The sequence below is a fragment of the Nostoc sp. DedSLP03 genome (assembly GCF_034530815.1).
Taxonomy (GTDB): Bacteria; Cyanobacteriota; Cyanobacteriia; order Cyanobacteriales; family Nostocaceae; genus Nostoc.
Genome location: NZ_JAVRCK010000034.1, coordinates 1 through 57,671, shown reverse-complemented (window position 1 = coordinate 57,671; position 57,671 = coordinate 1). Strand labels below are relative to the sequence as shown.

Annotated in this window: 51 protein-coding genes (1 of these 51 running past the window's edge); 23 read left to right on the top strand and 28 right to left on the bottom strand. The window is 41.3% G+C overall.

Annotated elements, in window-relative coordinates; translation table 11 throughout:
* The 9 genes from RM368_RS17745 to RM368_RS17705 form a co-directional block, all read left to right on the top strand.
* Window positions 1-722: the 3' portion of an alpha/beta hydrolase gene (locus tag RM368_RS17745; protein ID WP_322695276.1), read on the top strand. It extends 94 nt beyond the left edge of the window; 722 of the gene's 816 nt are visible here — the last part of the coding sequence; its start codon lies beyond the left edge, outside the window; its stop codon occupies window positions 720-722.
* Window positions 723-1,139: 417 nt separating this feature from the next.
* A complete protein-coding gene (locus RM368_RS17740) occupies window positions 1,140-1,661 on the top strand; it encodes a phycocyanin subunit beta (RefSeq protein ID WP_229495790.1) in 522 nt (173 codons plus the stop codon).
* An 87-nt stretch (window positions 1,662-1,748) separates the two neighbouring features.
* Complete coding sequence (gene cpcA / locus RM368_RS17735) at window positions 1,749-2,240, top strand: phycocyanin subunit alpha (protein ID WP_322695275.1); 492 nt, start codon at window positions 1,749-1,751, stop codon at window positions 2,238-2,240.
* A gap of 150 nt (window positions 2,241-2,390) precedes the next feature.
* Window positions 2,391-2,681: a hypothetical protein gene (locus RM368_RS17730; RefSeq protein WP_322695274.1), complete on the top strand. Its 291-nt coding sequence runs from the start codon at window positions 2,391-2,393 to the stop codon at window positions 2,679-2,681.
* A gap of 264 nt (window positions 2,682-2,945) precedes the next feature.
* Window positions 2,946-3,758: a phycobilisome linker polypeptide gene (locus RM368_RS17725; RefSeq protein ID WP_322695273.1), complete on the top strand. Its 813-nt coding sequence runs from the start codon at window positions 2,946-2,948 to the stop codon at window positions 3,756-3,758.
* A gap of 173 nt (window positions 3,759-3,931) precedes the next feature.
* Window positions 3,932-4,801, top strand: coding sequence for a phycobilisome linker polypeptide (locus RM368_RS17720; RefSeq protein WP_322695272.1), 870 nt, complete (start codon window positions 3,932-3,934; stop codon window positions 4,799-4,801).
* An 82-nt stretch (window positions 4,802-4,883) separates the two neighbouring features.
* A complete protein-coding gene (locus RM368_RS17715) occupies window positions 4,884-5,144 on the top strand; it encodes a phycobilisome linker polypeptide (protein ID WP_322695271.1) in 261 nt (86 codons plus the stop codon).
* Complete coding sequence (locus tag RM368_RS17710; protein ID WP_322695270.1) at window positions 5,145-5,990, top strand: HEAT repeat domain-containing protein; 846 nt, start codon at window positions 5,145-5,147, stop codon at window positions 5,988-5,990.
* Between the two features lie 107 nt (window positions 5,991-6,097).
* Window positions 6,098-6,889, top strand: a complete 792-nt coding sequence (locus tag RM368_RS17705; protein WP_322695269.1) for a HEAT repeat domain-containing protein — start codon at window positions 6,098-6,100, stop codon at window positions 6,887-6,889.
* Between the two features lie 149 nt (window positions 6,890-7,038).
* Here the strand turns inward: RM368_RS17705 and RM368_RS17700 are convergent, their stop codons facing one another.
* Entirely contained in the window at window positions 7,039-7,689 is a 651-nt protein-coding gene (locus tag RM368_RS17700) for a hypothetical protein (RefSeq protein ID WP_322695268.1), read from the bottom strand.
* A 509-nt stretch (window positions 7,690-8,198) separates the two neighbouring features.
* On the opposite strand from RM368_RS17700, the gene RM368_RS17695 reads away from it, so the two are divergent.
* The 3 genes from RM368_RS17695 to pruA all read left to right on the top strand — a co-directional run bounded on the left by RM368_RS17695 (window position 8,199) and on the right by pruA (window position 15,478).
* Window positions 8,199-9,566: a protein kinase domain-containing protein gene (locus RM368_RS17695; RefSeq protein WP_322695267.1), complete on the top strand. Its 1,368-nt coding sequence runs from the start codon at window positions 8,199-8,201 to the stop codon at window positions 9,564-9,566.
* Window positions 9,567-10,051: 485 nt separating this feature from the next.
* Entirely contained in the window at window positions 10,052-11,989 is a 1,938-nt protein-coding gene (locus RM368_RS17690) for an eIF2A-related protein (RefSeq protein ID WP_322695266.1), read from the top strand.
* 471 nt (window positions 11,990-12,460) lie between these two features.
* Window positions 12,461-15,478 (top strand): L-glutamate gamma-semialdehyde dehydrogenase, encoded by a 3,018-nt coding sequence (gene pruA, locus RM368_RS17685; protein ID WP_322695265.1) that lies wholly within the window; start codon window positions 12,461-12,463, stop codon window positions 15,476-15,478.
* Between the two features lie 374 nt (window positions 15,479-15,852).
* Here the strand turns inward: pruA and RM368_RS17680 are convergent, their stop codons facing one another.
* On the bottom strand, window positions 15,853-18,072 hold the full coding sequence (locus RM368_RS17680) for an ATP-binding protein (RefSeq protein WP_322695264.1): 2,220 nt from the start codon (window positions 18,070-18,072) through the stop codon (window positions 15,853-15,855).
* A gap of 448 nt (window positions 18,073-18,520) precedes the next feature.
* Here RM368_RS17680 and RM368_RS17675 point away from each other — a divergent pair, with 448 nt between their 5' ends.
* Entirely contained in the window at window positions 18,521-19,447 is a 927-nt protein-coding gene (locus RM368_RS17675) for a cobalamin-binding protein (protein ID WP_322695263.1), read from the top strand.
* A gap of 166 nt (window positions 19,448-19,613) precedes the next feature.
* Here the strand turns inward: RM368_RS17675 and RM368_RS17670 are convergent, their stop codons facing one another.
* The 3 genes from RM368_RS17670 to RM368_RS17660 all read right to left on the bottom strand — a co-directional run bounded on the left by RM368_RS17670 (window position 19,614) and on the right by RM368_RS17660 (window position 20,872).
* Window positions 19,614-19,916 carry a TMEM165/GDT1 family protein gene (locus RM368_RS17670; protein WP_099100177.1) on the bottom strand — a complete coding sequence of 101 codons (303 nt, stop codon included), beginning with the start codon at window positions 19,914-19,916 and terminating at the stop codon, window positions 19,614-19,616.
* Window positions 19,917-19,992: 76 nt separating this feature from the next.
* A complete protein-coding gene (locus RM368_RS17665; RefSeq protein ID WP_322695262.1) occupies window positions 19,993-20,421 on the bottom strand; it encodes a TMEM165/GDT1 family protein in 429 nt (142 codons plus the stop codon).
* 100 nt (window positions 20,422-20,521) lie between these two features.
* Window positions 20,522-20,872: a YkgJ family cysteine cluster protein gene (locus RM368_RS17660; RefSeq protein ID WP_322695261.1), complete on the bottom strand. Its 351-nt coding sequence runs from the start codon at window positions 20,870-20,872 to the stop codon at window positions 20,522-20,524.
* A 228-nt stretch (window positions 20,873-21,100) separates the two neighbouring features.
* Here RM368_RS17660 and psb30 point away from each other — a divergent pair, with 228 nt between their 5' ends.
* Window positions 21,101-21,244: a photosystem II reaction center protein Ycf12/Psb30 gene (gene psb30, locus RM368_RS17655; RefSeq protein ID WP_069068686.1), complete on the top strand. Its 144-nt coding sequence runs from the start codon at window positions 21,101-21,103 to the stop codon at window positions 21,242-21,244.
* Window positions 21,245-21,322: 78 nt separating this feature from the next.
* Here psb30 and RM368_RS17650 read toward each other — a convergent pair whose 3' ends face one another.
* Window positions 21,323-23,449 carry a single-stranded-DNA-specific exonuclease RecJ gene (locus tag RM368_RS17650; RefSeq protein WP_322695260.1) on the bottom strand — a complete coding sequence of 709 codons (2,127 nt, stop codon included), beginning with the start codon at window positions 23,447-23,449 and terminating at the stop codon, window positions 21,323-21,325.
* 138 nt (window positions 23,450-23,587) lie between these two features.
* Window positions 23,588-24,013 carry a hypothetical protein gene (locus tag RM368_RS17645; RefSeq protein ID WP_322695259.1) on the bottom strand — a complete coding sequence of 142 codons (426 nt, stop codon included), beginning with the start codon at window positions 24,011-24,013 and terminating at the stop codon, window positions 23,588-23,590.
* 245 nt (window positions 24,014-24,258) lie between these two features.
* Between RM368_RS17645 and RM368_RS17640 the strand changes: the two genes are divergently transcribed.
* A complete protein-coding gene (locus RM368_RS17640; RefSeq protein ID WP_322695258.1) occupies window positions 24,259-24,729 on the top strand; it encodes a pentapeptide repeat-containing protein in 471 nt (156 codons plus the stop codon).
* A 33-nt stretch (window positions 24,730-24,762) separates the two neighbouring features.
* Here the strand turns inward: RM368_RS17640 and RM368_RS17635 are convergent, their stop codons facing one another.
* The 12 genes from RM368_RS17635 to RM368_RS17580 all read right to left on the bottom strand — a co-directional run bounded on the left by RM368_RS17635 (window position 24,763) and on the right by RM368_RS17580 (window position 36,523).
* A complete protein-coding gene (locus RM368_RS17635; protein WP_322695257.1) occupies window positions 24,763-24,966 on the bottom strand; it encodes a hypothetical protein in 204 nt (67 codons plus the stop codon).
* Between the two features lie 285 nt (window positions 24,967-25,251).
* The gene (gene pstB / locus RM368_RS17630; RefSeq protein ID WP_322695256.1) at window positions 25,252-26,079 is read right to left on the bottom strand and encodes a phosphate ABC transporter ATP-binding protein PstB; all 828 of its coding nucleotides are present in this window, start codon (window positions 26,077-26,079) and stop codon (window positions 25,252-25,254) included.
* 51 nt (window positions 26,080-26,130) lie between these two features.
* Window positions 26,131-27,030 carry a phosphate ABC transporter permease PstA gene (pstA, locus tag RM368_RS17625; RefSeq protein WP_322695255.1) on the bottom strand — a complete coding sequence of 300 codons (900 nt, stop codon included), beginning with the start codon at window positions 27,028-27,030 and terminating at the stop codon, window positions 26,131-26,133.
* 6 nt (window positions 27,031-27,036) lie between these two features.
* Window positions 27,037-27,978, bottom strand: a complete 942-nt coding sequence (gene pstC, locus RM368_RS17620) for a phosphate ABC transporter permease subunit PstC (RefSeq protein ID WP_322695254.1) — start codon at window positions 27,976-27,978, stop codon at window positions 27,037-27,039.
* Window positions 27,979-28,027: 49 nt separating this feature from the next.
* Complete coding sequence (locus RM368_RS17615; RefSeq protein WP_322695253.1) at window positions 28,028-29,029, bottom strand: PstS family phosphate ABC transporter substrate-binding protein; 1,002 nt, start codon at window positions 29,027-29,029, stop codon at window positions 28,028-28,030.
* 85 nt (window positions 29,030-29,114) lie between these two features.
* Window positions 29,115-30,272 (bottom strand): sulfate ABC transporter substrate-binding protein, encoded by a 1,158-nt coding sequence (locus RM368_RS17610; protein WP_322695252.1) that lies wholly within the window; start codon window positions 30,270-30,272, stop codon window positions 29,115-29,117.
* Between the two features lie 331 nt (window positions 30,273-30,603).
* The gene (locus RM368_RS17605; RefSeq protein ID WP_322695251.1) at window positions 30,604-30,996 is read right to left on the bottom strand and encodes a type II toxin-antitoxin system VapC family toxin; all 393 of its coding nucleotides are present in this window, start codon (window positions 30,994-30,996) and stop codon (window positions 30,604-30,606) included.
* A gap of 11 nt (window positions 30,997-31,007) precedes the next feature.
* A complete protein-coding gene (locus tag RM368_RS17600; protein WP_322695250.1) occupies window positions 31,008-31,283 on the bottom strand; it encodes a hypothetical protein in 276 nt (91 codons plus the stop codon).
* A gap of 151 nt (window positions 31,284-31,434) precedes the next feature.
* Window positions 31,435-32,064 (bottom strand): restriction endonuclease subunit R, encoded by a 630-nt coding sequence (locus RM368_RS17595; protein WP_322695249.1) that lies wholly within the window; start codon window positions 32,062-32,064, stop codon window positions 31,435-31,437.
* 152 nt (window positions 32,065-32,216) lie between these two features.
* A complete protein-coding gene (locus RM368_RS17590) occupies window positions 32,217-33,470 on the bottom strand; it encodes an exonuclease SbcCD subunit D (RefSeq protein ID WP_322695248.1) in 1,254 nt (417 codons plus the stop codon).
* A gap of 122 nt (window positions 33,471-33,592) precedes the next feature.
* Window positions 33,593-34,318, bottom strand: coding sequence for a phosphoadenosine phosphosulfate reductase (gene cysH, locus RM368_RS17585; RefSeq protein ID WP_322695247.1), 726 nt, complete (start codon window positions 34,316-34,318; stop codon window positions 33,593-33,595).
* A gap of 615 nt (window positions 34,319-34,933) precedes the next feature.
* Window positions 34,934-36,523, bottom strand: a complete 1,590-nt coding sequence (locus tag RM368_RS17580) for a DHA2 family efflux MFS transporter permease subunit (RefSeq protein WP_322695246.1) — start codon at window positions 36,521-36,523, stop codon at window positions 34,934-34,936.
* Window positions 36,524-36,799: 276 nt separating this feature from the next.
* Here RM368_RS17580 and RM368_RS17575 point away from each other — a divergent pair, with 276 nt between their 5' ends.
* A complete protein-coding gene (locus RM368_RS17575) occupies window positions 36,800-37,396 on the top strand; it encodes a TetR/AcrR family transcriptional regulator (RefSeq protein WP_322695245.1) in 597 nt (198 codons plus the stop codon).
* Window positions 37,397-37,525: 129 nt separating this feature from the next.
* On the opposite strand, the gene patD is transcribed toward RM368_RS17575, so the two are convergent.
* A complete protein-coding gene (gene patD, locus RM368_RS17570) occupies window positions 37,526-37,879 on the bottom strand; it encodes a heterocyst frequency control protein PatD (protein ID WP_322673602.1) in 354 nt (117 codons plus the stop codon).
* Between the two features lie 294 nt (window positions 37,880-38,173).
* Here patD and RM368_RS17565 point away from each other — a divergent pair, with 294 nt between their 5' ends.
* A complete protein-coding gene (locus tag RM368_RS17565) occupies window positions 38,174-40,444 on the top strand; it encodes a bifunctional (p)ppGpp synthetase/guanosine-3',5'-bis(diphosphate) 3'-pyrophosphohydrolase (RefSeq protein ID WP_322695244.1) in 2,271 nt (756 codons plus the stop codon).
* Window positions 40,445-40,539: 95 nt separating this feature from the next.
* Here the strand turns inward: RM368_RS17565 and RM368_RS17560 are convergent, their stop codons facing one another.
* Complete coding sequence (locus tag RM368_RS17560; protein ID WP_322695243.1) at window positions 40,540-41,736, bottom strand: HAMP domain-containing sensor histidine kinase; 1,197 nt, start codon at window positions 41,734-41,736, stop codon at window positions 40,540-40,542.
* 541 nt (window positions 41,737-42,277) lie between these two features.
* Between RM368_RS17560 and RM368_RS17555 the strand changes: the two genes are divergently transcribed.
* The 3 genes from RM368_RS17555 to RM368_RS17545 all read left to right on the top strand — a co-directional run bounded on the left by RM368_RS17555 (window position 42,278) and on the right by RM368_RS17545 (window position 44,962).
* Window positions 42,278-42,994, top strand: coding sequence for a class I SAM-dependent methyltransferase (locus RM368_RS17555; RefSeq protein ID WP_322695242.1), 717 nt, complete (start codon window positions 42,278-42,280; stop codon window positions 42,992-42,994).
* 415 nt (window positions 42,995-43,409) lie between these two features.
* Window positions 43,410-44,489, top strand: coding sequence for a M4 family metallopeptidase (locus RM368_RS17550; protein ID WP_322695241.1), 1,080 nt, complete (start codon window positions 43,410-43,412; stop codon window positions 44,487-44,489).
* 173 nt (window positions 44,490-44,662) lie between these two features.
* The gene (locus RM368_RS17545; RefSeq protein ID WP_322695240.1) at window positions 44,663-44,962 is read left to right on the top strand and encodes a protealysin inhibitor emfourin; all 300 of its coding nucleotides are present in this window, start codon (window positions 44,663-44,665) and stop codon (window positions 44,960-44,962) included.
* Window positions 44,963-45,139: 177 nt separating this feature from the next.
* Here RM368_RS17545 and RM368_RS17540 read toward each other — a convergent pair whose 3' ends face one another.
* The 6 genes from RM368_RS17540 to RM368_RS17515 form a co-directional block, all read right to left on the bottom strand.
* Window positions 45,140-45,616 (bottom strand): hypothetical protein, encoded by a 477-nt coding sequence (locus RM368_RS17540; RefSeq protein WP_322695239.1) that lies wholly within the window; start codon window positions 45,614-45,616, stop codon window positions 45,140-45,142.
* A gap of 111 nt (window positions 45,617-45,727) precedes the next feature.
* Window positions 45,728-48,124 (bottom strand): response regulator, encoded by a 2,397-nt coding sequence (locus tag RM368_RS17535; protein ID WP_322695238.1) that lies wholly within the window; start codon window positions 48,122-48,124, stop codon window positions 45,728-45,730.
* Between the two features lie 626 nt (window positions 48,125-48,750).
* Window positions 48,751-49,332 carry a hormogonium polysaccharide biosynthesis acetyltransferase HpsU gene (gene hpsU / locus RM368_RS17530; RefSeq protein ID WP_322673612.1) on the bottom strand — a complete coding sequence of 194 codons (582 nt, stop codon included), beginning with the start codon at window positions 49,330-49,332 and terminating at the stop codon, window positions 48,751-48,753.
* A 2-nt stretch (window positions 49,333-49,334) separates the two neighbouring features.
* Window positions 49,335-50,291, bottom strand: coding sequence for a glycosyltransferase family 2 protein (locus RM368_RS17525; protein ID WP_322695237.1), 957 nt, complete (start codon window positions 50,289-50,291; stop codon window positions 49,335-49,337).
* Between the two features lie 175 nt (window positions 50,292-50,466).
* Window positions 50,467-51,399, bottom strand: a complete 933-nt coding sequence (locus RM368_RS17520) for a glycosyltransferase family A protein (protein WP_322695236.1) — start codon at window positions 51,397-51,399, stop codon at window positions 50,467-50,469.
* 168 nt (window positions 51,400-51,567) lie between these two features.
* The gene (locus RM368_RS17515) at window positions 51,568-52,395 is read right to left on the bottom strand and encodes a hypothetical protein (protein ID WP_322695235.1); all 828 of its coding nucleotides are present in this window, start codon (window positions 52,393-52,395) and stop codon (window positions 51,568-51,570) included.
* A 514-nt stretch (window positions 52,396-52,909) separates the two neighbouring features.
* Between RM368_RS17515 and cobU the strand changes: the two genes are divergently transcribed.
* Both cobU and RM368_RS17505 read left to right on the top strand, forming a co-directional pair.
* Window positions 52,910-53,485 carry a bifunctional adenosylcobinamide kinase/adenosylcobinamide-phosphate guanylyltransferase gene (cobU, locus tag RM368_RS17510; RefSeq protein WP_322695234.1) on the top strand — a complete coding sequence of 192 codons (576 nt, stop codon included), beginning with the start codon at window positions 52,910-52,912 and terminating at the stop codon, window positions 53,483-53,485.
* Window positions 53,486-53,537: 52 nt separating this feature from the next.
* On the top strand, window positions 53,538-53,957 hold the full coding sequence (locus RM368_RS17505) for a hypothetical protein (protein ID WP_322695233.1): 420 nt from the start codon (window positions 53,538-53,540) through the stop codon (window positions 53,955-53,957).
* Window positions 53,958-54,158: 201 nt separating this feature from the next.
* On the opposite strand, the gene RM368_RS17500 is transcribed toward RM368_RS17505, so the two are convergent.
* Window positions 54,159-55,907 carry an endonuclease gene (locus tag RM368_RS17500; RefSeq protein ID WP_322695232.1) on the bottom strand — a complete coding sequence of 583 codons (1,749 nt, stop codon included), beginning with the start codon at window positions 55,905-55,907 and terminating at the stop codon, window positions 54,159-54,161.
* Between the two features lie 518 nt (window positions 55,908-56,425).
* On the opposite strand from RM368_RS17500, the gene RM368_RS17495 reads away from it, so the two are divergent.
* Window positions 56,426-57,385, top strand: coding sequence for a ribonuclease Z (locus RM368_RS17495; RefSeq protein WP_322695231.1), 960 nt, complete (start codon window positions 56,426-56,428; stop codon window positions 57,383-57,385).
* Window positions 57,386-57,671: the final 286 nt, after the last annotated feature.

Below are 57,671 nucleotides of genomic sequence, written 5' to 3'. Positions count from 1 at the left end.
TGCAGCGATCGCCGACTATTTTTGACTCACCACTAGCCCCACACTTTGAAATCTTAGCCTACGATCAGCGCGGTCTGGGTCAAACTTCAAAACCTGATATTCCTTACACCATAGCAGATTACGCCGCTGATGCAGACTCTTTGTTAAATGCAGTTGGGTGGGAAAGCGCTCATGTCATCGGAATTTCCTTTGGGGGTATGGTAGCCCAAGAGTTGGCACTGCGCTATCCACACCGCGTTAAACGTCTTGTTTTGGCCTGTACTAGTAGTGGCGGTGCTGGTGGATCGTCATATCCACTACATGAACTCGCAAACCTTGCTGCTGAAAAACTAGCTCATCGGCAAATCACAATTGCTGATACCCATTGGCAAGAGGAAGCTTGGCTCTCTAGCCGAACTACACAATTTCAGGAATTAGTAAAGCTGACACTAGCAGTTTTTCAAGCGGGTATAGACGAACCAAGTCGTGAAGTTGGGCGTCGTCGCCAGCTTGAGGCTCGTGCTGCTCACGACACATATAATCGACTTTCTCAACTGCATATTCCTGTCTATATCTGCGGCGGCCATCACGATGGCATATCTCCTCCTGCCAATCTTGAGGCAATGCACAAACAGATACCAGGTTCGTATTTAGAGTTCTTTAAGGGCGGTCATGGCTTTCTTTACCAAGACTCGCAAGCATTCAAGCGCATTATTGCCTTTCTCCAAAATAAATTTAAGTAATTTTACATAAAACATATAAGACATCACTACAAAGTGATAGTAACTACAACATCTATGCCCTCCCACAAGAGCAACGCTCGGCTCGTAAACTAAACAGAGACCAAAAATATGAAGTTATGTAAATAAATTTCACAAACATAACAATAATTTGTAATAAATAATGATACGGCAGCATTGTATAAAGAGAACTTGGAAGTAAAAAACAACATCTTAATGAGGTTTTCCAGTCGTTCATGGAAGTTTGAAGTTTTTTAACAAAAGTTTTAATCTGAAAGCCTGGAGATCGTAAACTTATTTCTTGGATGTCTGTTTTAAACCTTTCGTAACTCGTCAGGCAGTGCTGACATCAAAATCAACTGAACCATTCAGTTTTGAGTCCAATTATTCTTAACCGAGCACATTAGGAGATTTAACGCAATGGTTTTAGATGCATTTGCCAAAGTAGTTTCCCAAGCTGATACACGCGGCGAATATCTTTCCGATGCACAATTGGATGCATTGAGCGAACTAGTCAAAGATGGTAACAAGCGTACAGATGCCGTTAACCGGATTACCAGCAATGCGTCTGCTCTTGTTGCTGCTGCCGCTCGTGATTTGTGGGCAGAACAACCCCAATTGATCACTCCTGGTGGTAATGCTTACACCAGCCGTCGCGCTGCTGCTTGCATCAGAGACTTGGACATCATTCTTCGCTATATCACCTACGCTATCTTTGCTGGCGATTCCAGCGTGCTAGATGACCGTGCCCTCAATGGTTTGCGGGAAACCTATTTAGCATTGGGAACCCCAGGAGCTTCAGTTGCTGTTGGTATTCAAAAGCTGAAACAAGCTTCTTTGGCCATTGTCAACGATCCCAACAACATCACCAGAGGAGATTGCAGCGCTCTGTCATCTGAAATAGCTAGCTATTTCGATCGTGCTGCGGCTGCTGTGGCTTAAGCCAAGCATTGCTGATGTTGACTAAATAATTGTCCATAGGACAAAACAAAATTTCAACCATAAAGTTTGTGAAAGGGAAATAGCAAAATGTCAAAAACACCTCTAACTGAAGCAATTGCATCGGCTGATTCTCAAGGTCGCTATCTTAGCAGCACTGAAATTCAAGTTGCTTTTGGTCGCTTCCGCCAAGCCCCAGCTAGCTTACAAGCAGCAAAAGCATTGAGCGCCAATGCTCAACGCTTGACCGAAGGTGCAGCTCAAGCGGTGTATAACAAGTACCCTTACACCACTCAACAACAAGGCCCTAACTTCGCGGCTGATGCACGCGGCAAGAGCAAGTGTGTACGTGATGTCGGCTACTACTTGCGGATTATCACATACGCTTTAGTTGTTGGTGGCACAGGCCCCTTGGATGATTTCTTGATTTCTGGTTTGGCTGAAATCAACCGGACTTTTGAACTGTCTCCTAGCTGGTACATTGAAGCTCTCAAGTACATCAAAGCTAACCACGGTCTCAGCGGCGATCCAGGTGTTGAAGCAAATTCCTACATCGACTATGTAATCAATACTCTAAGCTAGAGTGTTTCTTTAGCCCGGAGAGGAAATCAGCTCTTATGACAAGTAAGTTCTATGAGTTGTTTATCTCTCCGGGCAGTTTTTTAAGAAAAGCTAGCAGAAAACCCTGGAGAAAGAGGAACGTAGTTCTGTATTTTTTGCTTTAGAACAGGGATGAAAGCTGCCGACGTAGCACGGTATTTGCTACAAATTTGGGAAAGTTCACAACCCAGTGCCTCTTTTAAGCTACCGTCAATTGGCACAATATTTTTGTCAGTACAAGATTTAAACACCTACCCTCGGACTGGGGGTAAAGTATACGCCCGAAATAACGTAAGGAGATATCACTACGCCCTAGTGGCAGATGTGGTGAGGCAGCGAGCGCAATCTTCTACCTTCTCTCAGGAGACGCTACGTGTTCGCGGAACGTTCCGTAAGGAAGGAAAGATGCAAGTGCAACGTTAGCGAGTCCGCGCCCCCTACAGGGAAGGAAGCTACGCGTAGTGTCTGACAGAGAACTTCTGAAGGTTTTTCTCTCCCATGTAGGGACTGCCAAACTGATAAGGTGAGCCTGGGAACCTGTGGAAACAGGATATTAAGGCAGCTATGTCTTAAAAATCACCTAATTTAAAGTAAGGTGAGTGTCAATTTCAAAAAGACTGTTAAAAGACTAGAAAAAAATTTTCTAAAAAGTTTTCAGTTTTGCAGTTAAAACTGAGGAGGTTAAAGATGGCAGCTTTGGGACAAGCAGCAAGATTAGGGATTGCAGCGTTTGAAAATTCAGCACCAGTAGAACTACGCCCAGATAGAACAGAAGCCGATGTGGCAGTGGTTATCCGGGCGGCTTACCGTCAGGTTTTGGGTAATGCATATCTACTAGAAGGAGAGCGTCTAGAGAGTGCAGAATCACTGTTGCAGCAAGGTGAAATCACCGTCAGGGGATTTGTGCTAGCCATTGCTCAATCAGAACTCTACCGGGATAAGTTTTTCTACTCCAACTCCCAAACTCGGTTTATCGAGTTGAATTATAAGCATTTATTGGGGCGTGCCCCAGAAGATGAGTCAGAGATTTCGTACCATGTTGAGCTTTACAACTCACAAGGTTACGAAGCTGAGATTAATTCCTACATTGACTCATTAGAATATCAAGAGAGTTTTGGCGAAAATATTGTGCCCTACTACAGAGGCTTTAAAAGTCAAGTAGGACAGAAAAATGTTGGCTATAGCCGACTGTTCCAACTGTATCGGGGTTATGCCAATAGCGATCGCGCTCAAGGACAAAAACAAGGACGCCTCACTTGGGAAGTGGCTAAGAATTTAGCTTCACCCATTTATCCAGTCTCTGCTGGAGCCTTAGCAGGTCTTTCTAGAGGCGATCGCGGCGAAACATACCGGATCAGAGTGTTACAAGCAGCTTCCCCAAACTCAGCTGTAGTAAGGCGCGGTACTGCGGAATTGATCGTACCCTACGAACAACTTTCTAGTAAATTGCAGCAGTTGAATCGCAAGGGCAGTAAAGTTATTAGCATTACAGCCGTATAAATAGGGAATTGGGGAATTAAGTGAGGAGTTAGGAGTGAGGAGTTAGAAGTGAAGAGTGAGGAGTTAGAAGTTATGAGTTTTAAATTCCTAACTATATCCCTACTCTTAAGTCCTAACTCTTAACTCCTAACTCCTAATTTTTCCAACTACTAATTACAAAAGGAAAATTACCAATGGCTATTACAACAGCAGCTTCCCGTCTGGGAACAGAACCTTTTAGCGATCAGTCTCCTGTGGAATTGCGTCCGAATGCAACCAAAGAAGACATCGAAAGAGTAATTGCTGCCGTCTATCGTCAAGTTTTGGGCAACAACTACATATTGGCATCCGATCGCCTAACAAGTGCTGAATCTATCCTCCGCGATGGAAAAAATACAGTGCAAGAGTTTGTGCGTCAAGTAGCTAAATCAGAACTGTACAAAACCAAATTTTTCTACGACAACTTCCAAACTCGCGTCATCGAACTGAACTACAAACATTTGTTAGGTCGTGCCCCTTATGATGAGTCTGATGTCGTCTATCACTTAGACTTGTATCAAACCAAGGGATATGAAGCTGACATCGATTCTTATATTGATTCGCCAGAGTATCAATCTAACTTTGGTGAAAATATAGTGCCTTACTATCGCGGCTTTGAAACCCAAACAGGACAAAAAACTGTCGGATTTACCCGGATATTTCAACTTTATCGCGGCTATGCCAGTAGCGATACCTCCCAACTCAAAGGCAAAGACACCCGCCTTGCTAGCGAACTAGGTCGCAATAGCGCATCCGTCGTTGTTCCTCCCTCCGGTGCCTCTTCAGGCTTTTCATACGTTGCTTCTGAAAAAGGCGTTACCCCCAACAGTACTTTTGGTGGTGCGGGAACTTTTGGTAAAGAAGGCAGACTTTACCGCATTGAAGTAGCAGGTGTTTTTGGAGCTGGGTATCCCAGCACACGCCGCGTCAATCAAGCAGTGGTTATACCTTATGAAGAACTATCTAGTTACTTCCAGAGAGTGGTGAAACAAGGTGGTAAAATAGCAAGTGTGAAACCCCTTTAGTGTCAATAGTCATTAGTCATTAGTCAATAGTCATTATTAAGGGCAAACGACTAATGACGATCTAGAATTGGGAATTAATTTTATGATTGGAGCAATTAGTAGTACATCAACGAGTAGTCGCTACTTTCGGTATGAAGTAGTGGGTCTGCGTCAAGTTGAAGAAACTGAAAAAACCAACTATCCTATTCGTTCTAGTGCTACTGTGTTTTTCACAGTACCTGAAAACCGGATGAATCAAGAAATGCAGCGGATTACTCGCTTGGGTGGCAAAATAGTCAGCATTCAGCCATTGAACGCTGAACCTCAAACAAATAGCGAGCAAAGCGCTCCTCCTTCTTCATAAATGAATTCTAGTCCGCAGGAATTTGAAGATTTATCACCGACAGGTAACTCTGGCGATGATGAATCTTTAACAGTAGAGCAAGCGATCGCTAATCTTGAGAGTGCAGATTTAGGTTTGCGCTTTTATGCTGCTTGGTGGTTGGGTAGGTTTCGGATCTGTGAAGCAGCTGCGGTTACAGGATTGATTAAAGCGTTAGAGGATGAAGCCGACAGAACACCAGAAGGCGGATATCCTCTGCGACGTAACGCAGCTAGGGCTTTAGGAAAACTAGGCGATCGCCAAGCAGTCTCACCTTTAATTGCCTGTTTAGACTGCTCAGATTTTTATGTCCGGGAAGCGGCGGTACAATCCTTAGAAATGCTGGGCGATCCGGTTTGCATTCCCGCCCTGAGCGAGCTATTACAAGTAGGTTTGAAGAAAGAGCAGCTGATATTAAAACAGCCTGATTTATCTCAACCCTACGAAGCTATTTTAGAAGCCTTGGGAGCCTTGAGGGCGACTGAGTGCATCCCTTTTGTAAAACCATTTTTAGAGCATCCAATCGAATTGGTGCAATATGCCGCCGCACGAGCGATGTATCAATTAACCCAAGAACCAGTTTATGGAGAACGGTTAGTAAAAGCTCTGGCAGGAGATAAATTGCAATTGCGTCGAGCAGTGTTAGCAGACTTGGGAGCGATTGCATATTTACCCGCAGCAGATGCGATCGCCGAAACTCTTGCTGAAAATAGCTTGAAGCTAATTTCTCTTAAAGGATTACTAGAATACCAAGTTAACCATACAGCAACAAGCACTTTGTCAGCAGGTGCGATAAAAGTGATAAATTTGATGGACTCGCTATTGTAGTCATAATTTCCCAGGCATTAGTTGTTATTAATACGCTTAAATCAACTGTTTACCACAGATAAACCCCTAACATAACTGCGAGATAAGGGCTAGGGGGTTTATGTCTGATGTCAACTACGGAGGGCTTAAGCTACAATTGGCAGATCCCTAATGACTCATGGCAAATGATTATGAATAACAGTGACCTGGCCCAAATATTAATTCGTGCTGTGAAAGAAGCAGACTCTTCGGATCGCTTATTAGACGCAGTTCAGGAGTTAGCGGCAGCTGGTATTGAAGAATCTGTTCCCACTCTGATTGCAGCTTTAGGTTACAACAATCCAGGGGCAGCAGTGGCGGCAGTAGATGGACTAATTGCGATCGGCGAAGCCGCAGTACCCTCACTATTGGAACTAATTGATGACTACAACTACAGTGCTAGAGCCTGGGCGATTCGCGCCTTAGCGGGAATTGGCGATGTCCGGGCGCTGGATACCTTGTTAGAGGCAGCAAAAAACGATTTTTCCTTAAGCGTGCGGCGAGCAGCTTCTAGGGGATTAGGCACTTTGCACTGGCAGCAACTACCTGCTGAGAAAGTGGAATCTGTTCAGACTCAGGTATTAGAGGCACTATTAGTAATTTCTCAAGATCCAGAGTGGATAGTGCGTTATGCAGCAGTGACGAGTTTAGAAACACTAGCGATTGCCATAGCAGTCACTTTACCAGAGCAAGCGTCACGGATTACAAATCAACTTCAGCAAATACTCGATACTGATGCCGATGTGGGAGTTCGTACCCGCGTAAAATTTGCACAGCAAAAAATTCAACAGCAACAACATCAAGAAATGTTTGCACCAAAAAGAAAGCTAGAAAATACTGAAGTGCCTGAAATACCTCATCGTGGTGGTGGCAGACGGTAAATCACCAGACACCAACCGCGCTTGCGGTATGGTGTTAGGTCTGCCAATTCATCGGGGATAGGCTTCAGAACTCCTTGTTTTCTTGGTCTTACATTCGCTTCTTCTTTGATGGGGAGTCCTGGTTCCCAAGACTTTAAATTTTTGTCAAACTAACCAGGCGATAAAGATTGAATTTCTGCCTGGATATTGCCACGAGCAGATGGTTCGGCAAACTCTGACATTAAAGGCGTAAAATAAATACGCGATCGCTGTAAAAATCGTTCTAAAGTTTTCTGACGACCTGTGATATAATCTCCCTCTGCCACCCAGCCATATTCCTGACGAATAGCATGGGCGTATTCTTCATAATCAACTGGGTTAGTAGCTAAAATCGCTAAATCTGCATCAACTAGGACTTGGCTATCATAGTCATTTACCGCAGCTTGGTGGTTTTTAGTGTTCAGAATCAGACGGGTGACAGTAGTTATGATACTTTCTGGAATACCCAAATTACTCAGCAACTCAAAAGCATAGTCTGCACTTCGTTCTTCGTTATCTTTGGCTTCAGTGTCATACACTACATCGTGAAACCAGGCAGCTAGTTGAACAGCAGCTAAGTTATTGGTGTAGCCTTGCAAAATCTCAATTGTGCTGAGGACGCGATCGATGTGTTTCAGTGTATGGTAATAGCGATCGGGGGTAGAGTAAGCTTCAACCAAGAAATTAAAGGCTTTCTCAGCCGCTACTCGATCGACGCCAAAGGGTTGGAGTGTGTGTTGCCAGTTATAAAATAAAATATCCATAAATTTTTTTGTAGGCATAGAGGCAGTATACCCATTCTGAGTATTGGAAAAAATAAGTACATGCTGTTAAAACAGCAGTAGAAGACTTCAAGTAGAACCTCACCTTCTAACTTTGCTACGAGAAAAAGAGGAAAAATTTTCTTCCCCTTACTTGTAGTAAAGGGTTAGGAGTGAGTTCACGCGAATATATTTACAAGTTATAAATCAATGAAACTTTCGAGTTTCGAGAATTGCTGGGTATTGCTAGCACCCAACCACACCCAATACGGTTCGGTTAAAGGGAAAAGAGAAAGGTTTTGAATACATCCTTTACTCTTTACCCTCGCCCCTTATCTCCAAAGGGAACCCACCTTCCCTTTTTCCCAGACCGCAGGAAAGTGAAAAATGCTTATCCGAACCGTATTGCAACCACACCTACAGGAAGGGGAACCGTTAATTTCAAATATCAGCGGGATATGAGTGGTTCACCACTGTGATATCTGATACAGGTAAGTTATGATTGTGGGCATTAATTTTTTATTGTTAAGATGCCAGCTAAAATCATCCTTACCGTTATCCAAGGACAATTATTAGGACAGCAATATATTTTTGATTGCCGCAGTAGCTGCATAATCGGTAGAAGTCCAGATTGCAATCCTCAGTTACCAGATGATGAGAATCATCGGGGCATCTCCCGCTATCACTGTCTACTGGATATTAATCCTCCTGATATTCGGGTGCGGGACTTTGGTAGTAAAAATGGCACTTACATTAACGGTAAAAACATCGGACAACGCCAACGAAATCAAACGGCTGAAGAAGCCGTAAAATTAAACTTTCCAGAGTATGACTTACGAACAGGCGACGAAATCAATTTAGGTCACACTGTCTTTAAAGTTAGTATAGAAATACATCCAGATGGAGTAAATCTACCAACCTTCATCCCTGACGATGTTACTGTCAAAAATAACCTAGTACAACAAACTTATTTCTTAGACATCATCAAATACTTTCTGAAATTGGCTGAGAGTGGCGATCGCAGCCTCAAAGCAATTAGCGGTTATAATATTGTCAAACTTCTTAGCACGAGTGAATTCGGAGAAGTTTATTTAGCAAAGCATAATCAGTCTGGCAAGTTCATAGCCTTAAAAGTTATGTTACCAGCAGTGGCGGCGAATGACTTTGCTGTGCAGATGTTTCTCCGAGAGACTGAAAACACTAAAGCTTTGCAACATCCTCATGTAGTGCAACTGATGGATTCTGGCTTCTCGGAAATTATCTTCTTTTTTACAATGGAATATTGTGAGGGCGGTACTGTATGGGATTTCATGCAACAACTGGGTGGGCGATTGTCTGTTGATATTGCAGTACCGATTATTCTCCAAATTTTAGACGCTTTAGAATATGCCCACAATGTTGAACTTCCTTATGTCAAACTGGCTGATGGGAAGTTTGGCAAAGGTAAAGGTATAGTTCACCGCGACCTCAAACCGAGTAATATCTTCTTGACTAAGATTGATGGAAAGCTGGTGGCTAAAATCGGTGATTACGGCTTATCTAAGGCCTTTGACTTGGCTGGTTTAAGTGGTCAAACTTTGACTGGGACTCAAGCGGGTACTCCCGTTTTCATGCCGCGACAGCAGGTGCTTAACTTTAAATATGCCCAACCGGAGGTAGATATTTGGGCAGTTGCGGCTTGTCTCTACAATATGCTAACAGGTTGTTTCCCCCGCAACTTCACAGGCGATCCTTTTCTGGCAGTTTTACAGAATAATCCCATACCAATTCGCCAACGAGATGCAACAATTATGCAACCCCTAGCGCAGGTGATTGATTTGGCGTTGGTTGATAAGCCAGAAATTCACTTTAAGAGTGCAGCCGAATTTAAGCGGGCATTGTTAAGTGCGTTGTCATAGTCGAGTTTATAGGATTTTTTATCTATTTAATCCACATCTGTCGTCGGGGCGCAATGCTTCTATGATGAAATATTTTTAATTGCAAGTCCCTAGAACGCACGGTGTAAAGGGAGCAATGCGATTTGGTGAGGTGGGACAAAAAAGGTGCGATCGCTAAAAATCATATTTATATCTGAAAATAAAAATAAAAGTTTCCCAGTTTCCCAGTGTTAATACTGGCTTAATTGTTGCAAATATTTATATTGTACTGAAGTTAGTTTTTAGCGATCGCACCTTTTTCACCCAACCTCACAAAATCACGTTGCTCCCCTTTTGCGGTGTCGGGGCTATTACTTTTGGTATTAACCACTCTCTACGCGCTTATAAACGTATTATTAAATGTATAAACATTGGCAAATAATCCTGGTCGAAACAGATGATTGCAGGCTGGTTGATTATAGCCAAAGAGTACACAGTATACAACTAAATGTGAGTTTGGCAATACTATGATGATAGATACGCAAGAACAAAAATATCTCTACCGTTTCAGCAAAGCACAGTTATTCTTTGAAAGCGTTGGTAGTCAAGAGAAGCTAGAAATGCTTGCAATTCCCGGTGGCATTTTTCAAATGGGATCTCCAGAAATAGAAATGGGGAGGGATGAGCATGAAAGTCCAAGGCACTTAGTAAAGGTAGCGCCTTTCTTCATGAGTAAGTATCCAATCACCCAGTTACAGTGGCGGCTGGTAGCAGCCCTACCCCAAATTAACCGCCCACTTGACCCTGAACCATCCGATTTTTTAGGAGACAACAGACCAGTGGAACGTGTCTGTACTCTCACTAGCCATACAAACGCAGTTGACAGCATTAGCTTCAGCCCGGATAGCAAGATACTAGCATCTGCAAGTAGTGACAACACTGTAAAACTGTGGGACACTACCACTGGCAAAGAAATCAAAACTCTTACTGGGCAGACAAATCCAGTTATTGGTATCAGTTTTAGCCCGAATGGCAAGACACTAGCAACTGCAAGTTCTGATAGAACTGTGAAACTATGGGATATTACTACTGATAAATTACTCAAAACTTTTGAAGGACATACAGACGGGGTTAATAACGTCAGTTTCAGCCCAAATGGTAAGATACTGGCATCTGCAAGTAGTGATAGCACTGTGAAACTATGGGATATTACTACTGGTAAAGAAATCAAAACTCTTAAAGCACATACAGACGGGGTTAATGACATCAGGTTCAGCCCAAATGGTAAGATACTGGCATCTGCAAGTAGTGATAGCACTGTGAAACTATGGGATATTACTACTGGTAAAGAAATCAAAACTTTTCAGGGGCATACAAGTAGGGTTAATGAAATTAGTTTCAGCCCAGACAGCAAAATACTGGCATCTGCAAGTTCTGATAGAACTGTAAAATTGTGGGACACTGCCACTGGCAAAGAAATTAAAACCCTCAGTGGACATACAGACGTAGTTCAAGACGTTAGCTTCAGCCTAGATGGCAAGATGTTGGCATCTGCAAGTCGTGACACCACGCTGAAACTGTGGGATACCACCACTGGGAAGTTACTCAAAACTTTTATGGGACATACAAAATGGGTTTTTGGTGTCTGTTTCAGCCCAGACGGCAAGATACTGGCATCTGCTAGTTATGACACAACGATAAAATTGTGGGATATTACTACTGGCAAGTTACTTACAACTCTTAAAGGGCATACAAAGCCTGTTAATAAAGTTAGCTTTAGCCCAAACGGCAAGCTACTGGCATCTGCTAGTGCTGACACAACGATAAAATTGTGGGACAGTGCCACTGGCAAACTACTCAATACTCTTAAAGGGCATAAACTTGAAGTCTGGGGAGTTGCCTTTAGCCCGGATGGTAAGGTATTGGCATCTGCCAGTGCTGACAGAACAGTGAAAATGTGGAATATTACCACTGGCAAAGAAATCAAAACTCTTAGTGGGCATAGAAATGAGGTTAATAATGTCAGTTTCAGCCCGAATGGTAAGGTACTAGCATCTGCAAGTTCTGACAATACAGTGAAACTATGGGACACTACCACTGGGAAGTTACTCAAAACTCTTAAAGGACATACAGAATGGGTTAGTCGTGTTAGTTTCAGACCAGATGGTAAGGTACTGGCATCTGCAAGTGCTGACAATACAGTGAAACTGTGGGATATCACCACTGGTAAGTTACTCAAAACTCTCACTGGACACACAAACTCGGTTCATAGCATCAGCTTTAGCCCGGACGGTAAGGTATTGGCATCTGCAAGTGCTGACAATACCGTGAGACTGTGGAGGTGGGATTTTAATTATTTACTGAACGAAGGGTGCAATTTTATCAGCGAATATTTTAAAACTAATCCTCCTGATGATCAGAGTGACATGCATATATGTGACGGTTTAAAGAGAAACTCTGACTAAGTGTTACTTACTTTAAAATACATATTTTTATGTCCTAAAAAGTACTAACAGAATTTTATAACTAACGAGATTTAAACAGCTTAAATTTTCTTATATTAAAAGGCTTTTAGGTGTAGCGAACAGCAATAAGGTTCATTCTGAGCTAGGATTAATTGCAACTATTGGTGTGTTGAGCCAGGATTAACTACAACTGGGACAAGATTATTGGTAACCAGCTAGCAATAAAGAAATTGAGCCAAAATTATGAGAGAAAAACACTCATTAAAGCTTGAGTATATTTGAAAACATCTTTCTCCCCCAGTTTCCCCAGTTCCCCTAGCTGGCGTAAGTACATCATTCAAAATCAATGGAATCCTTGCACTATATGAATTACGAATTCCTCATAATGGTGAGAGCTAAATGAAAGCGTCAAAATAGAAGACACAGGCTTTCGACAAAAAGCCTTGCCTTGATTAACGGAGTTATTACTCAGTGGTATTACAAGTACAAACAAGCACCTACGAAGCTAAAACCCAAGAAATTGCTAAACAACTTCTAGCCGCAACGCAGGAAAATCGTTCATTTTTTTCTTCCCTGCGGGATCAAATGCGTTGGGATGATAAATTACTAGCTTGGGCAATGAGTAACCCTGGCTTGCGGGTGCAACTATTTCGCTTTATAGATACGTTACCAGCTTTGCACAGCAAATCAGAAATTGCCTCACATTTACAAGAATATTTAGGCGATGAATCTGTAGAATTGCCGACAGCTTTGAAGGGAATGCTAAACTTTGCTAACCCCGACTCGATGCCTGGACAAGTTGCTGCTACAACGGTTGGTACAGCGGTTGAGACACTTGCCCATAAATATATTTCTGGGGAAAATATCAAACAAGTCATCAAAACAGTTGAACGACTGCGAAAAGAAAAAATGGCTTTTACCATCGATTTACTTGGTGAAGCCGTAATTACCGAAGCCGAAGCGCAGTCTTATCTAGAACGCTATCTAGAATTAATGCAACAATTGGTGGAAGCATCGAAGAATTGGGCAGTTATTCCGGCGATTGATGAGGCTGATGGCGAACCGATACCAAAAGTTCAGGTTTCTGTGAAATTAACGGCCTTTTATTCCCAATTTGACCCGTTAGATGCTAAAGGTAGTGAGGAGCGAGTTAGCGATCGCATTCGGATTCTCTTACGTCGTGCTAAAGAATTAGGGGCAGCTGTGCATTTTGATATGGAACAGTATGCCTATAAGGATATAACTCTCAGTATTCTGAAAAAACTCTTACTAGAAGAAGAATTTCGGCAACGCACAGATATTGGCATGACAATTCAAGCATATCTGCGTGATAGCGAACAAGATGCCAAAGACGTAATTTCTTGGTTGAAAGAACGCGGTTATCCCCTGACAATCCGCTTGGTGAAAGGCGCATATTGGGATCAAGAAACCATCAAAGCAGCGCAGAAGCATTGGCCACAGCCAGTTTACAACGACAAAGCCGCAACTGATGCTAACTTTGAAACTATCACTCAATTGTTGTTAGAAAATCATCAATATGTCTATTCTGCCATTGGTAGCCATAATGTGCGATCGCACTCTCGCGCCATTGCCATCGCTGAAAGTTTAAATGTCCCCCGCCGTCGCTTTGAGTTGCAAGTCCTCTACGGTATGGGTGATAAAGTTGCCAAGGCTTTGGTTGATAAAGGTTATCGGGTGAGAGTTTACTGTCCCTACGGTGAATTATTACCTGGGATGGCCTATTTAATTCGCCGATTGTTGGAAAATACCGCTAATAGTTCTTTTTTACGCCAAAATCTCGAAAATCGACCGATTGAAGAGTTATTAGCAGCGCCGATTGTCAAAGAAGAAAAAAACTCTTTAACTCCTAACCCTTCGGCAGGCTCAGGGCATCGCTCCTCACTCCTAACTCCTCACTCTCATTTCTCTGGTGCTGCTGATACCGATTACGCCGAGGAAGAAGTGAGAAAGAAGGCGGCGCAAGCTTTCCAAAGCGTTCGTCAACAATTGGGTAAAACTTATTTACCACTGATTAATGGCGAGTATGTTAATCCACCGGAATTTGTTGATTCTCTGAATCCTTCTAAGTTCAGTGAGGTAATTGGTAAAGTTGGGTTAATTAGCGTTGAACAAGCAGAACAGGCGATGCAAGCTGCGAAAGCGGCGTTTCCTGGGTGGAAGAAAACACCAGCTAAACAACGCGCTGATATTTTGCGGAAAGCGGGTGATTTGATGGAACTCCGCCGCGCTGAATTTTCAGCTTGGATAGTTTTAGAAGTTGGAAAACCAGTTAAGGAAGCTGATGCAGAGGTTTCGGAAGCGATAGACTTTTGTCGGTACTACGCTGATGAGATAGAACGGTTAGACGAAGGTGTGAATTATGACATACCTGGCGAAACTAACCATTATATCTACCAGCCACGAGGAATTGCTGTAGTGATTTCTCCTTGGAATTTTCCGCTAGCGATCGCTTGTGGAATGACTGTTGCAGCTTTGGTTTCGGGCAATTGTACTCTCCTCAAGCCTGCGGAAACATCTTCTGTAATTGCAGCGAAACTCACAGAAATCTTGATAGACGCTGGTTTTCCCAAAGGTGTATTTCAATACGTACCTGGGAAGGGTTCGCAAGTCGGCGCTTATTTGGTAAATCATCCAGATACTCATGTAATTGCTTTTACGGGTTCCCAGGAAGTTGGCTGTAGAATTTACGCAGAGGCGGCAACGCTGAAACCCGGACAGAAACACATGAAACGCGTGATTGCGGAAATGGGCGGAAAGAATGCCATTATCGTTGATGAAAGTGCTGATTTAGACCAAGCTGTTGTGGGAGTAGTGCAGTCGGCATTTGGTTATAGTGGCCAGAAATGTTCGGCTTGTTCGCGGGTGATTGTGCTGGAACCGATTTATGATGCCTTTGTGCAACGATTGGTGGAAGCCACAAAATCCTTGAACATTGGGGAAGCAGAGTTACCGAGTACACAAGTTGGGCCAGTAATTGATGCTAATGCCCGCGATCGCATTCGCGAGTATATTGAGAAGGGTAAGGCAGAAGCAGAAGTGGCGTTGGAATTACCAGCACCCGAACAAGGCTACTTTATCGGCCCAGTCATCTTTAGTGAAGTATCGCCAAATGCGGTAATTTCCCAGGAAGAAATTTTTGGCCCTGTGCTGGCGGTAATTCGGGTGAAAGATTTCCAGGAAGCTTTAGCAGTCGCCAACGGTACAAACTACGCTTTAACTGGCGGACTTTATTCTAGAACACCTTCGCACATTCAGCAGGCGCAGACAGAATTTGAAGTTGGGAATTTGTACATCAACCGCAATATTACCGGAGCGATCGTTGGACGGCAACCCTTTGGTGGATTCAAACTTTCGGGAGTAGGTTCTAAAGCAGGGGGCCCTGACTACTTACTGCAATTTTTAGAACCGCGCGCGGTGACAGAAAATATTCAACGTCAAGGTTTTGCACCAATTGAAGGAGCAGATTAAACTTAAACCTTTCCCTGATTGGTCGCGGCAGGAAGCAGTGTTTCGACACAACGACCGGCTCAGTGCATCGCTACGCTCAACAACTGGGCAGTATTCCAACTGAGCCTCCTGCCTCTCTTATTAAATTACAATAGGTCGTAACATCAAACAGAGTTTAATGAGTAATTTAGTTGTAAAATTTGCTGAATTACCTAAAGATTTTCCGGCAATTTAAGTAATTAGAAAATCAGTTTTTAAAGAAGAACAAGGGGTAGATCCCGCTTGATAATTTAATGGCAAAGATGAAATATCCGATCGCCTAATTGCTTATTTAAATGTGGAAGCTGTAAGTATTGCTAGAATCAGATATTTAGATGAGAATATTTTATGAGCAATTAACTAAAATATTTCATTAAAATTGACTCTAGCTGGACTATACGAATTGGCTTGATCAGGTAGTCATCACAACTACCTGGTACCATGGCGATTTCCTCCTCTAAAGGTTCGCTAAAGCTCATCATCACAATCGGTAAATGTTCCCGATAAGGCTCTTTTCTCAGGATATTCAGCAAATTCCAGATATGAACATCTTTTACTAACTGCAAATCAAAAAAAACTAAATCTGGTTGGAAGCTTTGCAACTGTTTCAAAAAGTCGTTACCATTATCTATCCACTTGACTTGGTAGCCAATTGTGTGGAGATAATCTTGCAATACTGTTGCTGTGTTTTCCTCTTCTTCTACAAGCAAAATAGTTTTATTTGTGGAGATGCCTAAAGAAGAGGAGGACGAGGTTAAGTTTGCTTCCACTTCTATCTCATCGAGATGATTTGTCTCATCTTCCCCATGTTCCGGATGCTCTGGATTTGGTAGAAACAGAATGAACTGACTGCCCTTTCCTAAAGTTGATGTCACGGTAACATCTCCACCATGTAAACGGGCTAATTTCCGCGTCAAAGCTAAACCTAAACCAGTGCCTTCATACTGCCGATTTAACCGACTGTCAAGCTGTTTAAACGGTTCAAATAAAAATTGAAACTGACTTGAGTCTATACCAATACCAGTATCTGAAACTGTAAACGTTATCCCTTGTGGCACTTTTTTGACTACCAGGGATACTTCGCCTGCTGGGGTGAATTTAATCGCATTAGTAAGCAAGTTGAGTAGCATTTGCTTGATGCGCCGCTCATCAGCAATGCAAATATCAGCTTCTTGGTCAATTTCATGTGTGAGTTGCAATCCCTTTTCTGAGGCGCGATCGCGCACTGTCCAGATAGCATAATTACATATATCTACCACTGACAAAGATGATAGTAACAGATCCTCTTTACCTGCTTCTACTTTAGATAAGTCAAGGATATCGTTAATCACTGCCAGTAGATGTTCGCCACTACTATATATACAACTTACATATTCGTTCTGCTTTTCATTTAGAGAGCCAACTATTTCTTGTTGCAATAACTGTGACAAACCCATAATCGCATTCAGAGGTGTCCGCAACTCATGGCTCATGGTTGCTAAAAATTCAGTTTTTGCTCGATTGGCAGCTTCTGCTGCTTCTTGAGAGGCACGTAGTTTCAACTCTGTTTGCTTACGTTCAGTAATATCCTCAATCATCGCTAGAAAAAACTCAGGTTTACCATTGCTGCCTGGTATAACAGAAACAGAGATATGAGTCCAAAGTAAGTTACCATTTTGATGCTGGCAGCATCTTTCTATCTCAATACGATGTCTTTCGACAAGCTGTTTCTGATGTTTGGATGGTTGCAAACCGTCCCTCGAAGTTTTCTTTAAGTCTGTGCGAATTCCTGACATCAGTTGTTTGTAAAGTTTTAAATCCTCCTTTTCTATGGAAATGTAATCTGTAAAGCACTTGCCGTATAACTCTTCTCGGCTGTATCCTAAAATCTCGCATAGTGCCAGATTAGTATCAACTATCTGCCCTTTCATATCTATCAGACCAATGCCGATAGAGGAACGCTCAAAAATCGCCCGAAATTGTGTCTCACTCTGTCGCAGTGCTTCTTGTACGACGTTTCGCTCGCTCGCTTCTATAGCCAGTGTCACAAAATCTGCAATTGAGCCAGCAAAACTCTCTTCTTCTAAAGTCCATTGGCGACCTTCACCTATGTGTTCGTGACACACTACGCCTACCAAATGACCCTCTAGCCAAATTGGTGCGTCTAGTATAGATGTGATGCCCAAAACTGAAAGATAAGACTCGGATAATTCTTGGGTTCTGGGATCGTTTCTGGCATCATCTGCGGCAATAGTACGCTCCTCTTCTAAAGCCTGGAAATAAGCAGGAAAATTTGTTTTTAAAAGCGAGTTCCCAAAGGTATGCTTCTTTGTCCTGACATCATACAAATCAATGCATTCAATTTTTGAACGTTCTTCATTATATAACCATACTCCAACTCGCTCTACTAACAGCGTCTGAGCAGCAGTTTCTGTAATTTCCCTCAACACCGCATTGAGATTACCTTGCTGAAATGTCTTGCTTCTTGCCAGTTGCACCAGCATCTGGCTTTGTTTTCGCCGACTATTTTCTCTGATTCGTAAAGCCTCTTGGGCCTGGTTGTGCTCTGTTATATTTCTAGCTGACACTACCTGCATTAGTTGCCCTCAAGAAGAAATAATTTGGACTTGCAGTTCTACGGAAAAAGTAGAACTGTCTTTGTATAACTACAATTACTTGCTATGGTTTTTCATAACCGGAAAGTATAATTTTTCTAACTAAATTTTATGATTCTGGCTAATTAGTTATAAGCTAGATTTTGCTGATTACTTCTGTTACTTCATACCAATAATTTTTGCCAGGGGGTAATTAGCATTTCTAGTAATTTCACGATTAAGTAATTTTACTATCAAGTAGTATAAGTAGTATAGTATTTTTTATTTGAAACTGGGGAGTGCTAAAGACTTTTCCCAATACCCAATCCCTAGTACAATTTCTTGCTTAGTATTGATTAGCAAAATACCCTTGATTCTCCTAGAGAAAGATACTTAATGGCTCAAATTCTGCCAAACTTAAGGTAACGGCAGCTTTTGCGGAGGTGGAGCGATGACAGATAGTGATGTAAGAATTGTTTCCCTGATTCCCGGTGGAACGGAGATTTTAGCGACACTAGGGTTAGTTAATGCTATTGTGGGGCGATCGCACGAATGCGATTACCCTCCAGAAATCCTCAATCGCCCCATTTGTACCCAAGCACGTTTAAACAGTGATGCCTCCAGCAGCCAAATTCACGACGACGTGAACAGTTTATTGCAATCTGCTCTGAGCATTTATGAAATCAAAACAGATGTTTTAGAGCAATTGCAGCCTACCCACATTCTCACTCAAGACCAGTGCGATGTTTGTGCTGTCAGCTTACACGATGTTGAAAAGGCAGTTGCTACACTAATTGATAGTAAACCTCAGATTATTTCTTTACAACCCAATATTCTCCAGGATGTTTGGGCTGACATTGAACGAGTCAGCAACATCTTTGGCGTAGACTCAGTAAAAGTCTTAGAAAATTTAGAAGCTCGCGTCAAAATCTGCCAGCAAAAAATCCAAGGACTTTCTTTAGATGAACTGCCTACTGTCGCTTGTATCGAGTGGACCGATCCTTTGATGATCGCCGCTAATTGGATTCCTGAATTAGTTAACTTAGCAGGAGGACAGTCTTTGTTTTGCGCTACAGGTCAGCCTTCTCCAATCTTGCCTTGGGAAACACTAGTAACAACTAATCCCGATATAATTATTTTTATGCCTTGTGGCTTTGATTTAAACCGCACTCGCAAAGAAGCCAATTTATTAACTCAACGTCCAGAGTGGGAAAAACTACATGCTACCGAAACTGGTAGAGTCTACATTACCGACGGCAATTCTTATTTCAATCGTCCAGGGCCGCGACTGGTAGATTCTCTAGAAATTTTGGCAGAAATTTTGCATCCAGAAATTTTTCAATACGGCTACAAAGGAACTGCTTGGGAACGTTTGTAAAAAAGAATTCAGAACTCAGGAGCGGAGCCGGAGACTCCGAAAGCTCCGGTCAGAATTCAGTATGAATTCAAGTCAGGCTGAGTGAGATTGGTTTAAAACCTTGACGCGTTCCAATCGCCCACAAAGACTAATTCTGATTCCTGGATTCTGAATTCTGAATTCTTGTTCAAGGTGTTTGTTCAGAATCTGCCGATGGTTCATTGTTAAATAACAGCAGACGTGCAGCAAGAATGGCAAATCCTACAGCCGCGATCGCTTTTAAAACCCGTGTAGGTAATAATTCGGCTACTGCACCCCCTGCTAACGATCCCAACAGGCTTGTCAACAGCAATGCGCCTGCTGCACCGAAAAATACTGCACGTGGAGAATTAGAACGTCCTGAAAGTGCGATCGCTGCTAGCTGACTTTTGTCACCCAATTCTGATAAAAAAACCGTAATAAAGCTCAGTCCTAAAAGATGCCAATCCATATAATTAAGGGAAAGTAGGGTATTTTACTAATGACCAACGATCTTGTAGAGACGCGATTAATCGCGTCTCTACTAACTAATGACTAGTAAATACATCCCAAAATAGCATTAGAGAAATTACCAATAACATCACGCCGGCTGATTTTTCTACAGTTTTTGGGCTGAGTCGGCTGGCTATCCAACTACCTAAAAGTACACCTAATAAGCTGGTGGTTATTAGGGCTGCCGCCGAGCCGATAAATACCACCCACGGCGAATGAGATTGTGCGCTCATTAACAAAGTGGATAGCTGAGTTTTATCTCCAATTTCTGCTAGAAAAATGGTTACAAAAGTCGTACCAAAAACTACTAGCGCTGATTGCTGCTTTTGAGGACTATCGGCAATTACAGGCCGAACCGGAGCGATCGCAGGAGTTAAGTTAAAATCATTGCTGTCTTCCAGTTCTAGCTCGATCTCAGTGTGAGATATGCCAGAAATCTCCAAAGGTGCAGAATCAAGTTTCACAAGCAGTAGTTTTGGTTGCTAGGGTGTTTTCATATTTCTATCATTTTCTCAGATTTTTGTCATAAATTGCAATCTCACACAAAAAAAGCAGGGTTGGATGTCAAAGGCCAACAGCTTGGTCGAAGCGTAGTATTTCTAAACTGCGATCGCCATAAACTCCTTCTATTTGCTGGCGACAGCAGTCAATAGCAAAATCGTTAACTTCTTCTGGTTCAATCCCATACATATCTTGAAACACTTCTGATTCCACACGGCAGAAACGCGGACGATTGGGGTAGATGCGACATTCTCGCGTGGTATGGTCGAAATTAACGCACCATCCCCCTTCGCCTACCATGCTGAGGTAGAGTTCTAGTTCTGGTGGAGAGAGGTACTCTTCCAAGTCTGGACGCTCTGCTGGATCGAGATTACAACAGGCTCCACATTGCTTTACACATTGCCAAGTTGACATTTTGGATTAGGGATTGAAGAAGGGAATAGGGGACAGGGAATAGGGTACAGATTATTTCCTGTCACCTCTCCCTTAATCCCAATGCCCTTATTTTACGTTTTTATATCTTTTCTTATAATTTTGTTAAGTAAATTAAATCTAACAGTCCATAGCCATATATGATCGATTTCGGGTTTTCTAATTTAAGTTATTGAATTTTTTAAGACTATTGGCAGGAGAAAAGGAAAAATGTTTGACGCTGTGTCTGACTTGTTTAACGCTTTTACCAGTATCAATTGGGAAGTTATTTTCCAATTGTTGTCCGTGGCGCTCATCGTGATTGCTGGCCCAGCAGTAATTTTTGTGCTGGCATTTCGCAACGGCAACCTATAAGAGTGCTGAGTGCTGACTAAGGAGTTAACAGTTAAGAGTTAGGAGTGAGAAGTTAATTAAGAATTCATAACTCATAACTCATAACTCAGCACTCAGTACTGATAACGCCTGAAGGGCAGCTTGGATAATATTGTCATACTGTGGTTGAGAAATATTAACTTCTTTAGCGTTTTGACGATTAGTGCCCAGCAAACCAATTATATGTCCTGGCTGGATAACTAAGACTTTACCTTCAGAATTTCTAATTCTTAATTCTGCTTCAATACCGTTTTTATAGAAACCACAAGTATATTGTCGCTGGTTGTATTCAAATGTGGTGCTTGACTGGATAGGTGGCGAAGCAAAAAATTGTTGAATCGGAATTGGCAGTCTGACTCCTATCAACTCTAGCTCAATGCTAGTGTTACCGTTAAAGTAATTTTCTCGCAATTTATAAGCGATATCCACTCGCGATGGGAGGTGGAAATAGTCGCCCCAACGCCAAGCGATCGCTTTAATTCTATATTCCTGATTCTCAACAGTTTGGGCAACTGTCAGTTTGATGTGACCCTTACCAACAATTTTTTGCTCAACCACTTGAACATTAGGTGTCCAGAAAACTGGATCGGGGTTGTCCATACCGCAGGGATGTAGAGCATTAAGCTGTTGATAAAGCTGTTGATTGATGTGATTGAGGTTGACTTCGGCATCAATTTTCAGCAGAGGCTTGAGATGCTGGGGTTCAAGACACTGATTAGCAAACTCAATCAAACGCGATCGCAACATCTGTAAATTCTCTGCTGGTAGAGAGAATCCCCCGGCTGCTTTGTGTCCGCCAAATTTGCCCAGTAAATCGTGACAATATTCCAAAGCTTCAAATACATGAAACTCTGGAATTGAGCGTGCAGAACCGCGTATATGTCCCTCATCCTCATAAGTCCCAATAAATACAGGAACCCCGTAGCGTTCTACCAAACGAGAGGCGACGATACCAATAACGCCGTGATGCCAATTGGGTTGAACAACAATTAATACACGATCTTTATGTAGAGACGGAATTTGTTGCGTCTCTACATAAGCGATCGCTTCTTGTTCAATTTGCTGACACATCTCCTGGCGAGAGGCATTGACTTGTTCGCATTGCATTGCTCTTTCCAGCGCCACCCCCATATCATCTGTAGTCAGCAATTCAATCACAGTCTGGGGATTACCAATCCGACCAATAGCATTAATTCGCGGCCCCAAGCGAAACCCAATATCTTCAGGCTTGAGCGATTTGGGATTTGAGGAGTTAGGAGTGAGGAGTAAGGAGTTAGGAATATTAAATTCTTTCTTCCCATCTCCCCCTGCTTTTTCATCTCCCCTGGCCTGCACGCCACCCACCTGAATTAACGCTTGGATTCCAGGTAAGTGGGATTTGGGTAAATGTTGTAAACCACGTTTTACCCAACGGCGATTTACACCAGTTAAAGGGGCTAAATCTGCGATCGTTCCCAGTGTAAACAGTGCTAGCATCGGCTGGATCAAGCCCTTAGCCTGGCCTAGCTGTTGTGCTAGAGAAACTGCCAAAATGTAAGCAACACCAACACCAGCAACACCCCGATAAGGCGAGGATTCTGCTATCAATTTAGGGTTGAGGATAGCGTTAGCTGGCGGTAATTTTTGGGGGATATCATGATGATCGGTGATAATCACTGCTAAACCAAGTTCTCTAGCTCTAGCAACTGGTTCAAACGCAGAGATACCATTATCTACAGTCAGAATTAATCCCACACCTTCACTGTGAAATTCTTCAACTATGCGTTTATTAATACCGTAACCTTCGTGCATCCGGCTGGGGATAGCATAATCTACTTGTGCGCCTAAAGTGCGAAGACTACGCAAAAGTAGAGCAGTGCTGGTCATTCCATCAGCATCGTAATCACCACAAATAGCAATTTTTGTTTGAGAAGCGATCGCATTTTCCAACAATTCCAAACTTATCGCCAAATCTGGGAAATCTTCTAACGGCGAAGGTAAGATTAAAGACTCTGGATTTAAAAATGCTTGTACCTGTTCTGGTGTTTCGATCCCCCGATTAATCAATAACTGGCTGATAATGGGTGAAATATTTGTCAAAATCGCCAGATTTTGGGCAAATTCTGGTTTTTGTGGATAAATTTGCCAGCGCTGATCGGGTAAGCGCCTGCGAGGCTTTGATAGTTCAGATACAGCTTGGTCTAGCACAATACAAATTAGGAGTTAGGAGTAGAGACGCGATTAATCGCGTCTGTACAAGAGTTAGGAGTAGAGACGCGATTAATCGCGTCTGTTTTTAATTGAAAGTTGTTTCTTAACTCATAACTCATAACATTAATTTGCTATCTAAAACACGTTTATCTTACCATCATCCATAATATATAACGAGCGATCGCCAGGAGAGCGCCAAGTCGGACGGAGTTCTAGCCGCAATGTGCCAAAGTTAAGTTTCGAGACAATTGCTTGCAGTGATAAACCCTTTTCGCTCCAAAATATCAGAGATGTATTTGGCTCAGTACCTTCTATTTGTCCTAAATTTAATTTCTGCCCTGGACTCAAGGATATTGCATCAGTCCCGGAGGGTTTTTGAATTTTAATCAGATTAGGTGTGCTATTTACAACTTCAACTCGGATATGTTGCCCAGGAGTAAACTGAATTGGGTGCGACCCACACTTAGAGGCACAAGTTCGAGCTAAGGTAGCATTGGGATTATTGATTGATGCAACTAGAATAGTAGTTGCAACTAAAGCAAATGACAGAGGCTTAAACATAATACATAGTATAAGTACTTGATTTAAATACTACTTTGTTTAGGATTTTCAAGCCTCAGTGTATTTTCCAGAATTACTTTGCTAATTCCCAGTTATTAAATTACTAATTATTTTTTATAAACATCTCCTGTCGCACAAATGGTGTAAACTTCGATGTCTTTGGAATCAATATCGACTGTAAAAATAATTCTGTTATAGGACTAGTATTTGATTTCTGAAAAACTCCCTACATCTGAAGAGACATCATGGCTATTAGTAGAAGTATCGATGTTGAAGAGTTGTTGCAACTTTATGCGGCAGGGGAGAGAGATTTCTCCTTCATTAACATTGAGGGATCTGATGAATTGTATCGAGCCAATTTGAGCGGAATCAATTTAAGTAACTCGTCCGTTGGCGAGATTTTTATGGAGGGGAGCAATCTGAGTGAAGCTAACCTCAAAGGCGCTCAGTTGGGACAAACTTGTTTGCGAAACACCAACTTGCGAGGGGCTGATCTGACTAGTGCTGATCTCAGATACGCTAACCTTGATGGTGCTGATTTGACCGATGCCAACTTAACTAACGCTTGTCTGCGAAACGTTGTCATGCGGGGTGCAAATTTGACTGATGCTGACTTGACTGGTGCTGAGATTGAGTTTATTCAGGAGATGGTTAAAGATTCTATTTTTTGTAGAACCATCATGCCAGATGGCAGTATTTACAATGGAACTATTTAAATAAATTATTAGTTTATTCATCGTTATTAAGACTCAAAACCTCTCTCCTTCCCAATCGGTCATATTGATTACTTCATCCTTAGCATCATCTGAAGGTACACCAAATTCGGCTTCAAGTTCGCGTTGCTCATCATCACTTATGTAAGGAATAAAAATTTGGCAGAGGCGAAGTCTTTCTTCTTGCAGAACTTCACGCATAGTTTCTTTAATCAATGCTTTTAATTCTTGAATTTCCACTGTATGCCTTTTATTTATGGTTAGATGTGTGTATATATTATTTAGTCTCAGCTTGTACGGGGGTAATTTGCGCGAAAATAGCAAGCTGCAAAAGTTCGGGAAGCTTTTTCTAAGGAATAGCTCCTTTGCAAGTATTGATATACAGTTGTATAAATTCCAATAGATAGAAGTATTTATTAAGGGGACATTGAGTTGACTAGATTTAGATGAAAGGGAAAAGTTTTGATAACAGTCTTTCACAACTGAACTTGACTTTTACCTTTCCCCTTCTACTGTGATGCCTCTTTAGCCAAAGCGTCCACTGATATAATCTTCAGCTTCTTTGGTTTGAGGAGAACTGAACATTTGAGCTGTAGGATTAAACTCAACTAATTTGCCACGACGTTTGCCATGCTCGTCAATTTCTGTATTGAAGAAAGCCGTGTAATCTGCCACTCTAGAAGCTTGCTGCATATTATGTGTCACCATGATGATGGTGTATTGCTCCTTAAGTTCTAAGCAGAGTTCTTCTACTTGGCGGCTAGAAATTGGGTCGAGAGCAGAACATGGTTCATCCATTAATAATACATCAGGCTTCATAGCGATCGCACGCGCAATACAAAGTCGTTGTTGTTGTCCGCCAGATAATGCAGTTCCCTTCTCTTTGAGTTTATCTTTGACTTCATCCCAAATAGCAGCGCGTCTGAGAGAATCTTCCACCAATTCATCAATGTTACCTTTGTAACCGTTAGCCCGCGGCCCAAAGGAAATATTTTCGTATATTGACTTGGGGAAAGGATTCGGTCTTTGAAAAACCATTCCCACTTGGCGGCGTAATTTTACAGAATTGATCTTAGGATCGTAAATATTGCGATCGCGATAATTCAGTCTACCCTCAACTTTAGCTCCAGGGATTAAATCATTCATCCGATTGAAGCAACGCAGTAAGGTACTTTTACCACATCCTGAAGGCCCAATAAAAGCAATAATTTGTTTATCAGGAATCTTTATATAGACATCTAAAAGTGCTAGAAATCCACCGTAATAGACCTTTACACCTTCAACATTGAATACACCATTATCTTGGTCGATTGTGGCACTATCTGATTTACTTCTACTATTGCTATAAGTCATTTGGTTGAACTCCAATATCTGTGAATCTATCCAAATTAGATATTTAATTACCTAATTTATTGAGAAGCGTTGTCGAATATAAATTGCAACACCATTTAAAGCTAAAATCAAGATTAACAACGCAATAATTGTGGCTGCTGCTGCACTAGCAAAACCCGGTTCAGGACGAGTTATATAACTGTAAATTTGAATGGGTAATGCCATAAATCTTTGAAACAAACCAGGGTTAAAGGTGAGAAAACCCACAGCACCGACAACAATCAGAGAAGCTGCATCACCTATAGCGCGCGATACAGAGATAATCACCCCTGTCAGAATACCGGGAACAGCATAAGGTATGACATGATTGCTAATAGTTCGCCATTTTGTGACACCTAATCCGTAAGAAGCATTTCTCAGAGAATCTGGAACAGAGCGAATTGCTTCTCTAGCCGTCACAATAATTACTGGTAAAGACAACAAAGATAAAGTCAATGCACCGGAAATCAAAGCGGGGCCAAACCCAAGCAAATAATTGAAAACCCCTAAACCCAGCAATCCATAAACGATAGAAGGTACACCCGCCAAATTACTGATATTAATTTCAATAATCGCTGTCCACCAAGCTTTAGGTGCATACTCTTCTAGATATAAAGCTGCTCCGACACCAATAGGGACAGTAACTAAAATCACAACCAACCCTAAAAGAATGCTGCTGATAATTGCAGGGCGGATGCCACCTTGGTCAGGAAAACGAGAAGGAGTTTCTGTGAGAAAGCCGGGTGATAAAAATCTGCCTAATCCGTCTTTCAAAATATCAAAAAGTAGCAACGCTAGGACAAATAAACCAATCAGCAATCCTAACAAAAAAAGTACTTCAAATACTTTACCTAATGTCTCTCTACTTTCAACATTATCGGTAAATTCTGCCGCAGAATCGAGAGAATCATCTTGTTGATAACTTGTAGCCATATCTATTTAGTCGTATTTTTCTTTAAAGCGATTAGCAATCCAGAAACTCACAATATTCAAAGCAAGGGTAAGTAGAAATAAAACAGCACCTACAGCATATAATGTTTTGAAATTAAGGCTACCGCGCGGACTATCTCCACCAGAGATTTGTGCCATGTAGGCTGTCATTGTTTCTACTGATTCTGCAAAGTTGATAGTTAGTCTTGGTTGCTGTCCGGCGGCGATAAGGACAGTCATTGTTTCACCCACAGCTCGAGAAATACCCAAAATAATCGAGGCGATGATTCCAGAAAGTGCGGCTGGTAGAACTACTTTAAAAATGGTTTCCAGTTTAGTGATACCTAAAGCATAAGATCCTTCTCGCAAAGAACGTGGAACTGCTCGGATGGCATCTAAGCTGATAGAACCAACGGTAGGAGTAATCATTATCCCCATCATTAATCCCGCACTCATAGCGTTGAATATTTCCAGAGGGATAACATTTCGCAGTAATGGTGTTATGAACAACAGGGCAAAGTAACCATATACTACTGTAGGTACTCCTGCCAAAAGTTCCACTGCTGGACGTAAAATAGCTGCTACTTTGGGTTGAGCATACTCACTTAAATAAATCGCAGAAGACAAACCTAGAGGAATAGCAACCGCCATTGCAATAGCTGTAGTTAAAAAAGTGCCATTAATTAAGGGCCAAATGCCAAAATGTTTCTCTGCAAATAGAGGTGTCCATTTAGTATCAAGAAAGAATTTGGCAAAGGAAACTTCTTGGAAAAAACTGAATGTCTCCTGAAAAATAATTACAACAATACCAAAAGTAGTCAAAACCGAAACTAAAGCACAAGCAAATAAAATTACCGCAACAATCTTTTCAGATATATCTTCAGATGGATTTTTATCTAGTGACTGTCTGGATTGTAGATAAAGACCATCTTGAGAATTAGTATTTTGCATAAACAATTAACTTCTCACTAAAATTAAACTACTATGCTTGAGACTTTATTTAAATAAAGTTTGTGATCGGTTCACCTGGTTTTGCTTTTTTAAACTTTGTCCCAGTTTCACCAGTAGCAAATTTTTGTTTGACTTTGAGGTAAGCTTCATCAGGTAATGCTACATAACCTACACTATCTACCCACTTCCAAGAATTTTCTAGATAAAAATCTACAAATTCTTTGACTGCTGGCTTTGTATCTAAAGATTTTTTGCTGACATAGATGAACAGAGGACGAGACAAAGGTGTATAGATATTTTTAATTACATTATCCACTGGAACTGGTTTTTCACACTTTCCAGTAAGACTTTCTACAGCAACTAGATTCAGTTTTTCTTGATTTTGAATGTAGTAAGATATGCCAACATAACCCAAGGCTGTTACATCACCTGACACTCCTTGTACGAGAAGGTTTTGATTTTGAGTGGCAGTGTAGTCTGTACGGCCATTCTTGGCTTTGCCAGTCACAGCTTGAGTCATATAATCGAATGTTCCCGTATCAGAAGATGGAGCATATAGCTTCAGCTTTTCGTTAGGAAACTTGGGATTAACTTGATTCCATGTCAATATTTTGCCGTCTGATTTGCCGCCCCAAATCTTACCTAGTTCATTAATAGTTAGACATTTGGCAAAGTTATTTTTACGGTTGGCAATCACGGCGATGCCATCTAAAGCTATAGGCAACTCGACAAATTGAATATTCTTACTTTTACATTTTTTGATTTCTTCATCTCTAATGGTGCGAGAAGCACCAGCTATATCAATATCGCCATTACAAAATTTACTGAAACCACCACCAGTACCACTTGAGGCAACGCTAACTTGAGCTTCAGACTTAACTTTACCGTATTCTTCTGCAACTGCTAAAGAAATCGGAAAGCCTACAGCTGCACCATCAATACTCACTTGACTTTTCAATTCTTGCCCGCCGTTACAAGCACTGATACTGCTGGCAATAAGCATTAAAGATGTTAGGAAAAAGCTATCCTTAAATCGGCTACAAAAGCTCATAAAATTATTAATTTAAGTAAAATGACTGTGAATTGCTTATGCTTGGCTATCTGCAAATAAAGAATGCTGCATTAAAAAATACATATCATGCTTTGTTTGCAGCTTGCACTTTGTCAAAAATTGCTCCATCTCCAAAAAACTTTTTCTGAATAATATCCCAGCCACCTAAATCTTGAGATGTGAATAAAGTTTTAATTGGCGGATGTGGTGATGCTACTTCTTGGCTAACGGTGGGATTAACAGGACGATATTGTAATTTGGCAAATTCCCGTTGAGCTTCTGTTGAGTAAAGAAAATCAACAAATGCTTGTGCAACTTCTCTTGTACTGTGTTTATCGACGTTTTTATCAACTACCGCCACAGGATTATCAATAGAAATATTGACTTGAGGTACAACATAAGGCAACTTCGTCCCATTTTGTCCTGCCAAAATTACCTCATTTTCGTAGTTAATTAAAACATCTCCCTCACCTTTTTGGAAGAATAAATTGCTAGCCTCACGGGCATCTTTCGTTAAAGTCGGGGTATTCTTATAAACTTTGGTGACATAATCTAACGCTGTGGCTTCATCACCACCTGTTAGACTCACCGAACCCCAAAAAGCTAAGAATTCCCAGATAGCAATACCAGAAGTTTTTGGGTTAGCGGCAATCACTTTCACGCCATCTTTTGCTAAGTCTGCCCAAGTATTGATACCTTTAGGATTGCCTTCACGGGTGACGATCGCAGCAACCGATTTACTAACAATACCATTTCTCGGAGCTTCGGTTTCCCAACCTGATTTAATCAAACCTGCTTGTTGAATTTTGCTGACATCCGGGGGAAGTGCCAAATGTACTATATCTGCTTCTTGCGAACCGTTAATGACAGCAGCCGCTTGAGCGCCAGAACCCCCATAACTTTGCTCAAATGTAACGTTCTGGTTGTGTTCTTGCTTCCACTTTTCGATAAATTTGGGAATTATCTGGTCATGAGCGGCTTTGGTGACAGAGAAAGATACAAGTTTTAGCTTAACATCATTTTTGCTAGCTGAACTGCTTCCAGAACAGGAGGCAACTGCTATACTCAAAAAAATACTTGTTAAAAACAGACTCACAAAGCTTTGTACACTGCGTCCATTCAACCAACTTTTAATTGCGTGTTGATACCGGAGTTGTAGACTCTGCAAAGCTTTCATGACATAAGCCTGTATCCCTTCGCTTAGAAATTTACTTAACTGTGTCGGTTGTTGCGACTTGCTCATTAGAATCACCCCTAAATCTACGGTATTTCTACATGCATACCGTGATTAGGAGAATTATAGGGTATATAGAATAATATTTATCATTTGAATTAAATTTTTTTTACTCAATGAGCAATTAACGATCAAAAGTAGCAAATAAATCTGATTTACCAAGGCATTTCAGAAGACAGTTTTTTTGCTGGATAGCAAAACAATCTGATTGCATACATAATATTTGCTGAAAAGATGTGATTATTAATACAAAAAAATATTGAAAGAGCGATCGCCTCTATTGTGAGAATATATAATCAGGCGATCGCTTACTTGTAGAAATACTTATACAGCTTTTTTGCTACTCTAACCAGTTCTCTAATTGCAAATTAGGTATATTTTCAAAATCTTTGATATTGTTTGTAACCAAAATATCATTACGAGAACGGACAACAGCAGCAATTAGTGCATCCACTTCTCCTGTTGGTCTACCAATTTGCCTCAATTCACTTTGGATTTTACCAAATTGTCTGGCAGCATCTATATCAAATGGCTCAATAGGTAATAGTTCAGTTAGTTGTGCTAGTGTTTCTAAATTTTTTTCAACTTGTTTAGAACAGTAAACACCTTTGTAAAGTTCTGAAACTACTATTGTAGATAGATAGCATTGGCTGAAATAGCGATTGAATACAGGTATTACTTTGGAATTACCGTTAAGCAGTGCAATACAAATGTTAGTATCTAAGAGATACATTAGTCTTTATTCTATTTATCTATTGAGTTTATTACCCTTCCTTGGTAAGCATGACGCTGCTGGTTAATTTCAGCAAAAATATCTATCAACTCTGTTTGATCTTGCCAAATTCCAAATAATTGATTCAATTTTGTTAGTTTCTGTTCATCTGTTAAGTGTAGTTTTGCTACTACAGGTTCAGTAGCAGGTAGTTCTAGATTAACGATTATTTCTGCCCCATCAGGAATATTGTGAATTTGCTCTAATAATTCAATAGTTTGGCCACGTTTGATTCCTCTAATTTGCATTATCTGCTTACTCCTGTAATCTTTACTATTCAAATCTTAGATATTTTCTCATTACTTAATCTTAACTGATTAACTGATGTAGCGTAGACGCGTAGCTATTGGTCGCCAGACATCGCCCCTATTGTGAGAATATATAATCGGGCGATAAGATTTAAGTACCCACCAATTGAGTCAGGCGTTTCAATATACGTAGCACGTCGTACAATTCATTTCCAGGGTTACGCATCAAAAAACCCTTTGATAAAGCATAACGTGGTGGATTTCCTTTCACTAATTTAACAAAAATAAACTCGCTTCCCGTAGCAATCATACCAAAACTAGGTTGCTCATTATTCCGATTTCCTAACAGATAAGCAAGAATTTGTGCGAGTCCTTGTTCGACTGAAAACGAAGCTCTTTTAGACTCAATAATCATTAGCCAAAACTGCTCTTTTAAAACTAAGGTATCTATTCTACTTTTGATAATTACATCTTCATCTGGCACAGCAATATCTATAGATTCTTCTGATTTTACATAAAAGGTCGCTAGATAAAAATCTCCAATAAAAAGCAATGGGTCTACAACTGCCATTCTAACTACATCTTCTAGTAAAGGTGGGTAATTAAGAAGATTAAAATAACCCGTTTTTACCTTATCTAAAAGTTGTTTATCTAAATCATTAATTTCTGGTAAATCTTCTTGCCATTCCCAAAATAATGAGCCATCCAAAACTAACTCAATACCAAAGTTATCAATTAAATAACGTAAGTCGATGGTCTTTGCTGGGATTGTTTGCGTCATATATTTTGGAGAGTGGAAAATAGGGCTTACACAAAATACCTCTATAACTCTGATTTCTCCGTGCCCTTTGCGTCTAGAGGAGTTCGTTATTCTATAAAAATTGTTAATTACGAATTACGAATTACGAATTACGAATTACGAATTATTTTATCCTACTCATTAGTTGCTGCTTCCAGCCAAACTTCCACTTCATCTGCTAGCAACTTTTGTGCTGCATCCATCATTGAAGTTGCGATATCTTTAAGGTCTTCGCGATTGTTCAAGTAAGTTTTCAACGCTTCCATTGGGTCGATGCTGCTACTCGCACTCAATTCAGGAATTCGGGGTCTGGCTAATTGACTCACTAATTCTGCTTGAATAGTGTAGGTATGAGCGAGACTTAAAGCAGTATGTAAAGAAGAACTGTCAATTAAATCCATCTGTTCAGAGCGGAGTTTGTAAATTAGCCGCACTACAGCATCTTGAATATCATACTTGGCGATCGCTTTCATTAACACCGCTTGCGGATCGTCTGCTTTTGAGACATCAACTTCAATGGTGCGGAAAGTCCGAACTGTTAAAGGGCAAAATTCCCACTCAACGCTTCCCCGCTCCAGTTCTATCATCACATAGCCTTTGTCTTCTTTTTCTTCACTAAAATCTACCCGCTCAATACTCCCTGGATAAATCACCGGCGGGTTGTTAGATTTATTCAGATTTTGGTGGCGGTGGACGTGTCCCAATGCTACATAATCAAAACAAGGTCGCGTCAGCAAAGATAAGGGCAGAGTAAAGCCTTTACCCACCGCTAAAAATCTTTCTGCACCCAAGCTAGCATTGTCAGCCATCAAGTGAGCCAAAAGGATAGTAGGTACATCTGGGTCAAGACGGCGAACTTCCCCTTCTAAAACAACTCGCAGACGTTCCGTTAATAGTTGGTTGACTTCCGCTAAAGATAAACCTTCAGTCTCTTGGCGAGTCATCAAAGTCGAACGAGTCAGCCAAGGCAGGGTGATTACTTGCACTTTGCCATTACGGGTTTCGATACAGTGCGTAGTTAATGTATCACCAACTACAAACCCTGGCACTCCCAAAGTGCGGTAAATATTTAAACTCGCTCCTCCCTGTCCTTGGGAATGTTGGTCGTGGTTGCCTACCAACAGCACTGTCGGAATATTAGCATCCATCAGACGGCGAAATTGGCTAGCAAACGCTTGTTGTACATAAGGCGGTGGTGTGGCATCCGGGAAAGCATCGCCACCAAATATCACCATATCAACGGCATCTGTCAGCGCTCGGTCAATACATATAGATAGAGTATTGACAAAATCCTCCAACCGTGTATTTAATCCCGTTTCTGGATTAATTCGTCCGTGGGAAAAGCCGCTTCCCATGTGGATATCGGAGAGATGGAGGATTTTAATCATATTTGTCCTTTGTTCTTAGTCATTTGTCCTTTGTCTAATACTAATTACAAATGACTAAATGAGTCCTTAACCGTTTGTCCTTTGTCATTTTTGACTAATGACTAATGACAAATGACCAATGACTAAATATGAATTCCACATTCTGTTTTATCACTTCCCCGCCAACGTCCGGCGCGTTCGTCTTCGCCTTCACCTACTTTGGTGGTGATGGGTTGGTCGCCGATGCTGGGATAACCTTGGTCGTGAAGGGGGTTGTAGATGACTCCATGTTCAGCCACATAAACCCAGCTGTCTTGACGTGTCCAAGTAGCGATGGGATTTACTTTCAGCCGACCTTTATTATCAAATTCAAATATGGGCATATTTGCACGGGTTACTGCTTGGTCGCGGCGGCGTCCAGTAATCCAAGCAACGCTGTTGAGTTCGTCTAAACCCCGTAATAATGGTTCAATTTTTGTAATATTGTGGAATTGGGCAATGTCTTTGTCCCAGAGTTTGTCGCCATATTTGGTTTCAAAGGCTTCGCGGGTGTCTACATCTGGAGTTTTGAAAGTTTGCAAATCCAGGTTGTAGATTTGTTTGGCTTTGGCAACTAATTCTAGGCTTTCAGGGAAGTGGTGCAAAGTGTCGAGAAAGATCACAGGAACGGGATGCTTCAGTTCGCTGTAAAGAATATGGGTAATTATCATGTCATCCACGTTAAAGGCGCTTGTTTGCACCAGTCCCGTTGGGATATTCTCTATAGACCATGCCAGTATGTCTTTGGGACTGGCAGTTTCAAATTGCTCATTTAATTTTTCTAAGTCAAAAGCGATCGCTTGGTTTCTAGATGCCGTGGAGACTGTCATGATAATCTTCTATTCAAATATTTCTACCTTGATTAATATCGATCTTACTGCATCAAGACACGTATTCCGCTCGGAGATAAGGTAATTATTTTGGGTGGAAATTACTACATTTTGAAAATGGGGAATGGGACAAGAAAATAACTACGCTATTTACTTGATATAAATTATACAAAAGTGGTTATTATAGTTTTTATTAAGAAACTTTACGGTAATTTAAGTTTTGCATTAGTTTTATAGATATTTATACTGATTTTGATATGGTTAAGGAACTATTAATAAAAGGGATTTTACTTAAAATGAACAACGCAAAATTCAGCAATCCATTAGGTCAGTCTATAATTATGGGCGCTTTAATGATGTTAACCAGCGTTGGGGTTATTACAATCATGAACTTTTTCTAAGATTTAAGATTTCTCATTTTAGAAATAAGACTTCATATAGTCCCGCTCAAAACTGAGTGGGACTTTTACTTTTTTCATCCAGATCGATCGGTGTGTATTAATTTTCTGCTATCACTTTCGGCAGAAAATAATCCAGAAGCCGTGTTATTACGTAGTTTTGCACTCAGAAAATTTAGAATAGGGATGCGATCGCTATTTCCTTATTTCCTTTAACCTAGTGCCCGACTGGCGCTTTCACTCCTGCACCGCCTTTACCCAGGAATAATAATAAAGGTAATGAGCAAAGAAATCCTATGCCTACGACTCGAAAGCAATCTGCGTAAGACAAAACAGCAGCTTGAATATCTACTGTTTGACTCAATAAAGCTAGTGCTTGTTGTTGTGCTGTTGCCGCATCCATACCTTGGCTTTGAAGTGCCCCATTGAGCAAGTCAAGACGTTGATTGGTTTCTGGGTCATAAGGGCTAAGTTTTGCTAATAGGATAGCTCGATGAAAAGTCTGTCTTTGGTCAAGCAGAGTAGTAAGTAGGGCAATGCCAATACTACCACCTAGTTGTCGAGTCAGGTTGTAGAAACCAGAACCAGCAGAAATATCTTTTTTGGGTAGCGGGCCTAAAACTGCCAAACTCAAAGGGAGAAACATAAATACAGTAAAAGCTCCGCGCCATACCAATGGCCAAAATAAATCGTCTGTGCCGCTTTGTGGAGTAATTGCTGCCAATTGAAACATAACTCCAGATGAACCGACAGCGCCGATCGCAATTAAAAATCGGGCATCAACTATACTAGTTAGCTTGCCTAATAAAACCATCCCGATGGCAGACGCTAAAGCCCCAGGTGCTAATAATAGTCCTGTTTGTGTTGCCGTAAATTGCAGCACACTCTGAGCAAATATCGGCACAGCAAAGAGTGCGCCATAAAGCCCCATACCCACCACTGCTGAAAGAACGCTTCCCGCAGCTAAAGAACGGTGGCGCAAAACTCTCAAATCCACAGCCGGGTGATCTGTTTTCAGTTCTCGCCAAATAAACAACCCCAAGCCGATAATACCGAGGATAGTCAGAGAAACGATGAAACTAGAGGAAAACCAATCGTCTGTTTCCCCTTCTTCTAATACAGTTTGTATGCTACCCACAGCCACGATTAAAAAGCCAATTCCCCACCAATCAACAGCTTGGTTCTTTGTATCGCTCTTTTCCTTATTTTTTGGCAAAAACGCCAAAGACATCAGGACTGCAACGATCCCAAAGGGAATGTTGACAAAGAAAATCCAGCGCCAGCCTAAACCATCTACTAAAAATCCTCCTAATGTTGGGCCAATTGCTGGCCCAGCAATTACACCCACGCCAAAAACTGCTTGGGCCAAACCTTGTTCAGCTGGGGGAAAAGTCTCGAACAAAATCGCTTGAGCTTTCGCTAGCAATCCGCCACCGCATAAACCTTGGAGAATTCGAGCCGCAATCAACATCGGTAGATTGAAGGACAGCCCACATAAAATAGAGGAAATCGTAAAACCAACTAGCGAGAAGATAAAGTAGGTTTTACGCCCAAAGTAATCTCCCAACCATGCAGATAAGGGAATTAAGACGACGTTAGCGATCGCATATCCGCTAACTACCCAACCCACTTCACTGACAGTTGCGCCCAAAGTAGCTTGGATATCAGTGAGAGCAACGTTAACAATACTAGTATCAATTACTTCTAATATTGCACCAAGAGAAGCCGTAAATGCGATCGCCCACTTCAATGGGCCGTGGACATAACCAAATTGGTCAAAACTAGAACCTTTAATGTTGATAGCCATTATTTAGCACAAATAATATTTGGGAGATGTCGAGCAATGCCTTAGCTAAAATTAAGTATTGTATATATACGCTACGGTAGCGTATCATAAAAAAACGGTCAAGAGAGTTTTTTCTGAAAAGTCGCAGAAATACCTATGCTAAAGATGGATGGTCATTGCTGCTGTTTTAGTGCGTGAGAATTGGGTTATAAAGCTTATTTGTTTCCCAGAAGCGATGTTCTATGCCCAACAGTGGAGTAAATGACCAAAAAGATATTGCTTGGGGATGATATTTTTATGAGTAAGCAAATCAACAGCACCTCTGGACGCCCACGCAGCATCTACGCCGACCAAGCGATTCTGCAAGCAACTTTGGATCTGCTTGCAGAGGTAGGATATGAAAGCATGAGTATAGAAGCGATCGCTTCTCGTGCTGGAGTTGGTAAAACAACCATTTATCGGCGTTATACTTCCAAAGAAGAACTAGTTGCAGACGCGATCGAAAGTCTCAGAGATGATTTAGCGATCCCCGATACCGGCAGCTTTTGGGGAGACATGGATATCCTGATTAAGAATGCCGCCAAAAAAATAGATAGTCCCCTTGGTCGTCAGACACTTGCGCTGATTGTTAGTACAGCGTCTAGCAATCCTCAATTTGCCGAGGTCTATTGGACAAAATATACAAAACTCAGACGTGAAGCCTTTTCTAAAATACTTAAACGTGCCAAGTCCAGAGGCGAAATTCACAAGGACGCAGACGTAGACTTAATTATCGACCTTGTAAGCGGTTCACTATACTATGCACTAATCTTCAAACCCACAACCGAGCCAGTAGAAGCATACATGCGCCGCACCATGAATCTTCTCCTCAAAGGTATTGGGAATGGGGCATAGGGCATTGGGAGACGAGGGAGACGGAATAACCAATGCCCAATGACAAATGACAACTTGTTAGCAAAATAACTTTTCATCATCGGTCATAAATGAGATGATGGAGAAATTAGAGAAAAAGGTGAACAATTGTTATTTTTCTCCTTCCGCTTCTGGTTGCAGAATGGCATCACAGTATTGAATGAGAGTTGTCAAGCGATCGCTAATCGTTTGAAGTCTCGTTTGTACAGTAGATGCTTGCCGCGCTCCTTGCAAAAACATCACATCTATTTCCAACAGGCGCAATTGCTTGCTCATCTCCGTTTGATAAGACTGCACTCGCCAGTTTTCATCAGCCAAAGGCACAATCTGCTGCCCGAAAAATTGCTGCAACGTGGCTACACGCTGCCGCAGTTCTGGCGCAGCGATTTGGGTAGTTGTGGCATCGGAGCGTAATTGCTCTAACAAAGTTACGAATGCCAGATATTTCTCACGGTTTAAAGACATCCAGTGCTAGTTAAGATAGTATTAATGTCAAGTAATTTTTCTTCTACAATAAACTTTCTTAAAGACTTATCAGCACTAAAAGCCTCAAATCGTAATTTGGGGCTTTATTTGCCATCAATGGATTTTCTTTAACGATCCTTGAAATTCAAACTGGATGACTACCACTGGCAATTGGAGAATCGTCCTTACACTGCTTTTTTTACCCGTCTTTGGGCAACAGCATCTTTATCAGGGCGATGCTGCTAGTTTTATTTATCATTCACTTATCTACCGATCCATTCAAACCCAAATTGTATGAGCAGTATAGCGATAAATTCATCAGTTGACCTTGCCATTCCCGAATGGTTAAAAAAATGTTTGAAGGAGTCATCGACAACTAGCGGTGCAGCAGAAGATGACCGAAGACATAATGATGCCGTCTTAATTGGTCGAGCATTTGAATTTGCTTACCAACTGCATGAAGGTCAATACCGCAAATCGGGAGAACCATACATTGCTCATCCCATTGCTGTGGCTGAATTGCTGCGTGACTTGGGAGGCAGTGCTGCTATGATAGCAGCTGGATTTCTCCATGATGTCGTTGAAGATACAGAAGTTACAAGTCAAGAAATAGAAGAACGCTTTGGCCCAGAAGTGCGGCAATTGGTCGAAGGTGTCACCAAGCTTTCTAAAATCAATTTCACCAGCAAAACCGAAAGCCAAGCCGAAAACTTCCGGCGGATGTTTTTGGCAATGGCGCAAGATATTCGGGTAATTGTGGTGAAATTAGCAGATCGTTTGCATAATATGCGAACTTTACAATATATGTCAGAGGCCAGCCGCCGCCGCAGTGCCCAGGAAACGCGAGATATATTCGCACCCTTAGCCAATCGCTTGGGGATTTGGCGAATTAAATGGGAACTGGAAGATTTGGCTTTTAAGTATTTGGAACCGGAAGCTTACCGCCAAATGCAAGAGCATGTTTCTGAAAAACGCACGGCGCGAGAAGAGAAATTGGCTAGAGCTACGAAGATGTTGCAAGAGCGTTTGCAGCAAGCCGGAATCCACTTTCAGGAGATCAGCGGTCGCCCCAAGCACCTTTATAGCATTTATCAAAAAATGCACCGCCAGCAAAAGGAATTTCATGAAATTTACGATTTGGCAGCGCTGCGAATAATTGTTCAAACCAATGAAGAATGCTATCGGGCGTTGGCGGTGGTTCATGATGCTTTTCGCCCAATTCCTGGGAGATTTAAAGACTACATTGGACTGCCAAAACCTAACCGTTACCAGTCGTTGCATACTGGGGTGATTGGATTAACCGGCCGTCCTTTAGAAGTGCAAATTCGGACAATCGAAATGCATCATATCGCCGAGTATGGGATTGCCGCTCATTGGAAGTATAAAGAAACAGGTGGTTCTAGCATTAGCCATTTGACAGCGACAGATGACAAGTTTACTTGGCTGCGGCAACTGCTAGAATGGCAAACCGATCTTAAGGATGCCCAAGAATATCTTGATAGCGTCAAAGATAATTTATTTGAAGATGATGTCTATGTCTTCACCCCTAAGGGGGATGTTGTGCCTTTAAGTCCCGGTGCTACCACTGTAGATTTTGCTTATCGCATTCATACAGAAGTCGGAAACCACTGTTCAGGGGCGCGGGTGAATGGGCGAATGGTGCCATTGTCAACGCGGCTGCACAATGGCGATATTGTAGAAGTTCTCACCCAAAAGAACTGCCATCCGAGTTTAGATTGGTTGAACTTTGTCAGAACTTCGGCAGCGAAATATCGGATAAAACAATGGTACAAGCGATCGCGCCGGGAAGAAAATGTCGCCCGTGGACGGGAACTGTTAGAAAAGGAACTGGGTAAAACTGGTTTTGATAGTCTGCTGAAGTCGGATGCGATGCAGATTGTCGCCGAAAAGTGTAACTATCACAGCGTAGAAGATTTACTTGCCGGTTTAGGTTACGGAGAAATTACGTTGAACCTAGTGCTAAATCGCTGGCGAGAAGTAGCAAAGGGACAACAAACAGCTGCTACTGTGTCACCATTTATCCCCAGAGAACCAGCGACATCAAAAGCTTTGCGAGATGCACCTCCAACTACCTCACGATCCAGTGATTCGCCAATTATTGGGGTAGAAGGTTTGGTATATTATTTAGCTGGGTGTTGTACCCCGATTCCTGGCGAACCAATTATTGGTGTGGTAACGCGAGGTAGGGGGATTTCAATTCATCGCCAAGGCTGCAATAATCTAGAGACTGTGGAATATGAGCGTTTAGTACCAGTTAGATGGAACCCAGCCGCTGAAAATAGTGGTCGTCCGCATACCTACCCAGTGGATGTTCAAATTGAAGCTCTTGACCGTGTAGGGGTACTAAAGGATATTTTGTCACGGTTGAGTGACCAAGGAATTAATGTCCGTCATGCTCAGGTGAAAACCTCTGCTGGTCAACCTGCATTGATCGACTTAGGAATAGATATACGCGATCGCCCGCAGCTAGAGCAAGTGTTCGTCCAAATTAAGAAAATGAGCGACATTTTGAATATCCGCCGCGTTGGTCAAATTGACGAGTAAATACACCTGTAGGGTGCGTTAACGCAGTGTAACGCACCAATTTTAGTTGCGATTTCCTCCCAAGTTTTAAGTTTGGAGTTATGGCAAAGCGACAATCATACCTGAGCGATGGTTTCTAATGGAAAAATTACTGTAAATGTAGATCCTTTTCCTAGTTGTGAATCTACTTTAATTTCACCATCCATTAACTGAACCAATCGAGAGACTATTGCTAAACCTAATCCTGTACCATCAGAACTTTGCACTTGGGGAGCAGTTACTTCCCGAAAATAAGGATTGAAGATTTGTGCTTGAGCATCTAAAGAAATACCAATACCAGTATCAGTAACAGAGATAGCCCACTGTTGTTGAGATACCGTCCAACACTCCAAATGAATTGAACCAGATTCGGTGTAGCGAATTGCGTTACTCAGCAGATTTGTCAGAATTTGCTGAAGCCGAAGAGGATCTGTGATAACCTGACTTGGAGCGCGATCGCATTCAACAACCAAGGATAATTCTTTCGCACGCGCTAATGGCTCAATCATCTCTAAAATAGAGTTGATTAAACTACGGACATCGGTTAGAGTCGGCTGCAATTTCATCTGTCCGGCATCGTAACGCGAAATTTCCAGAGTATCGTTAATTAACCGGACAAGAAGTCTACCACTTTTGAGAACTCGCTCGATACTTTCAAGATTTGTATAGGTGTCTTTGAGTTCTGATTGTTGACGCTGCTGGCGCAGAAATAAGTCTGCGTAACCGATGATTGAAGTCAGGGGCGTTTTCAGTTCATGAGCCAAATGAGAGAGACTATCTTTACTAGCGCGAACCAAACGAGTTAGTTCTTGGTTAGTCAACCGCAACTGACTTTGGAGTTGTTTAAGCTCTTGTAATCGTCCTTGAGTATAACTGTTAAAACAACGAGCGATCGCTTCATCAATTACTGTATCAATCAGGCGAACAGCCCTTAGCACCTCTTGTGCAGATCCCTGTAATAAATCTTCTTCTAAAAAGGAAAAAATCACAAACCTGAGTAAACGATACTCTCGCGCAATTTCCTCTGGTTCAAATCCCTGTTGGGCGCGGAGTGTACCGTGTTCCAAACTTGCATCTACTACTGTCTGCAAATCGCTTGTTGCAGATTCAGAAAGTACTGTTGCTAATGCTGTCAAAACGCGGGGTAAGCTATCCCGTACAGCGTTGAAAGTAAGTTCTTGAGTAGCTTCAATTTGTTCATCTTGGTAAACTGCTTCTACCCATCGATCGAGAATGGCATCACTTTTTGCAATTAGAGTCTGACTAAAATCCATCTTTTGCTCAACTAAACACAGCGAAGCCTATCCCACTAGAGGTAGATTAGTACGTTTGATGTTAGTTCGCACCTGACAGAAGATAGAGGTTAGTGAAAAGAGAGCTTCTTGGCTTATTTCACCATAAATGCAAGAGCGATCGCTAAGAAGACTGTCGCAGAGAAATGAGCGATGCGGAAATTATTACAACGGCAATAATCGCGGCAATGTTTTTTGATGGCAATCATAGTAAGGCTTGCAGCTATATGAAAGACCAAAAATTCATCCTATATGTTAGAAAAACCACGATTTCATCGGCGATTACATAGAATCTCGATGCTAATTAACGATTTGTTTCATCTGGAAGTATATCGTTATCTGTTATATTAGGCTGCTCAGAATTAACTTTGCTTTTCCTCACTCTGAACGACTTTAGCAATCTCTCAGCAATATTGTAGGTTGTTTTTGAAAAAATATATTTTAGCTCATTATCGATGTAGCATATATTCCAGTAATGATTGATGATTAATATTGATTGATTTGCCTATTTTTTCCAAATCCTATGCAACAAATATTTCCCGGAGAAGTATTCGCCAACACTGCGGATTTTGACACTGGTATTCGCCAACTGTTACCGCGATACGATGAGATGTTGGAGGTAATTACCCGTTGTTTAACTTCTACAAGTCGGCGTATTTTAGAATTAGGTTGTGGTACAGGTGAACTTAGTCTCAAGATACTCAACCGCTTTCCAGATTCTCAAGTAATTGCCCTAGATTACTCACCTAGAATGTTGCAATTTGCTCAAGATAAAATCACAGCCGGTGGATATCAACAACGCTGGACTGGTATACAAGCAGATTTTGGCGACTGGGCAAATAATCCAGAGAACTTGGATATTGGTAGCAAATTTGATGCTTGTGTCTCATCTTTGGCAATTCACCATCTCCAAGATGAGATGAAGTTGAAATTATTTGAGCGAATTGCTGCTAGCCTCACTCAAGACGGCTGTTTTTGGAATGCAGATCCTACCTTACCAGAATCACCAGCCTTAGCAGAAGTTTACAAAGCAGCACGAGAGGAATGGGCAGTTCAACAGGGAATTAATTTGACAGAGATTCGCGCTAAACGTGCCACTAGCACTACTCAAGGTTACTCCAGCCAAGACCAGCTAGCTACTTTGGATGCTCATTTCCAAATGTTGAGCAAAGCTGGATTTAAGACAGTTGCAGTACCTTGGAAATATTATGGTCTAGCGGTATTTGGTGGCTGTTTGTGAAAATTTTAGGTTTTGGATGCCTAGATTTGAGATTCTCCTGTCTCCAATAGGCATTTATAGAATTAACAACTTGATAGTAACAAAACAGCAATAAATAATATTATTTCTGTTGATAAGAACTAATATATAAACTCAATAGGCCTGTAAAGGAAGTCTTGCTAACTTACACAAGGGTTTTGACTGAAACTTGCAGTAATTAAGCTGGCTTGGTGTTTTTATACAATATTTCCACATCATAAGTAGCCGTGAGGATACTATCAATCCTCTACAGACCTATCCAAAAATACAGAGTAGAAAATTTTCTTCAGACAAGAAACCAGGAACACGCGATTTGGATTCATTTTTCTGCTCCTTTCTCCAGTGGAGTTAAAGCCACTGTTTGCCATCACTTAGTTTCAAAAGGAGAATATCTTGGATGGCTCGAAATAAAAAGAAATCAGTCGGTTTCAAGCATGAGCAATCACCATACTCTAGATGCCCTATTTGTTGTATTATCCCACCCCATATACTAAAAAATGTCGTGGTGAATGGCAATCCCCAGCAGCGTACTTGGGCATTTCATACATTAAATATTTCGGCACAATTTTTAGGACGAAGAAATGTTGTAGGTAATATCTCGTTTGCGCCTTCTCCCGGTGAGAAACGCCGCACCATCTACGATGCGAAAAATGGGCAGCAACTTCCTGGTACGCTGGTGCGTGCTGAGGGCGATCCTCCCAGCAGCGATCCAACAGTGAATGAAGCCTATGATGCTGCTGGTGCTACTTATGACTTGTTTCATGAGATGTTCGATCGCAATTCTATTGATGATAAAGGACTACGTTTAGACTCCACCGTGCATTATGGTGTCAAATATGACAATGCCTTTTGGAACGGCGACCAAATGGTTTATGGTGATGGCGATGGAGAACTATTTCAACGCTTCACGAAATCAATTGATGTGATTGGGCATGAGTTAACTCACGGTATAACCCAGTACGAAGCAGGTTTACAGTATTATGGCGAACCTGGGGCACTGAATGAGTCATTTTCTGATGTCTTTGGTTCTTTGGTAAAACAAAAGACTAAAAATCAGACTGCACAAGAGGCAGATTGGCTGATTGGTGAAGGTCTTTTAGTACCGACTGTCAAAGGTGTTGCCCTCCGCTCCATGAAAACACCTGGAACAGCATACGATGACTCTGTAATGGGTAAAGATCCGCAACCTGCCCATATGAAAGATAAATATACTGGTACTGAAGATAATGCTGGGGTACATATCAACTCAGGAATCCCTAACTATGCCTTTTATCTAGCGGCTGTTGAGATTGGTGGCTATGCCTGGGAAAAAGCTGGCAAAATATGGTACATAGCTTTACGCGATCGCTTACGTCCTAATGCAGATTTTAAAAAAGCTGCCAACGTCACCATTCAAGTTGCTGGCGAACTCTACGGTAATGACAGTAATGAACAAAAAGCTGTGCGAAATGCTTGGCAAAAGGTAGGAGTTATTTAAAGTTAAAAGTGAGGAGTTAGGAGTTAGGAGGTTTTTCTTAACTTCTAACTTCTAACTCTTAACTTCTAACTTTTTAGATGTGTTGTTTGTTGTTGTTAAACTGGGAGTTGAGAACTATCATCTCCCAGTCTTAGTATGTATTTCAACTAAATAACACAACGGAGAGCAAAAAAATGCGGGTATCATTTGAACGCACGGGCGGCTTTGCTGGAATTACCAAGAAGACAACCGTTGATACAGATACTCTCCCGCCACATGAAGCTGCTACACTTCCCCAACTAGTGGAAGTTGCTGATTTATTTAGGCTACCGGAACTAATTACTTCGCCAAATCCCCAGAGCGATCGCTTTCAATATAAATTAACAGTAGAAGATAACGGCAAGCAGCATACAGTGACTGTCAGTGAGTCAGCATTGCCAGGAACCTTAAGACCCCTAATTGAATGGCTACAGACGATAGCACAGAAAAGGTAAAAAGTAAAAATAATTACTTATAAGTCTCTGAAGCCAAGTAAGTCGCTGAGAATAAATCAAACTAGATTAAGTAAACGTGAGTTCGATGAACCTCTCCCTCCCAACCTCCCTCTCCCACGGTGAAGGCAAAATGATAGTAACGTAATTCGTAATTATGAATTATTTAATTCACTTTTATTAGTTACTCTCAGGGTTGAGTTCGTTGATTTCTTTGCACTTAGCCTCTGCGGCTTGATATGCTGCCAGATAGTCTTGACCACCCAACATCACATCACCGTAATATTCATAAGGTGGATCGCCATAAATTGGCAATGGATCGTCTTCTGGATAATCTTCTTTTGATTCTTCAATGATGGCTTTCAGTTTTTTAAAAGTCAGACTATGTGCTGCAAAATACCAGATTTCTTGAGGATTTTTGTTCAGGTAAGGTAACGTGGGATCGATAATCCGAACATCAGAGGCGTCGTCTAGCTCAATCCAACTGTGTTCGATCGGTCTATATGGCTTCCCAGCAAAAGCTAAAAATCCCTGAATATACCTTGCTCCCTTTGTAGATAATGCTGCTTTATAAGCATTATCAAAGGGAGTGCTAGGTCTGCTGTTTATCTGTTCAGCAATTTTGATTGACAGCGTTTCATCCAATAGTTTGTTCATCAATAGCAAGGATTAGAGCAGCCATAAAAATATATTACCACTACGACTTACCATTTTGCTTAGGCATTGGGAGTTGGTTATTCACTAATGACAAATGACAAATGACAAACTCTACTTTATGCTAATCACCATCTGTAAGTTCATTAACAAGTCGCTTGAAGTGTAGGGCTTGGACAAAAGGGTTTTGACACTATTACCAAGGTTTTTAATCATTTCATGATTGGAGGCTAATCCACTAACACCAATAATTTTGATATCTGGATTAATTTTTTTCAATACATTGATAGTTGTTGGGCCATCCATATATGGCATCATCATATCAACCAACACCACACTAATTTCTTGTTGATGTTTTGTATATAGTGCGATCGCATCAATACCATCACTAGCCACTAAAACTTTATAAGCATTTTGTTCTAACCAGGTTTGAGTAACCTCTCGAATTGAATCTTCATCATCAACAACGAGAATTAATTCTCCATGTCCTGCTGGTAATTCCTGATATCTAGCTAATTTACTATCTGCTTCGATTGTTTGCGTTACGGGTAAGCAAACTTGAAACTCTGTACCTTTGCCCACTTCACTAACTACATTTACAAAACCGCTGTGGCTTTTGATAATGCCAAGGACTGTTGAAAGACCAAGCCCTGTACCTTTACCTACTTCTTTTGTTGTGAAAAATGGCTCAAAAATTCTATCTATTATTTCTTTTTTAATTCCTATACCTGTATCGCGCACGGTAATCATCACATAAGAACCCGCCTTAGCATCAATATTCATTCGGGCATAATGGCTATCAACCCAGAAATTCTTCGCAGAAATCTTGAGGATACCGCCATGAGGCATAGCATCACGAGCATTAATGCAGAGGTTCATCAGTACTTGGTGTATTTGAGTTGCATCACCAAAGACATCCCACAGGTTTTGCCCAGGAACATCAATGTGGATTTCAATAGCTCTGGAAAATGTTTGCTTAACAATATTTTCGATTTCTAAAATTGAATTCCGTATCTGTAAAGTTTTAAAGTTACCTACAGATCCGCGGGAAAACCATAGCACTTGTTTAACTAAATCTGCTGCACGTTTAATATTTGTTTCCATAATTGTCAGCCATTTCTGACTTGTTTCATCCGGCAGCTTTGCCTCTAAAAGTTGTACTGTCATCATTATCGGCGTCAGTGCATTGTTGAGATCATGGGCGATGCCACTTGCTAGAGTGCCAAGACTCTCCATCCGTTGGGCCCGGAGAAACTGGGCTTCAAGTTGCTTTTTCTCTGTGATGTCGGAGTTGACAATCAGGATGGATTTGGCTTGCCCACGATCGTCATTCACTAGTGTCCAGCGACTAGCAACAATGATTTCTTTGCCTTGTTTTGTGACTTGATATAACTCACCTTCCCACGCACCACTCTCAGCTAAAGTTTCTTGGATGTTTTTCAATTGCCAAAAACTTTGCTTTTGATAAAAAAGCTGATTAGCATTCTTGTCCACTACTTCTTCTGCCATCCAACCGTAGAGATGTTCAGCCCCTTGATTCCAAAATTGAATTTGGTTAATCAAATTTTGAACGATAATCGCATCTGTGGTGATGTTAAGCAAAGCAGCTTGCTCGCGGATTTTCTGTTCTGCATCTTTGCGTTCCCGTAGCGCAGCTTGCTGTTCGGTAATATCAATTACAAAGCCCGCCATTCGAGCAACTTTACCTGTAAAGTCTAAAAAGATATACCCATTGTTCTCAACTGTGATATAACTGCCATCTTTACGACATACACGAAATTCAAGATGGAATCGCTCTTTTGTGGCTAAAACGCGGTTAACCTCTTTTTTAAAGAAACTGCGATCGTCAGGATGAATCAATTCTAACCAGCGGTTCAAACCTCCCAACATTTCAGACATAGAGTAACCTAATATTCGCTCTACATTGCCATCATATTTAATCTCATTGGTATGCAAGTGCCAGTCGTAGAGAATCTGACCACTTGCTTGAATTAGTGCTTGATAGCGATTGTTCCACTCATCTAATGCATCTGAATGACATCGTAGTTTTTCCTCTACCCGCTGGCGCTCCAAGATTTCGATCTCTAAACGCTTATTTTGCTCTGTGAGTTTTTTTGTGAGGTTCCGTAAACGTAAATGGGTATTTATCCTAGCTAAAACCTCTTGAGATTCTAAAGGTTTGGTAATGTAATCTACAGCCCCAAGATTCAAACCTTTAACTTTATCTACCTTGTCACTCATGGCAGTTATAAATATTACAGGAATATCTTGAGTGGCTGGATTTTTTTTCAAAAGTCTACAAGTCTCAAAACCGTCGATTCCTGGCATTAATACATCCAGTAAAATCAAGTCAGGTGAAGCATATTCTGCCATATAAACGGCACTTTGCCCATCTTCAGATACTAAAACTTGAAAACTGTAATAATCTAAAAAGTCAAATAATACTTGTAAATTAACAGGAGTATCATCGACTATTAAAATAATAGGTTTTTCATTTGTATTAACATTCATACTTGCCTCTTATTAAATTTATTTAAAAACTTCTATAATTGATTTTGATTTTTATTGAAAATAAAATCTTTAAAATACTTACGTAAAACTACAGGTGGTAGGGGCAATTCATAAATTACTCCTATCTAAAAATCAGGGTTTCAGCTATTGTTTGCGTAACTTCTGTTTTAGCAACTTGATGAATATGTGTGGCAGATAGCACTCGATCGCCTACTTGTTGGAATGGCAAAAATAATTTTGCTATTTAAGATATTTCTTGGCTGATTTGAGATACAATACTTTCTGCCAATTTTTTTAGATACACACAAATTTTAGACTTAAATTAAAAATATTTTATTAAATAAAAGTAAACTATTTCCACAAAATAGCGGTTTCCAAGTGATGAAGTATATATAACAATCTTGAAGCATTCGTGAAAAACAAGATCCTCGGTAACTTTTACGAAGTCGGGGATCTACGGGTTGCAACTCTCACAAATCAAATACTAGTCCTATATACCTCATTTTTATTAGAAAAAGCTATATAGCGATCGCACTTTTATTCTCTTTCCAAAAACAAATATATATATGGAAAAGTTAAGGGCGCACAGCTAGCTGCGCGCCCTTACCATGTTTATCTATAAAAATCTATGGGGTTGTGGAAGGATCGAGTTTTAGCCGAGCCGTTTTGGGGTGACAAGGGCTTCCCCAACAAACCTGTCCAGAAGGCATATTAGTAAAAACACTACTCCGAGCGCCAATTACAGCATTAGCCCCGATTTGCACTCCTGGCCCAACAAAACAATCTGCCGCTACCCATGCACCATTTTCAATGGTGATACTCGCTGTTTTCAACCCAAAGGCAGGATCTTGGAGATCGTGAGTACCAGTACACAGGTAACTTTTTTGGGAAACTACGCAATGTTCGCCGACTTCGATCCGATCGAGGCTATATAAAACTACGTTATCTCCAATCCAACTGTAGTTACCAATGGTAACTTTCCAGGGGTAGGTAAAGCGGGCTGTGGGTCGAATTAATACACCTTTGCCGATACGAGCGCCAAATAATCGTAACAAAGCACAACGTAGAATATTTAACGGTTGAGGAGTGAGAGGAAAGGCGATCGCTTGTACAAACCACCATAATAAAACATACCAACTTGGACGCCCCCGGTCAAACCAAGATTGGTCATATTTGCGTAAATCTACGAAAGGTTGGTCATTAGTCATTGTTAGGAATCAATGGTCAATAGCTTTGCTTCTGCTTCTGTCCTCCCCTGCTCCCCTGCTTCCTCCTTCGGCGTAATTGCAGTATTTAAGTGACCACCACAGTTGCGTAATTCGTAAAGTTTAACGCCAATTTGATATTCATATTGACTGAGTAAACGTGCATAGATATATCCTGCTTTGCCATCTAAAAAACCGCGTTGAATTATATAAAATAAAACAAATCGCAAAATGGGTTTAAATGGTAGGTGTACCCAGACTTTTTTCAAAAATCTTTTGCGTTGTACGGCATCACCAAATAGATTAGCGCCGATAGTACCGCTATCATCTTTACCTGTAAGAATATTAAAATAAACTCTGGCTTCCCAGTTGGAATATCTATTGTGCCGTTCTAACCAGTGGTAAAGGTCGCGGAAGTCTTCGTGGAGCATATCATTTTTGAGATACCCAACTTTTCCTTGCAAAATCACGTGTTCGTGAACTTCGTTATCACCAGTATTAGGAATATCTTCTGTATTTAGATTTTCGTAGCGACCTTTTTTATGTTGAAATAAACGTAGATTCCAATCAGGATATTTACCGCCATAACGAATCCATTTTCCTAAGAAAAATACGCGGCGGTTGAGATAATAACCTGTATATTCATCATTTTGAATTGCTTGCTCAATTTCTGACCAAAGTTCGGGGGTGATGCGCTCATCACAATCTACAATTAGCACCCATTCATTACGAAAAGGCAAATTATCTAAAGACCAATTTTTCTTTTTAGGCCAGCGTCCATTGAAGTTGAATTGTACGACATTTACACCGTAACTTTTAGCAATCTCAATGCTGTTGTCGGTACTTTGAGAATCTACTACAAATATTTCATCTGCTCTGCTGAGGCTAGTAAGGCAAGCAGGCAAGTTAGCTTGTTCGTTTTTTGCCGGAATTAGTACTGAAACTGGTATTTTAGATGACATATATTTAGGAGTTAGGAGTTAGGAGTTAGAAGTTAGGAGTCAGAATGGACTGGAATACGATTGCGGACTTTAAACCTTTTTCAAATTGTAGATTTGAAGGTCTACAATCAGGTAGTAGTTGAATCCCTAACAGAAAAGCATTCTGAATTCTGAATTCTGAATTCTCCATTCTTCTTTATTTCTTATTTGATGTAGATAAAAGACCCTGAATAGCAGCATTTAAGTAACCAATCTGACCGTAAGCATACACCAGTTTGTCAAACCGTTCTGCTGGATCGGAGAAATACTTTAAAGCTTTATATAAGCCTCGCACAAACCGTTCGCTACCTCGCTGTAATTGAGCGATCCCAGCTTTACCAGCCAGTTGTTCTCGATAGCATTCACTGATACCCTGCCACCAGCCCCGGTTTAAAAACCAGGAGCGTTGGAGGCGTTCTGGGGCTACATTGTGAGCGACGAGTGCTTCGGGAAGATAAGCGACTTGCCAACCACGCTGTAGGGCGAATTCGGTCATTTGCAGTTCTTCGTTAGATAATAAATTTTTCCCCACTCTACCAAGATGAGGATCGAAACCGCCAATTTCTTCTAAGAAACTGCGGCGGATGGAATAATTTAAGCCTCTGGGTGTTAAGCCAGGTTGCTCAATGTAAATGTTACTGTCACCTAAGTCGTATGCACCCAAATTTGCAGCTAGCCCTGGAGATAGCCATCGTGGTTGTTGAATTCCTGGGGGCCACAGGAGAGTGACTTTGCCACCTGCGATCGCTAGCTTAGAATTATTGTAATAGGCAGAATATAAAACTTGTAGCCAGCCTTTACTGGCAACGGCATCGTCATCCAAATAAGCAAGAATATCACCACTGGCTACCTTTGCACCCGTGTTACGGGCGACAGATAAACCAATGGTGGGTTCAAAAACATACTTCAAGCGCGGATCGTAGGTTCTTTGTTCTACAACCTCACGAGTGCGATCGCTAGATCCATTATCAACTATCACAATTTCAAATTCAGCAGCAAAATCCTGTGCTAAAAGACTATCAATTGCAGCCCCTAAATAGGTATCTCGATTGTGAGTACAGATAATGGCAGAGATTTGGATGTCTGGCATAGATTTAATTTTGGATTTGAGATTTGGGGCTTTCCTACGGAATGCTACGCTCAGTCGAACGATTTTAGATTAAAATCTTAAATCCAACGCTATAACTGCTGAGAGTTAATCTAAACCAAAAGTTACCGACCTACCAACCGAGTTTCTTCGGAAATAATCTTTAAAACTTTACGTTTGTTGAATATGACTGTGTAAAACTACAAGAGTTTGCGCCAGTTGACTCAGGCGAGTTTCCAAAGATTGCTTGCGCCCTAACAGTTGACGTAACTTTTGGTAACGAGCGATCGCCATACTAACATTGGGAACCTGATCTGGTGGACATGGACGCGACCAAACTTTACCAGTATCGTCTACACCACAGAGGCGATAGCCAGTAATAGATGATTGATAAGATACTTTTCCACCAGTGGCACAAATTTCTTCTACGTAGTTCATCAGGCGGTCAACTTCTGCATGGCGCAGTGTCGCAGTTCCTCCTGGTTCTGGTTCGGTGGGATTGGATTCTAACCAGCCATTCACAATTGGCCCTTCTAAGTAAATATCCTGAATTTGTTTCAAAATATTTTGCAATTCTATCTGCCAACCGCCGACAGTTTCCTGAATTTCTTGCAATAGATTCATCGCCAATGCTGGATTCGCACCGTGGCGATGGCTACTAAAGGTCGGAGTTTTCAACTTGGGTAGGCTGGGTGTTTTGTTACCATTCTCTTCTGCTTGAAAGGTTTGCACAGATTCATGGTGAGGAAAGAAATTTTGGTCAGAAGGATAATTGTTCTCAGCATTTACATTTAAATCAACTGTTTGTCCTTGTGACTTTACTTCCCCATCTTGAGAGGATGGAATTTGTGTACTTTCTGTAGGTTCGTTAGCTCCGACGCTGATTCTAAAGGAGAAAGGTCGTTTTGTTGTCGAATCAGTTGTTTCGGCAGTAGAGGCAGTGCCGCGATTCCCTAAATCGTGTAGAGTTGCTTCAATGCGTTTTAAGCCTGCGTTCATAAAGACATCCTAAAGTTTGCTGTCCCCAGTAGTATTGAATAATTAAGAATGGGGTAGTTGGGATTTTTGGCTTTTGCCACTTGTAACATCTAATGATGTTGGTGCTAATTTTATCCCTTAAAAGTTATTTGAAACAAAAAATCTCACCCATGAAGTAAAAATGTGGCGATCGATTGTAACCGTGGGTATGTAGAGGAGGCAGGAGATTGGAATTTACGTCTGATGTGAATTAGAAACACCGCTTATTCTATAAGGGTTTCTAGATTCACTCAAAATCATAGTTTTGGGATTACCTATGAAATTACAAGGGTTTCAAAGCTTAATTCACATTAGGCGTAATTTATCTGTTGCTCTCAACCCCATCTAATTCCAATCTACAAAATCGTAGATTTTGGTGAAGGACTTAAACCGCAATCTCACTTGCAATAATAACCACAGGAGGCGACGGCAATATTCCTTCTGCCTCCTGCCTTCTGCCTCCTGCCTCTCTTGTTAAAATACTCAGTAAAAAACTTTGGGTAAAATCATCTTAGTAACAGGGCCAGCACGATCTGGTAAAAGTGAATGGGCAGAAACTTTAGCTATGCAATCAGGAAAAGCAGTTATTTATATAGCAACAGCTACCGATAACCCAGATGACCAAGAGTGGCACCAACGCATTTTAGAACACCAAGAACGTCGTCCCCAAGACTGGGTAACTCTATCTGTACCTGTGGAACTGTCTGCTACCCTCGCTGATGCCAAACCCTATACTTGCCTTTTAGTTGATTCTTTAGGGACTTGGGTTGCTAATCTCCTAGAAGAGGATGAATCTAGCTGGGAAAATACCCTTACAGAGTTTTTAGAGACGGTGGAATTGGTTGCTGCTGATATGCTGTTTGTAGCAGAAGAAGTGGGTTGGGGTGTGATCCCAGCTTATCCCCTGGGAAGGGCGTTCCGCGATCGCCTCGGTTCTTTAGTGAGACAGCTAGCAACACTTAGCGAAACTGTTTATTTAGTGACTGGCGGCCATGTTCTCAATCTCAGCATCCTTGGTTCGCCATTGCCAAATAGAGCTGATGCTGGAACATTCAGAAGTCAAGATTCTTAACTGTTGATTCAAATTAATCCCAAATCCCAAATCTAAAATCTAGAATTGTAATATGGCAACCAAACAAGAAGTTAAAGGATACCTTGCCTACTGGTTTCAGTTGGGTAAGAGAGTGATTACGGGCAACGGTAAGGCAAGCTTTTTGCCCCAATCGGTGCTAAATGGCGATCGCTATAGTCAAGAATTTGAAGAATGCTGGCAAAAAATTATTTCACCGGAATCGGGTGATTGTTACCTTGAGGGTACATACGAAACTATTGCTGAATTGTTGACACCAGTATGGAATCTGCTACCTTGCAGCCGATGCAGTATGCCAGTAGCCGCGCGAAACGTCGGGATGCCAGCGTTGTTATGTCCCTGCAATGATTTACCTAACTGGCCAAATACTGAATTGCCAGCACCGCGAGAGCCAATTAAAACTCAAGACCAACTCCAAATAATTCGCGATCGGCTCGTAAAGAATATTACATAAAAAATTGCTATGGGATTTCCAAATAAAAAAATATCCCACAGTTAACAGTCAGCAACTTCAAGCGGGATAATTTATTTCTTGGAGTTTTCTATAAAACCAATCGCAACTTCAACAACTGTCGAAAAACCAATCTGCTCAATTTCTCAAAAACGCAGGTCTAAAACTCTTTCCACCAGGATAGAGTTAAGACCTGCGTTTTTTTTAGTTGCAGTAGGTTCGTTGTGGCAGGGTAGAATCTAACACGAAGGGATTTTCATTACCTTGGGGTGTTTTAGCGATCGCATGACTGCGTGCTACCTCACCAGCATCAATTGGATCGTCTGCTTGCCACTTACAGAGAGTATTCTTTTGTGCTTCAAAGAAGCTTGCATTTGCCAGTTCTGGGTAGACTGTGCGGAAATAGAAAATTACCCGAGCAATATCTCCTTTTTTCGCCTCCCGTGGTTCAAAGAATCCTCGTTTGAATTCACTGTATTTGTCAATATCCTGCGGACTTGGTTGGAAACTTAGTTCATCATCATCGAGATACCAAGACGTAGTTTGATTATCAGGAATATCTCCAAATGGAAAGTTGGCGCGATCGCTGTTAATTTCTATCCGTGAAGCAAAGAGGTTATGCAAATCGCTTTTTGCTGGGCCTTCAGCTCCCACGCTCTGCGGCCAAACGTGTTCAGCATTGATTCTGTGTCGTGCTGCTTCCTCTCTAGGTTTATCTGAATTTGGGTCGAGCGGAACACTGTAACCAGCGTAGATGTCCGTTATTATACCGCCTTGGTTATCTATTTTGGTGTAGAGTAAATCACGGGCGCTACCATATCCGAGGCTAGCACGAGGGGAGTAAAGGCTATCTAGTTTTTCTAGTAAATCGTCTCCTGTGACACCAGAAAGAATTGTGCCTGGTGTAACTGGTGGTTCAGGACTGCTAACTGGGACTGATGGAATGGGAGTAGTCTCACCAATCGCTGATAGAGTAAATCGAGCAATTACAGGGTCGTGATCGCTGACTGCTCTAGAAATCCCTGCGTTAACGTGAACAGCATTGATCTCAGGATTTCCATTGTTAAACAAATTTGGGGTAATCAGGATTTGGTCAATTTGTTCCTTATTCCCTTGAAAGACATAAGAGAAGCGGTCATCTTGAGGAATTTTGTTTACCAAATTTTTCAGCTGATTTCCTTCAAGGATTTTAATCGGCTGGGAGTCTGGAGTATCGTTTAGATCGCCAAGAACGACAATATTTGCATTTGGGTCAGTAGTTAAGCGATTTTCGACAAATTTGTTCACAATTGTTGCTTGCTGTATCCGCTGCCGATTGGAAGCTGCTCCTCCACTTTTAGACGCAAAGTGATTGTTTATCAAGGCGATCGGAATATCATTGAAAGTAAATTCACCCACTAAAGGTTTCCGACTGTTTAAAAAAGCTGGATCGTCCGCAAAGCGTTCAAGCTTTTGTAGCTTAACTCGTTGAGGATTGAACAAAAAGCCTACCCGAATATTGCCACCTGGTTGGCCTCCATCAAGTCCGTTCTGAGGAGGAATTTCCCGATATTCATAGGCTGGGCCTCCTACAGATTGGATAGAACTGATGAGAGTGTCAGCTGTCAGAGTAGCATCAACTACAGAACTTAACTCAGCTCCATCATTGTCTTGTACTTCTTGCAAAGCAATAATGTCTGGTTTTTCAAGATTAGTAACAATCTGATTTGCCAAAGCTGTAAACTTACCGTTTTTTACATCATCATCGACGTTTCTGGGAGACCTATCATCAACCTTAGAGACGTTTTCCTTTTTAGGATCGAGGTTTTCGACGTTAAAGGTGGTAATTGTTAATTGCGTAGGACTTCCTACTAAAGATGTAACTTGTACACCATGAGCGATTCCTGAAGGAAGCCAGAATACAAGAAAAACGATAAAACATAGTGCGTACAAGATTTTTCGGAAAGAACTCATGAACATTCTCCTTAATTGCAAATAGAGACTTAACTCAGTTGGAGCGCCATTCCGAAGATATGAGAAGCAAAGAAATTGAAGTTTTTCTCAAGCCATTTGACTAAGAAAAACAAGCAAAACAATCTATCTGTTTCAGTCAAAAATCAACTATTGAGTGCAAGCTTATGTTTGTATTAAGAGATGTACTTCGATTCCCAAGAAGAAGTCATAACACAACCAATAATACAGCAGTCATTTGGTATTTATCAACTTATTATCTAGTCACTTGCGGATACTAAATTGTGAGAAGAACATTGCGAGAATAACTAGTAACAAATGCTTTATGCTCCTCAAGAGTGCTGAGTGGGGAATCTTACTTTTTTATTCAGGACTGAGAACGGGCTAAATGCCCCGCCAACGGAACTCGGAACTGTTTTGTCCCATACCCAATGCTCAAATTCCTAAATATTTTGCTTAATAACCGTGCCACTATAGAAAATAGAGCTGCAAATTGAGCAATAGGAAGACTAAAGAACACTGTGCAGATAACATTCTTAGGGACGAGTTCCGGTGTACCCACGCGATCGCGCAATGTTTCCAGTGTCGCTCTGAGATTACCCCAAAGAGCAGAACTGTGGTTATTCGATTGTGGCGAAGGTACTCAGCATCAAATTATGCGGAGTGAACTGAAAATCAGTCAACTCTCCCGAATTTTTATCACCCACATGCACGGCGACCACATCTTTGGCTTGATGGGACTTCTTGCTACTTGCGGCTTGGCTGGCAATGTGGAACGAATTGATATCTATGGCCCACCTGGATTAAATGATTACATTCAATCAGCCTCACGTTATTCCTACACGCATTTTTCTTACCCAATCAAAGTTCACGCCATCCGTCCAGGGATAATTTATGAAGACGATGACTTCACCGTTAGCTGCGGTAATTTGCATCATCGGATTACAGCTTTTGGCTACCGCGTAGCCGAAAAAGACCGAGCCGGACGCTTTGATGTGGAAAAAGCTAAGGCGTTGCAAATTCCTCCTGGTCGGGTTTACGGTCAACTCAAGCGGGGTGAAACAGTTACCCTTACAGACGGACGGGTGATTGATGGCACTCAATTGTGCGGCCCTACAGAAATTGGTCGAAAGATTGCCTATTGTACAGACACAATTTATTGTGATGGTGCAGTGGAATTAGCTCATGATGTCGATGTATTAATTCACGAAGCAACCTTTGCCCATCAAGATGCAGATATGGCTTTCCAGCGGTTACATTCCACAACCACAATGGCAGCGCAAACAGCTTTAGCTGCTGGGGCGCATCGACTGATTATGAGTCATTTCAGTCCCCGCTATGCTCCCGGAAATACTTTAGAGTTGAAGGATCTCCTCAAAGAAGCTCGTGCTATTTTTCCCCGTACTGATATGGCTTACGATTTTATGATTCATGAAGTACCCAGACGACGGGAAGTAGAGTTAACCAAGGTAGGCGTTTAAATTTTGGACTTTCCTGCGGAACCTACGCGTAGCTTGCTTCCCCGGAAGGGTACGGCTACGCTCAGTCTAACGATTTTAGATTTTAGATTTTCTATTGAACGCTTCTAATCTAAAATCTAAAATTAACCAGGTTTTATCTTAGATTTTAATAGTCTCAATCATAAAATCAAGCAAATAAACAGTAGCTTCTTTTTACAAGTAAGTTAATTATTTAACCAAGAATTTACTGTTAACTATAGGACTAGTATTTGATTTCTGAAAAAACTCCGTACATCTGGAGAGATAG

Bases quoted from the DNA above. Each gene is read 5' to 3' on its own strand.
- RM368_RS17740 (WP_229495790.1), top strand. From the start codon at position 1,140: ATGGTTTTAGATGCATTTGCCAAAGTAGTTTCCCAAGCTGATACACGC.
- cpcA (WP_322695275.1), top strand. From the start codon at position 1,749: ATGTCAAAAACACCTCTAACTGAAGCAATTGCATCGGCTGATTCTCAA.
- RM368_RS17730 (WP_322695274.1), top strand. From the start codon at position 2,391: ATGAAAGCTGCCGACGTAGCACGGTATTTGCTACAAATTTGGGAAAGT.
- RM368_RS17725 (WP_322695273.1), top strand. From the start codon at position 2,946: ATGGCAGCTTTGGGACAAGCAGCAAGATTAGGGATTGCAGCGTTTGAA.
- RM368_RS17720 (WP_322695272.1), top strand. From the start codon at position 3,932: ATGGCTATTACAACAGCAGCTTCCCGTCTGGGAACAGAACCTTTTAGC.
- RM368_RS17715 (WP_322695271.1), top strand. From the start codon at position 4,884: ATGATTGGAGCAATTAGTAGTACATCAACGAGTAGTCGCTACTTTCGG.
- RM368_RS17710 (WP_322695270.1), top strand. From the start codon at position 5,145: ATGAATTCTAGTCCGCAGGAATTTGAAGATTTATCACCGACAGGTAAC.
- RM368_RS17705 (WP_322695269.1), top strand. From the start codon at position 6,098: ATGTCAACTACGGAGGGCTTAAGCTACAATTGGCAGATCCCTAATGAC.
- RM368_RS17700 (WP_322695268.1), bottom strand. From the start codon at position 7,689: ATGCCTACAAAAAAATTTATGGATATTTTATTTTATAACTGGCAACAC.
- RM368_RS17695 (WP_322695267.1), top strand. From the start codon at position 8,199: ATGCCAGCTAAAATCATCCTTACCGTTATCCAAGGACAATTATTAGGA.
- RM368_RS17690 (WP_322695266.1), top strand. From the start codon at position 10,052: ATGATGATAGATACGCAAGAACAAAAATATCTCTACCGTTTCAGCAAA.
- RM368_RS17680 (WP_322695264.1), bottom strand. From the start codon at position 18,072: ATGCAGGTAGTGTCAGCTAGAAATATAACAGAGCACAACCAGGCCCAA.
- RM368_RS17675 (WP_322695263.1), top strand. From the start codon at position 18,521: ATGACAGATAGTGATGTAAGAATTGTTTCCCTGATTCCCGGTGGAACG.
- RM368_RS17670 (WP_099100177.1), bottom strand. From the start codon at position 19,916: ATGGATTGGCATCTTTTAGGACTGAGCTTTATTACGGTTTTTTTATCA.
- RM368_RS17660 (WP_322695261.1), bottom strand. From the start codon at position 20,872: ATGTCAACTTGGCAATGTGTAAAGCAATGTGGAGCCTGTTGTAATCTC.
- psb30 (WP_069068686.1), top strand. From the start codon at position 21,101: ATGTTTGACGCTGTGTCTGACTTGTTTAACGCTTTTACCAGTATCAAT.
- RM368_RS17645 (WP_322695259.1), bottom strand. From the start codon at position 24,013: ATGTTTAAGCCTCTGTCATTTGCTTTAGTTGCAACTACTATTCTAGTT.
- RM368_RS17640 (WP_322695258.1), top strand. From the start codon at position 24,259: ATGGCTATTAGTAGAAGTATCGATGTTGAAGAGTTGTTGCAACTTTAT.
- pstB (WP_322695256.1), bottom strand. From the start codon at position 26,079: ATGACTTATAGCAATAGTAGAAGTAAATCAGATAGTGCCACAATCGAC.
- pstA (WP_322695255.1), bottom strand. From the start codon at position 27,030: ATGGCTACAAGTTATCAACAAGATGATTCTCTCGATTCTGCGGCAGAA.
- pstC (WP_322695254.1), bottom strand. From the start codon at position 27,978: ATGCAAAATACTAATTCTCAAGATGGTCTTTATCTACAATCCAGACAG.
- RM368_RS17615 (WP_322695253.1), bottom strand. From the start codon at position 29,029: ATGAGCTTTTGTAGCCGATTTAAGGATAGCTTTTTCCTAACATCTTTA.
- RM368_RS17610 (WP_322695252.1), bottom strand. From the start codon at position 30,272: ATGAGCAAGTCGCAACAACCGACACAGTTAAGTAAATTTCTAAGCGAA.
- RM368_RS17605 (WP_322695251.1), bottom strand. From the start codon at position 30,996: ATGTATCTCTTAGATACTAACATTTGTATTGCACTGCTTAACGGTAAT.
- RM368_RS17600 (WP_322695250.1), bottom strand. From the start codon at position 31,283: ATGCAAATTAGAGGAATCAAACGTGGCCAAACTATTGAATTATTAGAG.
- RM368_RS17595 (WP_322695249.1), bottom strand. From the start codon at position 32,064: ATGACGCAAACAATCCCAGCAAAGACCATCGACTTACGTTATTTAATT.
- RM368_RS17590 (WP_322695248.1), bottom strand. From the start codon at position 33,470: ATGATTAAAATCCTCCATCTCTCCGATATCCACATGGGAAGCGGCTTT.
- cysH (WP_322695247.1), bottom strand. From the start codon at position 34,318: ATGACAGTCTCCACGGCATCTAGAAACCAAGCGATCGCTTTTGACTTA.
- RM368_RS17580 (WP_322695246.1), bottom strand. From the start codon at position 36,523: ATGGCTATCAACATTAAAGGTTCTAGTTTTGACCAATTTGGTTATGTC.
- RM368_RS17575 (WP_322695245.1), top strand. From the start codon at position 36,800: ATGAGTAAGCAAATCAACAGCACCTCTGGACGCCCACGCAGCATCTAC.
- patD (WP_322673602.1), bottom strand. From the start codon at position 37,879: ATGTCTTTAAACCGTGAGAAATATCTGGCATTCGTAACTTTGTTAGAG.
- RM368_RS17565 (WP_322695244.1), top strand. From the start codon at position 38,174: ATGAGCAGTATAGCGATAAATTCATCAGTTGACCTTGCCATTCCCGAA.
- RM368_RS17560 (WP_322695243.1), bottom strand. From the start codon at position 41,736: ATGGATTTTAGTCAGACTCTAATTGCAAAAAGTGATGCCATTCTCGAT.
- RM368_RS17555 (WP_322695242.1), top strand. From the start codon at position 42,278: ATGCAACAAATATTTCCCGGAGAAGTATTCGCCAACACTGCGGATTTT.
- RM368_RS17550 (WP_322695241.1), top strand. From the start codon at position 43,410: ATGGCTCGAAATAAAAAGAAATCAGTCGGTTTCAAGCATGAGCAATCA.
- RM368_RS17545 (WP_322695240.1), top strand. From the start codon at position 44,663: ATGCGGGTATCATTTGAACGCACGGGCGGCTTTGCTGGAATTACCAAG.
- RM368_RS17540 (WP_322695239.1), bottom strand. From the start codon at position 45,616: ATGAACAAACTATTGGATGAAACGCTGTCAATCAAAATTGCTGAACAG.
- RM368_RS17535 (WP_322695238.1), bottom strand. From the start codon at position 48,124: ATGAATGTTAATACAAATGAAAAACCTATTATTTTAATAGTCGATGAT.
- hpsU (WP_322673612.1), bottom strand. From the start codon at position 49,332: ATGACTAATGACCAACCTTTCGTAGATTTACGCAAATATGACCAATCT.
- RM368_RS17525 (WP_322695237.1), bottom strand. From the start codon at position 50,291: ATGTCATCTAAAATACCAGTTTCAGTACTAATTCCGGCAAAAAACGAA.
- RM368_RS17520 (WP_322695236.1), bottom strand. From the start codon at position 51,399: ATGCCAGACATCCAAATCTCTGCCATTATCTGTACTCACAATCGAGAT.
- RM368_RS17515 (WP_322695235.1), bottom strand. From the start codon at position 52,395: ATGAACGCAGGCTTAAAACGCATTGAAGCAACTCTACACGATTTAGGG.
- RM368_RS17505 (WP_322695233.1), top strand. From the start codon at position 53,538: ATGGCAACCAAACAAGAAGTTAAAGGATACCTTGCCTACTGGTTTCAG.
- RM368_RS17500 (WP_322695232.1), bottom strand. From the start codon at position 55,907: ATGAGTTCTTTCCGAAAAATCTTGTACGCACTATGTTTTATCGTTTTT.